The 57,671-nt window shown below is 71.6% G+C and carries 45 protein-coding genes, 2 tRNA genes and 1 riboswitch (1 of these 48 running past the window's edge); of the genes, 29 read left to right on the top strand and 18 right to left on the bottom strand.

Going from position 1 to position 57,671, the window contains the following annotated elements; genetic code table 11:
• Positions 1-605: 605 nt before the first annotated feature.
• On the bottom strand, positions 606-3,077 hold the full coding sequence (otsB, locus tag EWV39_RS09840; protein WP_129659321.1) for a trehalose-phosphatase: 2,472 nt from the start codon (positions 3,075-3,077) through the stop codon (positions 606-608).
• A 175-nt stretch (positions 3,078-3,252) separates the two neighbouring features.
• On the opposite strand from otsB, the gene EWV39_RS09845 reads away from it, so the two are divergent.
• The 10 genes from EWV39_RS09845 (at position 3,253) to EWV39_RS09890 (ending at position 14,838) form a co-directional block, all read left to right on the top strand.
• The gene (locus tag EWV39_RS09845) at positions 3,253-4,146 is read left to right on the top strand and encodes a DsbA family protein (protein ID WP_238148279.1); all 894 of its coding nucleotides are present in this window, start codon (positions 3,253-3,255) and stop codon (positions 4,144-4,146) included.
• Between the two features lie 132 nt (positions 4,147-4,278).
• Positions 4,279-4,355: transfer RNA gene (locus tag EWV39_RS09850), tRNA-Thr, on the top strand.
• A 238-nt stretch (positions 4,356-4,593) separates the two neighbouring features.
• Positions 4,594-5,199: a histidine phosphatase family protein gene (locus EWV39_RS09855; RefSeq protein WP_165313271.1), complete on the top strand. Its 606-nt coding sequence runs from the start codon at positions 4,594-4,596 to the stop codon at positions 5,197-5,199.
• 150 nt (positions 5,200-5,349) lie between these two features.
• Complete coding sequence (locus EWV39_RS09860; protein ID WP_129659327.1) at positions 5,350-6,141, top strand: DeoR/GlpR family DNA-binding transcription regulator; 792 nt, start codon at positions 5,350-5,352, stop codon at positions 6,139-6,141.
• Complete coding sequence (locus EWV39_RS09865; RefSeq protein WP_129659329.1) at positions 6,138-7,097, top strand: 1-phosphofructokinase family hexose kinase; 960 nt, start codon at positions 6,138-6,140, stop codon at positions 7,095-7,097. Before EWV39_RS09860 ends, EWV39_RS09865 begins: the two co-directional genes overlap by 4 nt.
• A 99-nt stretch (positions 7,098-7,196) precedes the next feature.
• Positions 7,197-9,272 (top strand): PTS fructose transporter subunit IIABC, encoded by a 2,076-nt coding sequence (locus EWV39_RS09870; protein WP_129659332.1) that lies wholly within the window; start codon positions 7,197-7,199, stop codon positions 9,270-9,272.
• 37 nt (positions 9,273-9,309) lie between these two features.
• The gene (gene ptsP / locus EWV39_RS09875) at positions 9,310-11,007 is read left to right on the top strand and encodes a phosphoenolpyruvate--protein phosphotransferase (RefSeq protein ID WP_129659335.1); all 1,698 of its coding nucleotides are present in this window, start codon (positions 9,310-9,312) and stop codon (positions 11,005-11,007) included.
• A 66-nt stretch (positions 11,008-11,073) separates the two neighbouring features.
• Entirely contained in the window at positions 11,074-11,352 is a 279-nt protein-coding gene (locus tag EWV39_RS09880) for an HPr family phosphocarrier protein (RefSeq protein ID WP_129659338.1), read from the top strand.
• 230 nt (positions 11,353-11,582) lie between these two features.
• Complete coding sequence (locus EWV39_RS09885) at positions 11,583-12,698, top strand: lipid II:glycine glycyltransferase FemX (RefSeq protein WP_129659341.1); 1,116 nt, start codon at positions 11,583-11,585, stop codon at positions 12,696-12,698.
• A 109-nt stretch (positions 12,699-12,807) separates the two neighbouring features.
• Complete coding sequence (locus EWV39_RS09890) at positions 12,808-14,838, top strand: threonine/serine exporter family protein (protein WP_129659344.1); 2,031 nt, start codon at positions 12,808-12,810, stop codon at positions 14,836-14,838.
• A gap of 66 nt (positions 14,839-14,904) precedes the next feature.
• Here EWV39_RS09890 and EWV39_RS09895 read toward each other — a convergent pair whose 3' ends face one another.
• Entirely contained in the window at positions 14,905-15,582 is a 678-nt protein-coding gene (locus EWV39_RS09895; RefSeq protein WP_129659347.1) for a uracil-DNA glycosylase, read from the bottom strand.
• Between the two features lie 63 nt (positions 15,583-15,645).
• Here EWV39_RS09895 and EWV39_RS09900 point away from each other — a divergent pair, with 63 nt between their 5' ends.
• From EWV39_RS09900 to EWV39_RS09930, 7 genes are all read left to right on the top strand, one after another.
• Positions 15,646-15,864 (top strand): DUF3263 domain-containing protein, encoded by a 219-nt coding sequence (locus tag EWV39_RS09900; protein ID WP_420329960.1) that lies wholly within the window; start codon positions 15,646-15,648, stop codon positions 15,862-15,864.
• 89 nt (positions 15,865-15,953) lie between these two features.
• A complete protein-coding gene (locus EWV39_RS09905; RefSeq protein ID WP_129659353.1) occupies positions 15,954-16,526 on the top strand; it encodes a LytR C-terminal domain-containing protein in 573 nt (190 codons plus the stop codon).
• A gap of 311 nt (positions 16,527-16,837) precedes the next feature.
• Complete coding sequence (gene groL, locus EWV39_RS09910) at positions 16,838-18,472, top strand: chaperonin GroEL (protein ID WP_129659356.1); 1,635 nt, start codon at positions 16,838-16,840, stop codon at positions 18,470-18,472.
• A 175-nt stretch (positions 18,473-18,647) separates the two neighbouring features.
• Positions 18,648-19,892, top strand: coding sequence for an MFS transporter (locus tag EWV39_RS09915; protein ID WP_129659359.1), 1,245 nt, complete (start codon positions 18,648-18,650; stop codon positions 19,890-19,892).
• A 55-nt stretch (positions 19,893-19,947) separates the two neighbouring features.
• On the top strand, positions 19,948-21,246 hold the full coding sequence (locus EWV39_RS14140) for a methyltransferase domain-containing protein (protein ID WP_238148280.1): 1,299 nt from the start codon (positions 19,948-19,950) through the stop codon (positions 21,244-21,246).
• On the top strand, positions 21,243-22,352 hold the full coding sequence (locus tag EWV39_RS09925; protein WP_129659362.1) for an isochorismate synthase: 1,110 nt from the start codon (positions 21,243-21,245) through the stop codon (positions 22,350-22,352). The genes EWV39_RS14140 and EWV39_RS09925 overlap by 4 nt, the downstream gene beginning before the upstream one ends.
• A 35-nt stretch (positions 22,353-22,387) precedes the next feature.
• Positions 22,388-23,485 carry a ribonuclease HI family protein gene (locus EWV39_RS09930; protein ID WP_129659363.1) on the top strand — a complete coding sequence of 366 codons (1,098 nt, stop codon included), beginning with the start codon at positions 22,388-22,390 and terminating at the stop codon, positions 23,483-23,485.
• 89 nt (positions 23,486-23,574) lie between these two features.
• On the opposite strand, the gene EWV39_RS09935 is transcribed toward EWV39_RS09930, so the two are convergent.
• From EWV39_RS09935 to EWV39_RS09945, 3 genes are all read right to left on the bottom strand, one after another.
• Complete coding sequence (locus EWV39_RS09935) at positions 23,575-25,071, bottom strand: sensor histidine kinase (protein WP_238148281.1); 1,497 nt, start codon at positions 25,069-25,071, stop codon at positions 23,575-23,577.
• A 7-nt stretch (positions 25,072-25,078) separates the two neighbouring features.
• On the bottom strand, positions 25,079-25,786 hold the full coding sequence (locus tag EWV39_RS09940; protein WP_129659366.1) for a response regulator transcription factor: 708 nt from the start codon (positions 25,784-25,786) through the stop codon (positions 25,079-25,081).
• A gap of 82 nt (positions 25,787-25,868) precedes the next feature.
• The gene (locus EWV39_RS09945; protein ID WP_129659368.1) at positions 25,869-26,126 is read right to left on the bottom strand and encodes a hypothetical protein; all 258 of its coding nucleotides are present in this window, start codon (positions 26,124-26,126) and stop codon (positions 25,869-25,871) included.
• Positions 26,127-26,364: 238 nt separating this feature from the next.
• Between EWV39_RS09945 and EWV39_RS09950 the strand changes: the two genes are divergently transcribed.
• The 3 genes from EWV39_RS09950 (at position 26,365) to EWV39_RS09960 (ending at position 28,866) form a co-directional block, all read left to right on the top strand.
• A complete protein-coding gene (locus EWV39_RS09950) occupies positions 26,365-26,748 on the top strand; it encodes a cold-shock protein (protein ID WP_129659370.1) in 384 nt (127 codons plus the stop codon).
• Between the two features lie 29 nt (positions 26,749-26,777).
• Positions 26,778-27,371 (top strand): DUF3027 domain-containing protein, encoded by a 594-nt coding sequence (locus EWV39_RS09955; protein WP_129659373.1) that lies wholly within the window; start codon positions 26,778-26,780, stop codon positions 27,369-27,371.
• 211 nt (positions 27,372-27,582) lie between these two features.
• Positions 27,583-28,866 carry an MFS transporter gene (locus tag EWV39_RS09960; RefSeq protein WP_129659377.1) on the top strand — a complete coding sequence of 428 codons (1,284 nt, stop codon included), beginning with the start codon at positions 27,583-27,585 and terminating at the stop codon, positions 28,864-28,866.
• 201 nt (positions 28,867-29,067) lie between these two features.
• Here EWV39_RS09960 and serC read toward each other — a convergent pair whose 3' ends face one another.
• Positions 29,068-30,189, bottom strand: a complete 1,122-nt coding sequence (serC, locus tag EWV39_RS09965; RefSeq protein ID WP_129659380.1) for a phosphoserine transaminase — start codon at positions 30,187-30,189, stop codon at positions 29,068-29,070.
• Between the two features lie 217 nt (positions 30,190-30,406).
• Here serC and EWV39_RS09970 point away from each other — a divergent pair, with 217 nt between their 5' ends.
• The 5 genes from EWV39_RS09970 (at position 30,407) to EWV39_RS09990 (ending at position 34,746) form a co-directional block, all read left to right on the top strand.
• Entirely contained in the window at positions 30,407-31,099 is a 693-nt protein-coding gene (locus EWV39_RS09970; RefSeq protein WP_129659382.1) for a metal-dependent transcriptional regulator, read from the top strand.
• Positions 31,100-31,108: 9 nt separating this feature from the next.
• Complete coding sequence (locus tag EWV39_RS09975; protein WP_129659385.1) at positions 31,109-31,762, top strand: thymidine kinase; 654 nt, start codon at positions 31,109-31,111, stop codon at positions 31,760-31,762.
• 405 nt (positions 31,763-32,167) lie between these two features.
• Positions 32,168-32,315, top strand: a riboswitch (cyclic di-AMP (ydaO/yuaA leader).
• A 4-nt stretch (positions 32,316-32,319) separates the two neighbouring features.
• Positions 32,320-33,015 (top strand): C40 family peptidase, encoded by a 696-nt coding sequence (locus EWV39_RS09980; RefSeq protein ID WP_129659388.1) that lies wholly within the window; start codon positions 32,320-32,322, stop codon positions 33,013-33,015.
• A 209-nt stretch (positions 33,016-33,224) separates the two neighbouring features.
• Entirely contained in the window at positions 33,225-34,289 is a 1,065-nt protein-coding gene (locus EWV39_RS09985; RefSeq protein WP_238148282.1) for an NlpC/P60 family protein, read from the top strand.
• 214 nt (positions 34,290-34,503) lie between these two features.
• Positions 34,504-34,746, top strand: a complete 243-nt coding sequence (locus EWV39_RS09990; RefSeq protein WP_129659391.1) for a hypothetical protein — start codon at positions 34,504-34,506, stop codon at positions 34,744-34,746.
• A gap of 39 nt (positions 34,747-34,785) precedes the next feature.
• Here the strand turns inward: EWV39_RS09990 and EWV39_RS09995 are convergent, their stop codons facing one another.
• Complete coding sequence (locus EWV39_RS09995; protein ID WP_129659394.1) at positions 34,786-35,679, bottom strand: DUF4031 domain-containing protein; 894 nt, start codon at positions 35,677-35,679, stop codon at positions 34,786-34,788.
• Positions 35,680-35,757: 78 nt separating this feature from the next.
• Between EWV39_RS09995 and EWV39_RS10000 the strand changes: the two genes are divergently transcribed.
• Positions 35,758-35,830 (top strand) — tRNA-Arg (locus EWV39_RS10000).
• 65 nt (positions 35,831-35,895) lie between these two features.
• On the opposite strand, the gene EWV39_RS10005 is transcribed toward EWV39_RS10000, so the two are convergent.
• From EWV39_RS10005 to EWV39_RS10020, 4 genes are all read right to left on the bottom strand, one after another.
• A complete protein-coding gene (locus tag EWV39_RS10005) occupies positions 35,896-37,395 on the bottom strand; it encodes a heparan-alpha-glucosaminide N-acetyltransferase domain-containing protein (RefSeq protein WP_129659397.1) in 1,500 nt (499 codons plus the stop codon).
• Positions 37,392-41,459: a Pls/PosA family non-ribosomal peptide synthetase gene (locus tag EWV39_RS10010; protein WP_129659400.1), complete on the bottom strand. Its 4,068-nt coding sequence runs from the start codon at positions 41,457-41,459 to the stop codon at positions 37,392-37,394. The genes EWV39_RS10005 and EWV39_RS10010 overlap by 4 nt, the downstream gene beginning before the upstream one ends.
• A 202-nt stretch (positions 41,460-41,661) precedes the next feature.
• Positions 41,662-42,657, bottom strand: a complete 996-nt coding sequence (locus tag EWV39_RS10015; RefSeq protein WP_129659403.1) for a hypothetical protein — start codon at positions 42,655-42,657, stop codon at positions 41,662-41,664.
• 100 nt (positions 42,658-42,757) lie between these two features.
• Positions 42,758-43,513: a hypothetical protein gene (locus tag EWV39_RS10020; protein ID WP_129659406.1), complete on the bottom strand. Its 756-nt coding sequence runs from the start codon at positions 43,511-43,513 to the stop codon at positions 42,758-42,760.
• 101 nt (positions 43,514-43,614) lie between these two features.
• Here EWV39_RS10020 and EWV39_RS10025 point away from each other — a divergent pair, with 101 nt between their 5' ends.
• The 3 genes from EWV39_RS10025 to sucD all read left to right on the top strand — a co-directional run bounded on the left by EWV39_RS10025 (position 43,615) and on the right by sucD (position 48,527).
• Positions 43,615-46,173 (top strand): UvrD-helicase domain-containing protein, encoded by a 2,559-nt coding sequence (locus EWV39_RS10025; RefSeq protein ID WP_129659409.1) that lies wholly within the window; start codon positions 43,615-43,617, stop codon positions 46,171-46,173.
• Positions 46,174-46,402: 229 nt separating this feature from the next.
• Positions 46,403-47,572 carry an ADP-forming succinate--CoA ligase subunit beta gene (sucC, locus tag EWV39_RS10030; RefSeq protein ID WP_129659412.1) on the top strand — a complete coding sequence of 390 codons (1,170 nt, stop codon included), beginning with the start codon at positions 46,403-46,405 and terminating at the stop codon, positions 47,570-47,572.
• Positions 47,573-47,609: 37 nt separating this feature from the next.
• A complete protein-coding gene (gene sucD / locus EWV39_RS10035; RefSeq protein ID WP_129659415.1) occupies positions 47,610-48,527 on the top strand; it encodes a succinate--CoA ligase subunit alpha in 918 nt (305 codons plus the stop codon).
• 161 nt (positions 48,528-48,688) lie between these two features.
• On the opposite strand, the gene EWV39_RS10040 is transcribed toward sucD, so the two are convergent.
• From EWV39_RS10040 to betT, 7 genes are all read right to left on the bottom strand, one after another.
• The gene (locus EWV39_RS10040; protein ID WP_129659418.1) at positions 48,689-49,843 is read right to left on the bottom strand and encodes a VIT1/CCC1 transporter family protein; all 1,155 of its coding nucleotides are present in this window, start codon (positions 49,841-49,843) and stop codon (positions 48,689-48,691) included.
• A 276-nt stretch (positions 49,844-50,119) separates the two neighbouring features.
• Complete coding sequence (locus tag EWV39_RS10045) at positions 50,120-51,367, bottom strand: MFS transporter (protein WP_238148283.1); 1,248 nt, start codon at positions 51,365-51,367, stop codon at positions 50,120-50,122.
• 60 nt (positions 51,368-51,427) lie between these two features.
• On the bottom strand, positions 51,428-52,861 hold the full coding sequence (locus EWV39_RS10050; protein WP_129659421.1) for a TY-Chap domain-containing protein: 1,434 nt from the start codon (positions 52,859-52,861) through the stop codon (positions 51,428-51,430).
• Between the two features lie 302 nt (positions 52,862-53,163).
• Positions 53,164-53,997 carry an aldo/keto reductase gene (locus EWV39_RS10055; protein WP_129659424.1) on the bottom strand — a complete coding sequence of 278 codons (834 nt, stop codon included), beginning with the start codon at positions 53,995-53,997 and terminating at the stop codon, positions 53,164-53,166.
• A 206-nt stretch (positions 53,998-54,203) separates the two neighbouring features.
• Complete coding sequence (locus EWV39_RS10060) at positions 54,204-55,796, bottom strand: GMC family oxidoreductase (protein WP_129659427.1); 1,593 nt, start codon at positions 55,794-55,796, stop codon at positions 54,204-54,206.
• A gap of 24 nt (positions 55,797-55,820) precedes the next feature.
• Entirely contained in the window at positions 55,821-57,293 is a 1,473-nt protein-coding gene (locus tag EWV39_RS10065; protein WP_129659430.1) for an aldehyde dehydrogenase family protein, read from the bottom strand.
• A gap of 35 nt (positions 57,294-57,328) precedes the next feature.
• A protein-coding gene (betT, locus tag EWV39_RS10070) for a choline BCCT transporter BetT (RefSeq protein ID WP_129659433.1) crosses the window boundary here: on the bottom strand, positions 57,329-57,671 show its 3' end. Its footprint extends 1,925 nt past the window's final position; 343 of the gene's 2,268 nt are visible here — the last part of the coding sequence; the start codon falls outside the window, past its right edge; the stop codon is at positions 57,329-57,331.

A 57,671-nucleotide genomic window follows, 5' to 3' on the forward strand; every position in this document is an offset into this window, starting at 1 on the left:
CCCGGTCGTTAAGGCTCTGTGCGCCGATGGTACTGCACCCGTGAGGTGTGTGGGAGAGTAGGACACCGCCGAAAATATTATTATGTAGTGAGGGGGCCTTGGAGCGCCGCATTCAGCGATGAGTGCGTTGCTCCGAGCCCCCTCACTTTTTGCATTTAAAGGCTTTGAGGTCGGGAATGAAGGAGTGACGTTCGCTTCTCCGCAGTCCTCCTCCTGGGCGTGGGGTGCGCTGCCTGCCTTCTGCAGGACCTCGAATCGTCTGTTGTGCCCGGCACACCGCCGCTCTCATCGCTTCGCCGACACGGAAGGCCATCCGGCAGCGCCGGTCTGTCGCGGGTCTCTCGCCCGCCGCAGAGCAGCTAGCTTTCTTCCTTCGGCCGTAGGCCTCTCCTCAAGAGCGGCGACAGAGCGCCCAGAAGCGGTAGGGGAGTGGAGCACTCTGACGGGATGGCCCTTGGCGTGGAGCCTGGGACTGGGTTGAGAGGGGCCCGCCGGTTTCGCAGAGGGAGACTCCGACACAGGAGGTACGACGATGCCCCCGTGGCTCGGTCCACGATCAGTGAACCGAGCCCCGGGGGCATCGTGCGTTCCGGGCCTTCTGCGGATCAGCTCGTCTCGTCGGTCTCGATCCGCTCGAGCTGCCGGGTGTGCTTGCGCCGGAGATGGGCCAGCCGCGCCAGGGCGTGGGACATCGCCTCGGGACCCGTCAGCCGGGTCCTGGCGATGGTTTCGGCGCGCCCCACCTTGATGCCCAGATCCTCGGAGCCGAGGACGCCGAGGGCGTGCTCGTCGGTGAGGTCGTCACCCGCGAAGAGCGTGGAATCGGCATCGGTGAAGTCCATGAACATCTTCATGGCGTCGCCCTTGTCGACCGAGAGCACCGCGCACTCCACCACATTCTCCCCCGGGGTGAGGTGTACGCCGGGGATCTCCTTCAGCACCCGCACGGCCTCCGCCTCGGCGGTCTCGGCGTAGACCTGGTCCTCCATGGGCCGGGTGTGGAAGGCGACGCCGGCCGGCTTGTACTCGATCTCCGAGCCCGGATACCGGCTGACGAGGGCCTCCACAGCGGTGCAGGCCTGCTGGAGCGCCTCCCGCTCCTCCTCGGAGAGCTTCAGGTCCGGGGAGTCCTTCCCAGCCGCCGAGAAGTCGAACTCCCCGCCATGGGAGCCCGAGAGGAGCATGAGCCCGTTGGGGTCCGCCACCTTGCGCAGGAACTCCATGGGACGCCCGGAGATGAGCGCCACGTGGGTCCCCGGCTGCCGTGCGATGTCCTCGAGCGAGCTCTGGGACAGGGGGAGGGCCTTGGACTCCCCGGGGTTCACGGTGAACGGCGCGAGGGTCCCGTCGAAGTCCATCGCCACCAGGAGGTGGTCCGCCGCCGCGATGCGCTGCAGCTCCTCCTCGATGGCCCGGTTGGGGAAGGGGCCGTGCCCCAGGTCCTGCACCGGGGCGGTCACGGGGACCGCCGGCATCTCGCCGGTGGTGGGCTCCGGGCCGAGCTTGTCCTCCCGGGTGCGCCCCAGGTCGTCGAGGAAACGAGTCGACCAGTCCTCGACGTCGTGCGAGAAGATCTGCTCCCGCATGCGGTGCATCCTCTGCCGCATCTCCAGCTCGGGCATCTCCTTCGCGTAGAGGAGGGCCTCCTTGAAGCCGTCGATGTCGTGCGGGTTGATGAGGATGGCGTCGGGGAGCTGCTCCGCCGCGCCGGTGAACTCCGAGAGCACCAGCACCCCGGAGTTGTCCAGGTGGCTGACGACGAACTCCTTGGCGACGAGGTTCATCCCGTCCCGCAGGGAGGAGACCACCATGACGTCGGTGGCCAGGTACAGCGCGACCATCTCCTCGAAGGGGTACCCGTGGTGCAGGTAGCGGATCGCGGTGTGGGAGATGGTGTCGAACTGGCCGTTGAGGCGTCCCACCATCCCCTCGATCTGCTCCCGCAGCTGGATGTAGGAGTCCACCCGCTCCCGCGAGGGGCTCGCGACCTGGATCATCGCGGAGTTCTCCACCGTGATGTCGCCGTCGTTGAGCAGCTCGCCGTAGGCCTTGAGGCGGTGGCGGATGCCCTTCGTGTAGTCCAGGCGGTCCACGCCCAGGTAGACGGTGTCCGGGTTGCCCAGCTCCTCACGGATCTGCTGGGCGCGCCGCTTGGTCTCCGGGCGGGAGGCCATCTCCGCGACGGCCTCGAAGTCGATGGAGATCGGGTACGCCGAGGCCCGCGCGATCCAGGTGGGCAGCTCCTTGTCCAGGCGCTTCTGCCGGGCCGAGCGGCGCGAGGTCACGTTGGGCATCGAGCGGGTGTAGGCGCGGCGGAGGCGCTCGTTGCGCGTCTCCTCGTCGAAGTTGTCATCCGGGGTCTGCGTGATCTCGGCGCGTTCGCCGTCGAACTGGATGCCGAGCATCCGGTCGCAGCAGCGTCGGAAGTTCGCGGCGTCGCCGGGGCGCTGGAAGCCCAGCAGGTCCGCTCCGAGCAGGCCGGTCAGGATCTGCCGGCGCCACGGCAGCTGGGCGAAGATCTCCACGGGAGGGAAGGGGATGTGGTCGAAGAACCCGATGGTCAGGTCCGGCCGGAGGTGCCTCAGCATCGCCGGCACCAGCTGCAGCTGGTAGTCCTGCACCCAGACCGTGGCGCCCTGGGCCGCGTTGCCCGCAGCCGCCTCGGCGAACCGCCGATTGACCTCCCGGTAGGTGTCCCACCAGGTGCGGTGGAACTCGGGAGGGGCGATGACGTCGTGGTAGAGCGGCCAGATCGTGGCGTTGGAGAAGCCCTCGTAGTACCTTTCCACCTCCTCCCCGGAGAGGGGCACCGGCACCAGGTGGAAGACGTCGTGGTCGAAGGGCTCGAGCTCCTCGCCGGCCGCGCCGTGCCAGCCCACCCACGCGCCGTCGTGATGGGACATCACCGGGGCGAGCGCGCTGACGAGCCCGCCGGGGGAGCGGCGCCAACAGGCGTTGCCCTCCTCGTCGGTGCTCCGGTCGACCGGCAGTCGGTTCGCGACCACCACGAAGTCGTAGGATCCCTGATCTTCCCGGGTCTCGGGGGCGGATGGTTCGTTCTCATGAGTAGGACACATGCTGGCTCCTCGTAGTCCGTGTCACCTCATCCTATCCGCGTGACCCATCCTGCAGGGGAGATCGAGCAGGATGTGGACGAGTGAGACGGATGAGACGCATGATGAGGCTCTTCCCAGGGACGATCGCTATGGTAGGGATGATCGACAGTCGTCCGACCCACAAGGGAGCACCGCCGTGTCCAACTCGTCCTCACCGCGCTCCAGCGACGCGCGGGAACGAGCTCGCCAGATCGCCGCCAAGCAGAGCAAGCGGTCCTCCACCTCGTCGCGGCGCTGGCTGCAGGTCTCGGTGGTCGCCGTCCTGGTAGTCATCATCGCCGTCGTCGCGATCGTCTACACGCAGACCCGGGAGGAGGAGATCCCCGAGTCCGGCCCGGTGCCCGCCAGCTCCAACCAGTACGGGGGCATCGTCCTGACCCAGGACGGGATCGAGCAGGACGCCTCCCCGGAGGAGGAGCGGGACGTCAACGACCTCACCACCTCGACGAACTCCGCCGCCCCCTCGGATGAGGCCTCGGGCTCCGACGTCACGATCCCGCCGGGACTGCCGAGCGAGGAGGACGCGGCGAACAACGGCGAGCCGGTCCACGTGACCATGTACCAGGACTACAACTGCGTGCACTGCGCCCAGTTCGAGGAGCAGTACGGCGAGCAGCTGGAGCAGCAGGTCCTCGACGGCGACATCGTCCTGGAGATCCGGAACCTGAACTTCCTGGACGGGCACACCACCACGGAGTACTCTTCGCGCGCTGCGGCCGCCGCCTACTCCGTCGCGGAGCAGGTCGACCCCGCCGCCTTCCTGGACTGGCAGATGGAGATGTACTCCCACGAGGGCGAGGGCGGCCTGAGCGACGACGAGATCGCCGACATCGCCTCGAAGCACGGGGCCGACATCAGCGAGGACCTCGACTCCAACAAGTACCGGCCGATGGTCGACGTGACCGTCGCGGAGGCGCAGGAGAACGACGTCACCGGGACCCCCACGGTCTTCGTGGACAGCAAGCCGCTGCAGCAGGAGGACTTCATGGGCTTCCTGGACGAGGCCAAGGAGGCCAAGGCCGGGAAGTAGAAGCCCGTGCCGGGGCCGCAGCCCCTGCGCGTCCGGTCCTAGGGGCGCGGGAGCAGCCACGTCGGTGGCCGCTCCCGCGCCCTCGCGCGTTTTGGGGATCCCCCGCGGACGCGGGTAACCTGAGGGGCGCGCGCCTCCTTAGCTCAGCTGGCCAGAGCATCTGTCTTGTAAACAGAGGGTCGCCGGTTCGAATCCGGCAGGGGGCTCCAGAAACTAGGCCGTGACCTGCGGAAATGCGGGTCACGGCCTTCGTCGTCTCAGATGAGGAGCCTACGATGCGCCGGTTTGGTGCCGGATTCGCCGTGTCCAACCGGCTGGGACGGAGGTCTCTGGCAGCACCGGGCCTCGCGCACCCCTGGCCGCGGCCCCGACCCGCACCGGAATCCACGCGAACCCACAGAGCCGGGTAACATCGACGCGGTGGAACCGAGCTTCGAGGAGGACCCGATGGGTGAGCAGAGCACCGAGCCGTCGATCATGAGCGGACGGCTTGTGGTGGTGAGGCACGGCCAGACCGACTGGAACAGGGCGGGGAAGATGCAGGGGTCCACGGACATCCCGCTCAACGACACCGGCCGCGAGCAGGCGCGGGTGGCCGGACGCCGGTTGCGCGAGCTCACCGCCCCGGGGGAGTCCTGGGACGCGCTGGTGGCCTCACCCCTCTCCCGGGCGCAGGAGACCGCGCGGATCATCGGGGAGTACATCGGGATCTCCGAGGTGGAGACGGTGCCCGGCATCATCGAGCGCGGCTACGGGGACGCCGAGGGCGAGGTCCTGAGCTACGAGGACACCCGGCACCCGCAGGACCTCTACGCCGGCGTCGAGCCCGAGGCGGAGGTCTACCGGCGCGGCGTCGAGGCGCTGCGGGAGGTGGTCCGGAGCCACCCGGGCCAGGAGGTCGTGGCGGTCAGCCACGGGACGCTCATCCGCCGCGCCCTGATCGCGACGACGCCGGGCGACTGGAGCGCGCGGATCCCCAACGCCGAGGCCATCGAGGTGGACCTGGAGGGGCTCTTCTCCTGGGATCCCGCCAGCTTGGAGCTCACGGACTGACTGGGCCGGCGGGAAAGCCCCGCCTGATGTGCGCTTATCTGCGTTTGGTCGTGAATATGGCCGGACGCGTTGACCTCACCACTTAAAGCCACATAAAATCAAAGGTGCACAGACGAGGGTCGCTTCGTCGTCGCGGAGGAGAGTTTCACCATGTTCGCTGAGGAACGTCGGGCGGAGATCGCCAAGCTGGTGTCCAGCGCGCGGCGCGTCAACGGCGCCGACCTGGCCCGGCGGTACGAGGTGACCATGGAGACGGTCCGGCGGGACCTCGCGGCCCTCGAGGTGGACGGCAAGCTCCGCCGGGTCCACGGCGGAGCGGTGACGGTCGAGCAGTCCACGGCGACCGAGTCCAGCATCGAGCTGCGCCAGGGCGTCAACACCCCGGAGAAGCAGCGGATCGCGGCCCGCGCCTACCGGCTCCTGAAGGAGTCCGACGTCAGCGCCGTCATCCTCGACGCCGGCTCCACCACCGAGATCCTCGCCGACCTCATCGCCTCCTCCGACTTCTCCCTCAAGAGCGGGGCGGACCGGCTCATCATCACCCACGCGCTGCACATCGCGGTGAAGCTCGCCGAGGCGAACGGGATCGTCCTGGACCTGGTGGGCGGCCAGCTGCGCAAGATGACCTGGGCTGCGGTGGGCACCCGGGCGGCGGAGCACTTCTCCAGCATCCGCCCGGACATCGCCCTGATCGGGGTCAACGGGCTCGACGAAGAGTTCGGGCTCTCCACGCCGGGCCTCAACGAGGCCATCGTCAAGACGGCCATCGTCCGCTCCGCGCGGCGGGTGGTGCTGCTCTGCGACTCCGCCAAGTTCGGCCGCGAGTCGCTCGTCCGGTTCGCCGGGCTGCAGGACCTGGATGCCATCATCACCGACAAGGCCCCGGAGGGATCCCTCGCGGAGGCACTCGAAGAAGCGAACGTAGAGGTTCTCATCGCATGATCGTCACACTGACCGCCAATCCCAGCCTCGACCGCACGGTGGAGATCCCCGGCGAGCTCTCCCGCGGGACGGTGATCCGTGCGTCGCGCTCGGTCGCCGATCCGGGCGGCAAGGGCGTCAACATCGCGCGCGCACTGAGCGTGAGCGGCGTCGAGGCCGTCGCGGTGCTCCCCGGGGACGATGGCGACCCCGTCCTCGGCGGCCTCGCCGAGGCCGACGTCCGCTACGCCAACCTCGCCACCGGCTACCCCATCCGGACCAACGTGACGATCGCCGAGCCGGACGGGACCACCACCAAGATCAACGCCCCCGGCGAGCCCTTCGACGCCGTCGCCCAGCAGGAGCTCACGCGGCTGCTCATCAAGGAGGCCAAGGGCTGCTCCTGGCTGGTGCTCGCCGGCTCCCTCCCGCCGGGCGTCCCGAGCGACTACTACGCGGTGGTCTCCCGGGCCGTGCGCGAGGGGCTGGGCGATGAGGCGCCGCGGATGGCCGTGGACACCTCGGGGGCGGCCCTGCGGGACACGCTCAACGGCCAGGACGGCCTGCCCAACCTGATCAAGCCCAACTCCGAGGAGCTGGCGGAGCTCGTGGGCCGCCCCGGCGACTGGGAGGTCATGGAGAACGACGCCGAGCTGACCGCCCGCACGGCCCGCGAGCTGGTGGATCGCGGGGTCGAGTCGGTGCTGGCCACCCTCGGCGCGAAGGGCGCGGTGCTGGTCACCGCCGCAGGCGCCTGGTACGCCCGGCACGCCCCGATCCGGGCCCGCAGCACGGTGGGCGCGGGGGACTGCTCCCTGGCGGGCTTCCTCCTCGCCCACGAGGCGGGCAAGACGCCCCGGGAGTGCCTGGCCCAGGCCGTGGCCCACGGCTCGGCCGCGGCCTCGCTGCCGGGCACCCAGGTCCCGACGCTGGAGCAGACGACGCCGGAGGCGGTCACCGTTGAAGAACTCGCCTGAAGCACAGAAGATTTTAATCACGCCGGTAACGAGCGGAGCGGCCAGCGCCCAGCGGTCGAGCCAGTCGGCGCCGGGAAACACGCCCGCTAGGAGGGACTCATGTCTGCGCTAATCACTGCGGACTTGGTGACGTTGGACGAGAGCATCGGCGATGACCGGTTCGACGTCATCAAGCACCTGGCCGGTCGCATCGTCGACGCGGGCCGGGCCGATTCGCTCGAAGGACTCTACTCGGACGCCAAGGCCCGGGAATCCAAGACCGACACCGGCATCCCCGGAGGCATCGCCATCCCGCACTGCCGCTCGGCCTCGGTGCAGATCCCCTCGCTGGGGATGGCGCGGCTGAGCCCCGGCGTCGACTTCGGCGCCAAGGACGGCCCCGCGGACCTCGTCTTCTTCATCGCGGCCCCGGACGGCGCGGACCAGGAGCACCTGCAGCTGCTGTCCAAGCTGGCGCGCTCGCTGATGAAGAAGGACTTCAAGGAGTCGCTGCGCCAGGCGCAGTCGCCCCAGGACGTCGTGGACCTGGTCAACGCGGCCCTGGGGCTCAACGCCGAGGGCGAGCAGGCCCCCGCCGCGCAGGCCGCCCCGGCGGGCGCCGCGGGCGCATCCGCCCCGGCCGAGGGGTCCTCCGCGGAGGGTGGGGACGCCGCCCCGCGCAAGCGGCTCCTGGCCGTGACCGCGTGCCCCACCGGCATCGCCCACACCTACATGGCCGCCGACGCGCTGAAGATGGCCGCGGAGGAGAAGGGCGTCCAGCTGGACGTCGAGACCCAGGGCTCCTCCGGCAACGAGGTGCTCTCCCCGGCGACCATCGAGGCCGCCGACGCCGTGATCTTCGCCGTCTCGGTGGACGTGCGGGACCGCGAGCGGTTCGCGGGCCTGCCCGTGGTCGAGTCCCCGGTCAAGCGCGGCATCGACGAGCCCGGCGTCATGATCGACGAGGCGCTGGCCGCCGCGGAGGACCCGAACGCGCGGAAGGTCTCGGGAGACCGCTCGGAGGCCTCGTCCTCCTCCAGCTCCGAGGGGGGCTGGGGCTCGCGGCTCTACAAGTCACTGATGACCGGCGTGTCCTACATGATCCCCTTCGTGGCAGCCGGCGGCCTGCTGGTCGCCATCTCCTTCCTGATTTCCTCCATCGCGGGGACCGGTTCGGAGATCGCCAACACCTCCGCCTCGATCCTCGGCATCGAGGACGGCGCGGTCACCGGTGACGGCGCCTCGCTGTTCAACCCCGGCGACGCCGGGTTCTGGATGTACATCGCGGCGGTGCTGAACCAGATCGGCAACCTCGCGCTGGGCCTGCTGGTCCCGGCGCTCGCCGGCTTCATCGCCTTCGGCATGGCCGGGCGGCCGGGCATCGCGCCGGGTTTCGCCGCCGGCCTGACCGCCAACATGGTGGGCGCCGGCTTCCTCGGCGGCATCGTCGGCGGCCTGCTGGCCGGCCTGTTCGCCTACTGGCTGGCCAAGCCCAAGCTGCCCCGCTGGCTCGCGGGCATGATGCCGGTGGTGATCATCCCGCTGCTCGCCACGGCCCTGTCCAGCGGCCTGCTCTTCCTCGTGCTGGGCCAGCCCATCGCGTGGGTCCTCACCGCCCTCAACGACTTCCTGCTCTCCATGTCCGGCGCCTCGGCGCTGCTCCTCGGGCTGGTCCTGGGCGGGATGATGGGCGCCGACCTCGGCGGCCCGATCAACAAGGCCGCGTACCTGTTCGCGACCGCGGGCCTGGCCGAGGGGACCGAGGTCTCCAAGGAGATCATGGCCGCCGTGATCGCCGGCGGCATGGTGGCGCCGCTGGCGATGGCCCTGGCTACGACCATCGGCAAGCGCTACTTCACCCCCGCGGAGGTCAGCAACGGCCGGGCCGCCTGGCTGCTGGGCGCCTCCTTCATCTCCGAGGGGGCCATCCCCTTCGCCGCGGCAGACCCGCTGCGCGTGATCCCCTCCTCGATCGTGGGCAGCGCCGTGACCGGCGCGATCTGCATGAGCGCGGGCGTGGCCTCCCCGGCCCCGCACGGCGGCATCTGGATCTCCGCGCTGGTGACCAACTGGCCGATGTACCTGCTGGCGGTCGTCGTCGGCATGGTCATCACCGCCCTGCTGTACCTGCTGCTCAAGCGCATCAGCGGCGCCAAGACGGGTGCCGAGAAAGTCAAGGCCGCGGGCGTCGCCTGAGGCATCGCCGGACCGAGAGAGTAAGGACTGATTGTTGATGAAGAATCTCACCGGAGTGGGCGTCTCCGCCGGCCGGGTCATCGGACCCGTGCTGCAGATGCCCGAACCCATCCAGGAACCGGAGCAGGGCGCCGCCCTGGCCGAGGGGGAGACCGCCGAGGCCGCCGTCGAGCGCCTCAAGACCGCCTCCGCCAGCGTCAAGGAGAACCTGCAGGAGCGGGCGGGACGGACCTCGGGCAACGCCGCCTCGGTGCTGAAGTCCACCGCTCTGATGGCGGGCGACAAGGCGCTGCTGAAGAACGCCGGCAAGCTGATCACCTCCCGCCAGCTCGCGCCCGAGCGCGCCATCTGGGAGGCCGCCGGCGAGTACGCCGTGCAGATGAAGGCCCTCGGCGGCTACATGGCCCAGCGGGTCACCGACATCCTCGACGTGCGCTCCCGCATCGTCGCGGAGCTGACCGGTCAGCCCGCGCCGGGCATCCCCGAGTCCGTGGACCCGTTCATCCTCGTGGCCGAGGACCTGGCGCCGGCTGACACGGCGACGCTCGACGTCGAGAAGGTCATCGCCCTGGTGACCTCCGAGGGCGGCCCGCAGGCGCACACCGCCATCCTGGCGCGCGACCTCGGCCTGCCCGCCATCGTCGCGGCCAACGGCGCCACCGAGATCCCCGACGGGACCCTGGTGTACGTCGACGCGACCGACGGCACCGTCGTGATGCCCCCCGGCGAGAAGGAGAAGGACCTCGCCGAGAAGTACGCGCACCGCAAGCCGCTGCCCGAGTTCGACGGCCACGGCGTCCTGGCCGACGGCCACGAGGTGCCCCTGTACTCCAACGTGGGCAACGGCAAGGCCGCCCAGACCGCGGCCTCGGGCAAGGCGGAGGGAGTGGGCCTGTTCCGCACCGAGTTCGCCTTCCTGAACCGGGAGGAGGAGCCCGGCGTCGAGGAGCAGACCGTGGAGTACAAGGCGGTCTTCGACGCCTTCCCCGGCCAGCACGTCGTCGTGCGGACCCTCGACGCCGGCGCGGACAAGCCCCTGCCCTTCCTGACGGACTCCTCCGAGCCGAACCCCGCGCTCGGCGTCCGCGGGTACCGGACCGACTGGACCTCGCCGGGCGTGCTCGGCCGCCAGCTCGAGGCGATCTCCGCCGCTGCGTCGGAGTCCACCGCGGAGGTGTGGGTGATGGCTCCGATGATCTCCACCGCCCCCGAGGCGCGGGACTTCGCGAGGATGCTCGACGAGGCCGGCCTGAAGACGCGCGGCGTCATGATCGAGACCCCGTCCGCGGCGGTGACCGCCCGGCCGATCCTCGAGGAGGTCGACTTCGTCTCCCTGGGCACCAACGACCTGACGCAGTACACGATGGCGGCCGACCGGCTGCTGGGCCCCCTCGCCGAGCTCAACAATCCGTGGCAGCCCGCCGTGCTGAGGATGATTCAGCTCACGGTCCAGGGTGCTCGGGAGGCCGAGGAGGCCACCGGCAAGGCCAAGTCCGTCTCCGTGTGCGGCGAGGCGGCGGCCGATCCGGCGCTCGCCGTGGTCCTGGTGGGGCTGGGCGTCAACGCCCTGTCCATGAACACCCGCTCCCTGCCCGCCGTGGCAGCGGTGCTCAAATCCGTTACCCTGGAAGAAGCTCAGCGGGTGGCGGCCGAGGTCATGGCCGCTCGTTCCGCTGAAAAGGCAAAGGATGCGGCTCGCGCGGAGCTGCCCATCCTTGATGAGCTCGGCCTCTAGGGGCCGTTGAACCACCAGGGCGGCCTCCCGGCCGTCCCGCATGTCCCTGAATCAAGGAGAATGATCATGGCAGAACGTACCGCCACCATCGCAAGCCGCGTCGGCCTGCACGCTCGTCCCGCGGCGATCTTCGCCGAGGCCGCCGGCGACCTGCCGGTCGAGGTCACCATCGCGGCCGAGGGCGAGCCGGCCGACGAGGCCATGGACGCCTCGTCGATCCTGTCCCTCATGTCCCTCGGCGCCAAGCACGGTGACAAGGTCGTCCTGCGCGCCGAGGGTGACGGTGCCGACGAGGCTCTGGACAGCCTGGTCAAGATCCTCGAGACGGACCACGACGCCGAGTAGCCCGTGAGCGGGGTCCCCGTCCGGTGCGCCGGGCCGGGACCCCGCGGGCCCGCGCCGCGGGCCGTCCGCGTGTGCCCGAGCCGCCGCCCCGCGTGGGGCGGAGGGGCTCGGGCCTTTGCACGTTCCGCCCGGTCCGCGTCGTAGACTGAGCAGCAAGAACGGCCCGCCCCGCGGGCCCCACCCGACGTCGGCGCCTTCAGCGCCCGGCGTCCCCTGCAGATGAGGATCCTTTGCGCCACGCCACCGCACGATTCGCCACCGCCCAGGAGATCGAGCACTGGGACGACCACGTCACCGCCAACCCCAACGGGGGCAACCTGCTGCAGTCGGCGTCGTTCGCCGCGGTGAAGTCCCAGCACGGCTGGAAGCCGCTGCACCTCGTCTACGAGGGGGTCACCGAGGCGGAGGGCGAGGACGGCGTCGTCGGGGAGCGTCCCTACATCAGCTACAACCTGGTGCTGGAGAAGAGGGTCCCCGTGCTGGGCTCCCTCTGGTACATGATCAAGGGCCCCGACGTTCCCGAGGCCCGGGACCTCCCCGCCGTGCTGGAGGCCAACCGCGACCTGGTCCGCCGGGAGAGGCTGAAGGTCTTCGCGGTCAAGATCGAGCCGGACATCCTCGACAGCGAGGAGAACGCCGCGCTGCTGCACCGGACGGGCCTGGTCAAGCAGTTCAACATCCAGCCCAACGACTCCACGGCCATCCTCGACACCGACAAGGACGAGGAGGCGGTGCTGAAGTCCCTGCACTCGCGGGGGCGCAACGCCGTCCGCCGGGCCACGCGCGAGGGCTGCGAGGTCAGCCGGGTCGAGCTGAGCGAGGAGAACATGAGGGCGATGTACGCCCTGATGGACACCGTGGGGCAGGGCAAGGCGAACGTGAACCTGCGCTCCTACGAGTACTACCGCCAGTTCTGGACCACCTTCGCCCAGGCCGGGCAAGGGCGGCTGTACTTCACCTACGAGGACGGGGAGCCCTCGGTCGGCGCCTACGTCATCGCCTACGGCCGCAAGGGCACCTACAAGGACGGCGGCTCGAAGCCCCGGCGCAGGCAGTACGGCGACTCCCACCTCGTGCAGTGGACGGCCCTGACCGACCTCATGGCCGACCACGGGATCGAGGAGTACGACTTCTGCGGCACGCCGCCCGCGGCGCAGCTGAAGGACAAGGAGCATCCCTATCACGGCATGGGGATGTTCAAGACGAGCTTCACCAAGACGGTGGTGGACTTCGTCGGCGTCTACGACCAGGTGATCGAACCGAGGGCGTACCGCCTCTGGTCCACCATCGCCGAGCGCGTGATGCGCCAGGTGTGGTGGCGCCGAACGCGCCAGCCGTTCTACTGAGCCTACGTCGAGACCGCTGACAGCCGGTCCCTGGGCGGGGCGCATACTATCGATGTGTGACGAGGCAGCCGCGGGGAGGACCGCGGGATGCGCGGTGTGAGGAGGGCAGATGAGCGAGGCCAGGGACGGGCAGCACCCCGGTGGGGGCTACCCCTCGGCGGGGTTCTCCGAGGCGCCCGCCGCGCCTGCGGACCCCTTCGGACCGCAGTCCGTCCCGGACGCCGAGTTCGACCCGTTCTCGGCCTCGCCCCCCACCACCGCCTCGAGCGCGGTCCCCTCGGAAGCCGCCCGGGAGGACGCCGCGGCGGAGGCGCGGAGATCGGACGACGCCGGCCTCGACCCGTCCGGCCCGGTGACCTTCTTCGACATGCACGGCATCCCGGTGATCGACCGGTCCCAGATCGCCGACCGGCACCTGGCCGAGGCACTCGGGCTGGAGGACGGGACGGCGTCGTCGCCCGGGGGAGGGGCCGCCGAGCGCGGCGAGGACGAGGTCTCCGCGACCCGCATCCCCCCGACCGGGGTGCTCAGCCCCACGCAGGACCTCTCCGGTCCGGAGCAGCGAGCCCCCCGGAGTCTCGACGGCGTGGAGCCCGGCCCCGCGACCTCCGCACCCTCGACCTCCCTTCCCGCCGCCTCCGCCTCGCCTGTCGCCCCCTCCAGCTATCCCTCCGCCGAGGCGCTGCCGCTGCGCAAGGGCGAGCAGGGCAGGTCCTTCGCCCACGGGCTGCGCCGCATGATCCGCTCCGAGAGCCTGCCCACCGCGCCGATGCGGGTGGTGGACCGGCTGGTCGACTCCCCGTTCGCCAATCCGCGGCGCAACAAGGAGACCTCCGAGGCGCGCCGGACGCTGAACTTCGCGGCGCGCCTGGCCGAGACGATGTTCCACTACGGCGCGGACGCGATGGACGTGGAGTCAGCGATCGTGGCGATCTGCGCGACCTACGGCGTCGAGGACGTCGACGTGGACATCACCAACCAGTCGATCACCATCAACTACGTCTCCAACTCGGGCATCTACGTCGACGCCGAGCAGTCCGGGTCCGACGCGGAGATCTTCAGCCACACCGTGGTGCGCGTGGTGCGCTCCTGGTCGGACAACTACTCGGGGCTCACCGCCACCCACCGCCTGGTCAAGACCATCATCGACGGCGACCTCCCGCGCGCCGAGGCCGAGCGGCGGCTCACCCGCATCACCTCCGAGCCCAAGCCGTTCCCCCGCTGGATGACCGTCTGGGCCAACATCCTGGCCGCGGGCGCGTTCACCATCGGCATCGGCGGCGAGTGGTTCGGGGCGCTGCTGGCCTGCCTCACCTTCGCCGTGGTGACCCCGGTCTCCGCGAAGTTCGCGAAGTGGCGGGTCCCCAGCTTCTTCATCATGGCCGCCGGCTCGGCGACCGTCACCGCCGTCGCGATGACCGCCTACATCCTGGGACTGCCGATCTCCCCGGCGCACATCATCGGCTCGGGGCTGATCATGCTGCTGCCCACCTTCCGGCTGGTCTCGACCATCCAGGACGCGATCAACGGCTTCCCCGTCACCGCGGCGGGGCGCATGGTCTCCACGGCGCTGTCCTTCGTGGGGCTGATCGCCGGGCTGGCGATCGCGATCTCGCTGACCACCACCTTCTTCGCCTTCCCCGACGTCAACATGCTGGAGGTGGTCTTCGCCTCGGCCGAGTGGTACCTGCACGTGGTCTTCATGCTGCTGGCCACCGCGCTCGTCGCGGTCTCCGTCCAGGTGGACCCCCGGCACATCCTGCCCGGCGTGCTCAGCGCGGCGGTGGGGCTGGTGTTCTACTACGCAGCGACGGCGCTCGGCGTCGGGCCCCGGATGGTCTCCCTGACCGCCGCGGTCTCCGTGGGCTGCGCTTCGGCCTGGCTCGCGCAGCGGTATAGCATCCCGCAGGTCGTGCTCGCCGTCCCCGGGCTGATGTTCCTCCTGCCGGGCCTGTCCATCTTCCGCGGCATGTACATGTTCACGGTGGACAGCAACCCGGTGGAGGGCCTGGTCCCGCTGATCAACGCGAGTGCCGTGATCCTCTCCATGGCCGCGGCCGTGGTGCTGGGCAACTACCTGATGCGGCCGTTCATGAAGCAGCGGCAGCCGCGTCGGCTCAAGGCCCCGCGGCGCCGCTGAGGGCGGGGCGGCCGACCGGGGCGAGGGCGGCGGCCCCTCGCCGCGGGAGGATGGGGCTCTTCCCGATCAGGTCAGGCGCCAGTCCACCGGGTCGATGCCGAGGGACTCGAGCGCCTCGTTCGCCCGGCTGAAGGGTCGCGATCCGAAGAAGCCGCGGTGCGCCGAGAGCGGGGAGGGGTGCACCGACTCCAGCTTCGGCACGTCCGGGCCCAGCAGCTGCCCCGCGGTGCGCGCGTCGCGTCCCCAGAGGATCGCCACGAGGGGCTTGCTGCGCTCGCCGAGCGCCCGGATGGCGGCGTCGGTGACCTCTTCCCATCCCTTGCCGCGGTGCGAGGCCGAGTCCCCGGCCCGCACGGTGAGGCACCGGTTCATCAGCATCACGCCCTGCCGCGACCAGGCGGAGAGGTCGCCGTGCTCGGCCGGCTCGATGCCCAGGTCGGAGGAGAGCTCCTGGTAGATGTTGACCAGGGACTTGGGCAGCGGCCGCACGTCGGGGCGGACGGAGAACGACAGGCCCATCGCGTGACCCGGGGTGGGGTAGGGATCCTGGCCGATGATGAGGACCTTCACCTCCTGGAACGGCTCCTTGAAGGCCCGGAAGATGTCCTCGGAGCGGGGGAGCGTGCGCTGCCCCTCCGCGTGCTCCCGGCGGAGGAAGTCGCCCATCTCCCGGATCTTCGGCTCCACGGGAGCGAGGGCCTCGGCCCAGTCGGCGGACATGATCGTGTCGAGCGGTGCTGTCATGGTTCTCCTCGCGGCTGGATCGTCCTGCGTCACCTCAAGAGTACCGGCCTTAGAATGGGACGGGTGAACCCATTGACCCCGGAGGAGCGCGCCATCCTCGACCTGGAGAAGAGGACCTGGAAGTACCCGGGCAGCAAAGAGCGCGCCGTGCGCCGCGAGCTGGGCATCCCCGCGACCCAGTACTACATGCGCGTGAACGCGCTGATCGACGACCCGCGCGCGGTGAGCGAGGAGCCGGAGCTGATCCGGCGGCTCAGGGCGCAGCGGGACCGCGGGGAGTGACGCCGGGCCGGACCCGCCCTCCCGGCCCGCCCCACGGTGCGCCCACGATAGACTGACACGGTCTCAGCCCCGACCCCACGAGGTGGAACATGCCCCAGTACGAGCCCGACGAGTTCGACGACGTCCCCGCAGACTCCCCGCACCGGGGCGCCTACCGGGCGGATCCGGCGGACAAGGCGGGCGGCTACCGGGGCACCTTCGTGATGATCGCGGTCGGCATCTGCGCCCTCGTGCTGGGCGGCGTCATGTTCCTGCTGGCCCCGCGGACCTCCGCGCCGGGAGCCTCGATCACGGAGGAGACCGCCTCCCCGACGCAGTCCTCCTCGCCGGCGCAGAACTCCTCCGGCGCGTCGGGGAGCGCCTCCGGAGAGGCGGAGACCCCGGCCGACCCGAGCACCACCATCGGCGTGTACAACAACGGCCTGCCCGAGGGGACCGCGACCGACGCCGCCGCGACCCTCCAGGAGGAGGGCTGGAGCATCTCGGACCTCAGCGCGTGGGACGGCAGCAGCGAGGGCGAGTCGGTGGTCTACTACGCCCCGGGCGCCCGCGAGCAGGCCGAGGCCGTGGCCGAGGAGCTGGGCATCTCCCGGACCGAGGAGACCTCGGGGTACTACTACCAGCTCGTGGTCGTCCTCGCCGGGGCGGCTCCCTCGCCGTAGGCCCGTCCTCCGGGCGGCCCGCCGCGGGCCTGCGGCCCGCGCGGAAGGCGCGGGAGGCCGGCGTCGGGATGTTTGCACTCTCCTGCCGTGAGTGCCAAGATTGGCATTAGCACTCATCCATCCCGACTGCTAAAGGCGGACGGCTCCCGCGGGGGCCGCGCCGCTCCACGCGGCCGGGGCGGGTGGGCACCTGAGTCGACCACGGTGAGGTCGCTGGGGCGTCCGGCAAGGAGACCGGGCTCCCGCGGCCGTCCGTCGCGGGCACCGTGGGGGACCGATCCGCCTACCGTCCAGGAGGGACGTCAGCCACCATGGCAAAACTGATTGCTTTTGACGAAGAAGCTCGCCGGGGCCTTGAGAAGGGCCTCAACACCCTCGCCGACGCCGTGAAGGTCACCCTCGGCCCGCGCGGTCGCAACGTCGTGCTCGAGAAGAAGTGGGGCGCCCCCACGATCACCAACGACGGCGTCTCCATCGCCCGTGAGATCGAGCTCGAGGACGCCTACGAGAAGATCGGCGCCGAGCTGGTCAAGGAGGTCGCCAAGAAGACCGACGACATCGCCGGCGACGGCACCACCACCGCCACCGTGCTGGCCCAGGCGCTCGTCCGCGAGGGCCTGCGCAACGTGGCCGCCGGTGCGGACCCGCTCTCGCTCAAGCGCGGCATCGAGAAGGCCGTCGCGGCCGTGACCGAGGAGCTGCTCTCCTCCGCCAAGGAGATCGAGACCGAGGAGGAGATCGCCGCGACCGCGTCCATCTCCGCCGGCGACGCCGAGATCGGCCGCCTCATCGCCCAGGCGATGGAGAAGGTCGGCAAGGAGGGCGTCATCACGGTCGAGGAGTCCAACACCTTCGGCCTGGACCTCGAGCTGACCGAGGGCATGCGCTTCGACAAGGGCTTCCTCTCCGGCTACTTCGTCACCGACGCGGACCGCCAGGAGGCCGTCCTCGAGGATCCCTACATCCTCATCGTCAACTCCAAGATCTCCAACGTGAAGGACTTCGTCCCCGTCCTGGAGAAGGTCATGCAGTCCGGCAAGCCGCTGCTGATCGTCGCCGAGGACGTCGAGGGCGAGGCCCTGGCCCTGCTGGTGCTGAACAAGATGCGCGGCTCCATCAAGTCCGTGGCCGTCAAGGCCCCCGGCTTCGGTGACCGCCGCAAGGCGCAGCTGGCTGACCTCGCGGTCCTCACCGGCGGCCAGGTCATCACCGAGGAGGTCGGGCTCTCCCTGGAGAACGCGACCCTGGACCTGCTGGGCCAGGCCCGCAAGGTCGTGGTGACCAAGGACGAGACCACCATCGTCGAGGGCGCCGGCTCTGCCGAGGAGATCGACGGCCGCGTGGCCCAGATCCGCGCCGAGATCGCCAACACCGACTCCGACTACGACCGCGAGAAGCTCCAGGAGCGCCTGGCGAAGCTCGCCGGCGGCGTCGCCGTGCTCAAGGCGGGTGCCGCGACCGAGGTCGAGCTCAAGGAGCGCAAGCACCGCATCGAGGACGCCGTGCGCAACGCCAAGGCGGCCGTCGAGGAGGGCATCGTGCCCGGCGGCGGCGTGGCCCTCATCCAGGCCGGCGTCAAGGCCTTCGAGAAGCTGCAGCTGACCGGCGACGAGTCGACCGGGGCGAACATCGTCAAGGTCGCCGTGGACGCTCCGCTGAAGCAGATCGCCGCGAACTCCGGCCTGGAGCCGGGCGTCGTCGCCGCCAAGGTCCGCGAGCTCGAGGTCGGCTACGGCCTCAACGCCGCGACCGGCGAGTACGAGGACCTGCTGGCCGCCGGGATCAACGACCCGGTCAAGGTGACCCGTTCCGCGCTGCAGAACGCAGCCTCGATCGCCGGGCTGTTCCTGACCACCGAGGCCGTCGTCGCCGATAAGCCGGAGAAGAACGCCGGCGCCGGTGCCGAGGGCATGGACGGCATGGGCGGCATGGGCGGCATGATGTAGTTCCAGCTCGCCCGAGCGCCCGGAGCCGGCGGCACCCATAGGGGACGCCGCCGGCGCCGCGAGGGCCCCGGCCGACCCGCAAGGGCCGGCCGGGGCCCTCGCGTTCTCATGTCCGGGGAGGGGAGCGGAGGGGCGTACAGTGGGAGAGCCGTTCAGCTCGTCGGAAGGACAACGCATGGGAGCTCGGGAGAGCCGGACCTGGCTGTGGATGCTGGTGGCGTTCATGTTCCTCTCCCAGACGGGCCTCAACCTCGCCCGTCCCCAGATGAGCTACAAGCTCATCGCGCTGGACGCCTCGCCCTTCGTGATCGGCCTGGTCACCTCCGCCTACGCGATCGTCCCGGTCTTCGCGGCGATCTCGCTGGGCCGGCTGGCCGAGCGGATGGAGCGGCTCAAGCTCATGGTGGTCGCCGGAGGCGCGCTGATCGCGCTGGGGACGGTGCTGCTCGCGCTCGCCGGGGACATCGTGACGGTGGCCGTGGCGGGGATGGTCTTCGGCCTCGGGCACCTGGTGTCCCAGATCGGCATCCAGTCCGCGGTCTCCCGCTACTCCACCGATTCGATGCTCGACGCCGGCTTCGGCTGGACCACCGCGGGCCTCTCCGCCGGGCAGCTGCTCGGCCCCCTCCTGGGCGGCTGGGTCCTGGGCCTGCACGCAGACCCCTCCGTGGGCGAGCGCCTCTCCGACATCGCGCTGACCTCCTGGATCGGCGCCGGCTTCGCCCTGATCTCCCTGCCGCTGATGCTGGTGCCCTTCGCCGTGCGCAGGATGCCCGCGGACACCTCCCAGAGCGACGCGCCGCGGACAGCGTCGCCGGACGAGGGCAAGCCCACCACCTTCAAGATCCTCCGCAAGCCCGGGGTCCCCTCGCACATGCTCGCCTCGCTGGCGATGCTCTCGATCACCGACATCCTCACCTCCTTCCTGCCGCTGGTGGGGGAGGAGGCCGGCGTCGGGCCCCTGTGGATCGGCATCCTGCTGGCGATCCGCAGCCTCTCCTCGATCGTCTCCCGCATGCTGATCCGCCGCCTCTCCGCGCGCTGGTACCGCACCCAGCTGGTCATCGCCTCCCTGGTCCTCGGGGCGGTGACCGTGGCCGCGGTGCCGCTGCTGATCACCCACCTCCCCGTGGCCGCGGTCCTGATGCTGATCGGCGGCTTCTTTTTGGGGCTCTCCCAGCCGCTGACGATGACGATGACGATCAAGACCGTCCCCACCCAGTGGCGCTCCTCCGCCCTGGCGGTGCGGCTGACCGGAAACCGGGTGGGGCAGGTGGTGATCCCGCTGGCCGCGGGCGCCGTGGCGGCTCCGCTGGGGCCGGCGGGCGCGATCTGGTTCACCTGCGTGCTGCTGGCCGGATCGGCCGCCGAGAAGATCGTTCGCTACTCCCGCACGGGTCCCACCGCGGCCGACTCGTGATCCGCGTCGCCCGGCGCATCGGCCCCGCTCGGGGCGGGGATACGATGGGAGCGAGATGCGATGCGATGATTACGACGCCGGCCTCTGCCGGTCCTGCACCCGGATGGGCGTCCCCTATGGGCGCCAGCTGCTCGAGAAGGACGCACGGGCCCGCGAACTGCTGAGCGAACATCCCGGGATCGAGTGGCTGCCTCCGGCGGCGAGCCCCGAGTCGGGCTTCCGGAACAAGGCCAAGATGGTGGTCTCCGGGACGGCTGAGGCTCCCGCGCTCGGGATCCTGGACCGGAGCGGCCGCGGCGTCGACCTCAGCACCTGCGGGCTGTACCCCGAGCCCATCCTGGAGGCGCTGCCGGTGCTCAAGGCGTTCATCGCCGCGCGCCGGCTGACGCCCTACGATGTCCCCGCCCGCCGCGGGGAGCTCAAGCACCTGCTCATCACGGTCTCGCCCGATGGCGAGCTCATGATCCGCTTCGTGCTCCGCTCGAAGAAGCTGCTGGTCGCGATCCGCGACGGTCTCGCCGATCTGGTGCGCGAGCTGCCGTCGGCGCGGGTCGTCAGCGTCAACATCCTGCGCGAGCACGCGGCGCTGCTGGAGGGCGAGGAGGAGATCGTGCTGACCGAGGCCCGGACCCTCCCCATGCGGGTCGACGGCCTGGAGCTGAACCTGCGGCCCAAGGGCTTCTTCCAGACCAACACCGGGATCGCCGCCCGGATGTACCGGCAGGGCGCCGAGTGGGCGCGGGCCGCGGCCCCCGCCGAGCTCTGGGACCTGTACTGCGGCGTGGGCGGCTTCGCCCTGCACGCGGCGCGGTCACTGGCCGGGGACGCTGGCCAGGCCCTCGCCGAAGATGCCCCCGCTCAGGCCCTTCCCGCGGACGCGGGCCGCCCGGTCCCTGACCCGTCCGCTCACCGTCCGGCCGCGGACCTGGCCGTTGCTGGCCACCCGACCCTGCCCGCCCGGCCCCGGGTCATGGGCGTGGAGGTCAGCGCGGAGGCCGTGGCCGCCGCCGAGCTGAGCGCCGCCCGGGCGGGACTGGACGACGTCGTCTTCCGGGCCGGCGACGCCGCGCAGCTGGCCGCGGAGGCCGGGACCCGGGGGCCCGACGCCGTGGTGGTTAACCCGCCCCGGCGGGGCATCGGGCCCGAGCTGGCGCGCTGGCTCGAGGGATCCGAGGTGCGGACCCTCATCTACTCCAGCTGCAACGCCCGCTCCCTCGTGCAGGACCTGCGGGCCATGCCCTCCTTCGAGGCGCGGCAGGGTCTGGTGCTGGACATGTTCCCCCAGACCGACCACTTCGAGACGATGCTGCTCCTGCGGCGCCGCGACCGGGGCCCGGCGGAGGCCGCGGCGTGAGCGGCGAGTCCCTCCCCGACTTCGTCCTCAGCACGCCGCGCGGGTCCGTCACGGCCCGCGGCTCCTCCGTGCCGGTGGGGGAGAGGGAGTGCCTCGAGATCGCCCGTCAGCGGGGGACCGGCGTCGTGGGGACGATCCCCTTCGACCCGATGGAGCCCGCTCGGCTCTCAGTGCCCGAGTCGTGGGAGCGCGCCGAGGGCCCCGCGGCGCCGCCGGAGTCCGCGCCCCGGAGCATCCCCCGGCCGCGTTCGGTGCGCGGCGCCGACAGCCCCCGGTACCGCGAGGCGGTCAGCCGGGCGCTGGCCGCGATCCACGAGGGGAGGCTGGAGAAGATCGTCCTCTCCCGGCTGCTCGAACTCGAGTACGACGCCGAGTCGCCGCTGCCCGTGGAGGACGTCTACCGCAACCTGCTCTCACAGCACCCCGGCGCGCACGTGTTCAGCGTGCGCGGCGAGGACGGCTCCTACTGCATGGGCGCCAGCCCGGAGCTGGTGATCGGGGTGCGGGACGGCGTCGTCAGGACCCATCCGCTGGCCGGCTCCGCGCCCCGGCCGGCCGGCGCGGACGCCACCGAGGACACCCAGGCCGGCGAGCGGCTGATGCGCTCGGCGAAGGACCGGGCCGAGCACGCCGCGGTGGTCACCGACATCGCGGCGCGCCTCGAGCCGCTCTGCGAGGAGCTGAGCGTCCCCGCCGCCCCCTCGCTGCTCGCCACGCCCCAGCTGTGGCACCTGGGCACCCCCGTGACGGGCCGGCTGCGCCCCGGGATCACGGCGCTCGACGCCGCCCGGGCCATCCACCCGACCCCGGCCATCTGCGGGGTGCCCCGGGCCGAGGCGCTCCGCTCGATCGCCGAGCTGGAGCCGCACCGGCGCGGCGCCTTCGGCGGGCTGGTCGGCTGGACCGATCCGCGGGGCGACGGCGAGTGGGTGCTCAACCTGCGCAGCGCGCGGGTGAGCGCACGCGCCGCCACGCTCTTCGCCGGGGCGGGCGTCGTCGCCGGCTCGACGGCGCGCGGTGAGCACGCGGAGACGGGGGTCAAGCTCTCGACCTTCCTCGCCGTCCTGGGCCTCGCGCCCGACGACCTGCCGGGACTGACCGGATGAGAGCGGACCCGAAGGAACGAACGAGAGAGAAGGACATGGCAGCGAAGCAGCGGAGCACCGAGCCGATCACCGCCGCGGCGGACGGCTCGGCGCTGGGCAACCCCGGCCCGGCGGGCTGGGCCTGGTACGTCGACGAGCGGACCTGGCGCGCCGGCGGCTGGCCCCACGGGACCAACAACATGGGGGAGCTCCAGGCGGTGCTGGACCTGCTCCGCGCCACGGCCGACGAGCCGGAGCGCGAGCTGCACATCCTGTGCGACAGCCAGTACGTCATCAACTGCATCACCCGGTGGATGCAGGGGTGGAAGAGGAAGGGCTGGAAGAAGAAGGACGGGAAGCCGGTGCTGAACCGGGACATCCTCGAGGCCCTCGACGCCGCGCTCGCCGGCCGCCGGTACACCTTCGAGTGGGTCAAGGGCCACGCCGGGCACCCGCTCAACGAGGCTGCGGACGAGCGCGCCCGCGCCGCCGCGACCGCCTTCCGCGACGGCCGGGAGCCGGACCAGGGTCCTGGGTTCGGCGCCGGCCCCGCGGGCCCCGCGGATTCCGCCGGTCCCGCTCGCTCCTCCGGCGCCGGGAACGCTGTGGCCGGGACGGAGGGACGCGGCGCCGGCGCCCCGGAGGTCGAGGCCCCGCTCGCCCTCTTCGAGGAGCCGTCCGGAGCGACGACGTCGTCGGCCGCCGGCGATCGCACGCCCGCCCCGGCCTCAGCCGGGGAAGGGGAGGGACGCCCCGCCGCCGCGCCGGGGCCCGCCGGGGCCCCGGAGCGCGCCGAGCGCAGCCCAGCAGGGGAGCCGGGCCTGGAGGAGCTGCGGGCCCTCGAGGCGGAGCTGGCGGGTGCCGCCGTCTACGCCGACCCCGCCCGGCTCGAGAGCCTCGTGGCCCCCGAGCTCACCTGGATCACCTGGCGGGGGAAGCTGACGGACCGGGCGACCGCCCTGCGCTACCCCGAGAAGGCCTTCGGCTTGGAGGGGGAGCCCGAGGTGGTGCGCGTGGAGCGCGCGGGCGAGCGGGCCGGCCTGGTGATCAGCAGGATCCCGGCCCGGGGCGGCCGCGTCCTGCGCTCGAGCCTGTGGCGGGCGGAGGCCGGCGGCTGGGTGCTGGCGCACCGGCAGGACACGCCCGCCCTCTGATCCCGCTGGACGGGGCTCACCTGCGGCCTGACCCCGCCGGTGGGCCTACCCGCGAGAGCGCCGGCAGGGTCTCTGCCGGGACCCCGGCCTCACTCCCGGATCTCACCCGTGTGCGGATTGTGCTTCGCGCCGTCGCCGTCGATGGTCTGCGGCAGCCGGACCACCATGGTCGCCCCGCCGCCGCGGGTCTGCTCGACGCGGACCGTGCCGTTGTGCTGCTCCACGATCGCGGCCACGATGGCCAGTCCCAGGCCGGTGCCGCCGGTCTCGCGGGTGCGCGAGGTGTCCGCCCGGTAGAACCGCTGGAAGACCCGCTCGGCGTCCTCGCCCTGGATCCCGGGCCCGTGGTCGACGACCTTCAGCACCGAGACGAAGGACCCGTCGATCCCGGGCTCGACGCCGACGGCGAGCTCGATCGGGGTGCCCTCGGGCGTGTAGCGCAGGGCGTTGGTGACGAGGTTCGCCAGCACCTGCCGCAGGCGCGACTCGTCCCCGGTCACGGCGGCGGGCAGGGCCGGCCCGCTCTCCAGGCCCACGACCGCGAAGTCGCGCTCGGGGGCGGTGGCCTCGGCGTCGTCGGCGGCGTCGTTGGCCAGCTCGAGCAGGTCCACGGTGGTGGTCTCGCCGGGGCGCCGCTCGTCCAGGCGGGCCAGCATCAGCAGGTCCTCCACCAGCTGGCCCATCCGCTTGGCCTCCGACTCGATCCGGTGCATGGCCTTCGCGACGTCCTCGTCCGTCTGGAGGGCGCCGTGCCGGTACAGCTCCGAGTAGCCGCGGATCGAGGCCAGGGGGGTGCGCAGCTCGTGCGAGGCGTCCCCGACGAAGCGGCGCATCTTCACCTCGGAGCGCTTCTGGGCGTCGAAGGCCTCCTCGATCCGCGTTAGCATCACGTTCAGGGACATGGACAGCTGCCCGATCTCGGTCCGGGGGTTGTAGCGCTCGATGCGCTGGGAGAGGTCGCCGGCGGCGATCCGGGCCGCGGTGCGCTCCACCCGGGCCAGGGGCTCGAAGGCGCGGGTCACCAGGACCCAGCCGACCGCCAGCGCAGCGGCCAGCGTCGCCATCCCGAACGTCACCGTCAGCACCCTCACCAGGGTCACGACGCCGTCCGTCTGGCTCAGCGGCGTCGCCACGATCACCGTGTACTGGCTCCCCGCGGGGGCGTAGGGCATGATCCGCCACTGCGGGCCGGACTCTACGCTGGGCACGGAGAGCCCCTGCTCCGAGTACTTCTGGCTGGTGGAGAGGCTCCACCCGGAGAGCACCGGCGTGGAGGGCGTGTTCTCGGGGACGGAGGAGCCGACGACGTTGCCGTCGGCGTCCAGGAGGAAGACCGAGTAGGAGTGCCCCGACTGGCTCTCGGCCGCAGGGTCGTCGTGGACCAGGCGGGAGGCCTGCGCGCTGATGCTCGACTTCATCTCGGAGTCGAGCTGTTGCACGAGCTGGCTGCGCAGGGCGGTGATCGCCACGAGGCTGGTGACGGCGATGGCCAGCGTCAGGAGGAATCCGGTCAGCATGACCAGCTGGGTGCGCAGCGAGAGCGCTCCCAGCTTGGAGTTGCGGACCCGGTCGGTGACGACTGACACCGAGTGATCAGTGCTTCGCGGTGCGCAGCAGGTACCCGACGCCGCGCTTGGTGTGGATCAGCGGCGGGAGGGACTTGTCGTTGTCGATCTTGCGGCGCAGGTAGGAGATGTAGGACTCGACGATCGAGGCGTCGCCGTTGAAGTCGTACTCCCAGACGTGGTCCAGGATCTGGGCCTTGGAGAGCACGCGGTTGGGGTTCAGCATGAGGTAGCGCAGCAGCTTGAACTCGGTGGGGGAGAGGTCGATCTCGCGGTCGCCGCGGTAGACCTCGTGGGCGTCGTCGTCGAGCACGAGGTCCTCGACGCGCAGGCGCGAGTCCTCCTCCTCGAGCGCCTGGGTGCGGCGCAGGACGGCGCGGATGCGGGCCACCACCTCGTCGAGGCTGAAGGGCTTGGTCACGTAGTCGTCCCCGCCCACGGTCAGGCCGGTGACCTTGTCCTCGGTGTCGTCCTTCGCGGTGAGGAACAGGATGGGGAACAGCAGGCCCGTGGCGCGGATCCGGCGGGTGACCGTGAAGCCGTCCATGTCCGGGAGCATGACGTCCAGGACCGCGAGATCCGGGGACTCGGCGGTGGCCTTGTCCAGGGCCTCGCGGCCGTTGGTAGCGGTGACCACCTCGAAACCGGCGAAGCGGAGCGAGGTCGCGAGGAGCTCCAGGATGTTGGGCTCGTCGTCGACCACCAGGAGTTTGGCTTCAGTATGATGCGTCTTCACGCGATAATCCTCACGTAGTTACCTGTGCACGTGCTGGACGTTGGGATAAGACTTACTGAGGCACCTCCGGACGGGAGTCGGGTCAGCCGAGGCGGCGGCGTCGCACCGCCACGAGGAGCGCGACGATCAGCAGGATGAAGGCAACGGGGAGCAGCAGCAGCGGGATCTGGCTCAGCAGCGGGATCACGTGCTGCCCGGCCGCCTTGAGCAGGAGCATGGCCACGCCCGAGACCACGCAGATCGCGGCCAGCACGCCGCCCGCCACCGAGAGGACGGTGAAGGCCGTGGATTCCTTGGAGCGCCCCGCCTCGGGGCGACGCTCGACGTTCTGGGTCATCATGCCTCCCACGGTACCCCTCCCCGGCTCCCCGCGGGACATCTCCGCCGCCCCTGACCCCGGGACCCGGCAGAATGTAAGATCGAGGGACAAGACTTGCCCGCGAGAGGGCTCATCCCTGCCGTCGGCGCGGGTCGAGGAGCGCTGCGGGTCCACCAGGTGCGCGGGACGATCCGCTCACCGCGCGCTACAGCGCATCCGGGGCCGCGCCCCGGGACGAGATGCAAAGGAACGATCAGCAATGCCCACTGGAAAAGTCAAGTGGTACGACGCCGCCAAGGGTTTCGGCTTCGTGGCGGCAGAGGACGGCCAGGAGGTCTTCCTCCCCTCCTCGGCCCTGCCCGAGGGGACCAGGAGCGTCAAGCCGGGGACCCGGCTCGAGTTCGGCATCGCCAACGGCCGCCGCGGCGCCCAGGCGCTGTCGGTGCGGATCCTCGACCGCATGCCCTCCTCCGTCAAGAACCACCGCAAGCCGGCGGACGAGATGGCGGCGATCACGGAGGACCTGATCAAGCTGCTCGACGGCGTCTCCAACACCCTGCGCAAGGGCCGGTACCCGGATCGCGCGGTCGGCCACAAGGTGGCCTCGATCCTGCGCAACGTCGCCGATAACCTGGACGCCTGATCGGCGCCGAAGAGAAGCGAGGAGAGAACATGACCGCCACAGAACAGGACGGCGCGCAGGCGGAGGCCGAGCGTCCGCTGCTCGGACCCGTCGTCAAGCGGCGCCGCCGCTCGTCGGTCCCCGACCCCGTGCTGGCCGAGGCCGTGGAGACCGCCCGCGGGGGCGTCCTGGAGATCACCGACGCCGCCACGATCGGCACCGCGCACCAGCTGCGCGTGGAGGAGGACCGTCTCCTCACGCACCTCTTCGAGTGCCTCCTGCCGGGCTACCGGGGTTGGTTCTGGTACTCCACCGTGGCGCGGGCGCCCCGCTCCAAGACGGTGACGGTGTGCGAGGTGGGCCTGCTGCCCGGCGACGACGCCCTGCTGGCCCCCGCCTGGGTCCCGTGGGCCGACCGCGTGCGCCCGGAGGAGCTCGACCGGGAGAAGGAGGAGTCCGGGGAGGGCTCCGCCGGGGAGGACACCTCGAACGACGGGGAGGCGTCCCAGTCCGGCACCGAGGAGGGCGGAGCCGACGGAGCGGCCGACGCCGTCGCGTCCTCCCCCGACGCCGCCTCCACCGCAGAGACCCCGAAGGCGGAGGCCGCCGACGACCCGGCCCCCGAGGAGACCAGCGCAGAGTAAGGGCCCGAGAGTCCCGCATCCACCACCCGGACCGGGGATGGCGCCCCGTGCGAGCAGGGTGTAGAACGAGGTGTGAGAGGCCTGAGCCCCGGTACGCCGCGCGCTCCGGGGCACCAAGACGACATGAGGAGATGCAGCAGCCACGGGCGAGCGCCGAGACCGCACAGGATCCGCTGACCCCCCGGCCCGGGGGACCTTCAGGTCCCTCCGCGTGCCCAATTACCGGATCTGGTTCGCCGGGGCCCTGATCTCCAACGTCGGGACCTGGATGCAGCGCATCGCCCAGGACTGGCTGGTCTTCGACGACCTCTCCAGCAACGACTCCACCGCCATGGGCATCGTCATGGCGCTGCAGTTCGTCCCGCAGATCGTGCTGGCCCCCTACGTCGGGCTGCTCGCCGACCGGCTCGACCGGCGTCGCCTGCTCTACTTCACCCAGAGCGCGATGGCCGTGCTCGCCGCGGGGCTGGGGGCGCTGGTGCTCTCCGGCGCGGCGCAGCTGTGGCACGTGTACCTGTTCGCGCTCGCGCTGGGCGTGGTCACGGCGCTCGACGGGCCGGTGCGGCAGACCTTCGTCTCCAACCTGGTCAGCGACCGGGACCTGCCCAACGCCGTCGCCCTGAACTCGATGTCCTTCAACTCGGCCCGCCTGATCGGGCCGGCGATCGCCGGCGTGCTCGTCGCCGCGGTCGGCTCGGGGCCGGTCTTCCTCATCAACACCGCGACCTTCGCCGCCATGCTGCTGGCCATCGCCCTGATCCGGGTCGAGGACCTGCGGGTCATCCCGCGCGCGGCCCGCGGGGAGTCGAGGATGCGCGACGGCGTGTCCTACATCCTGAGGAGGCCGGACCTCGTGGTCACCATGGTCGGGGTGTTCCTGGTCGGCACCTTCGGGCTGAACTCGGCGATCAACATCGCGGCGATGGCGACCACCGAGTTCGGCTACGGCGCGGACCAGTTCGGCTTCCTGAGCTCGGTCATGGCGGTCGGCTCGGTCGCGGGGACGCTGCTGGCGGCGCAGCGCGAGCGGCCGCGGCTCCGACTGATCTTCGGGGCCGCCGGCACCTTCGGGCTGGCCAGCCTGCTCGCCGCGCTCGCGCCGAACGTGGCGGTCTTCGCCGTCGGGCTGGTGCCGATGGGCCTCAGCGCGCTCACCATCATGACCTCCGCCAACGCCTACATCCAGATCACGACGGCGCCCATCATGCGCGGCCGGGTCATGAGCATCTATATGGCGGTGCTGATGGGCGGGACGCCGATCGGCGCGCCGCTGGTGGGCCTGGTCAACGACGCGTGGGGCGCCCGGTGGGGTCTCGGCGTCGCGGTCGCGGCGGGGGTCGCGGCCGCGTTGATCGGCATCGTCTGGTACTGGCGCCACGAGCACCTGCGGGTGCGCTTCGACCGGTCCCGGCGCGGCTTCTGGCGGCTGGAGAGCGAGTCCTCGGACGGCCCCCGCCCGGTGACGGCGGCCCTGGAGGCGCAGGAACCGCGGTAGCGTCCTCGCCGCGGCAAGCGCCCCCACCGGGGAGCGCCCCCACAGGGGAAGCGTCCCCGCCGGGCGGCGCCCCGGCCCGGACCCCCGGGAGGCGGACACATCCCCGGCCCAGATGCCCCCCTCGAGGCGGCCCCGGCCGGGCAATGAGGCCGGCCGGGACCGCCGGCGGGACCGCGAGGGCCGCCGCGCCGGCCCTCGCGGCTAGAGCTCGCCCACCACGTGGTCGATGCAGCGCAGCAGCGCCCGGACGTCCTCGGGCTCGATCGCCACGAAGGTCGCGATCCGCAGCTGATTCCGCCCGAGCTTGCGGTAGGGCTCGACGTCGACGACGCCGTGGGCCCGCAGGACCTTCGCGATGCGGGAGGCGTCCACGGCGTCGTCGAAGTCCACCGTGGTGATCACGGTCGAGCGGTCCCGCGGGGAGGCGACGAAGGGGGAGGCGAAGTCCCGCTCCTCGGCCCAGGCGTACACCGCGTCCGAGGACTCCCGGGTGCGCGCCGCCGCCCACTCCAGCCCGCCGCGGGCGTTGAGCCAGGAGATCTGCTCGTCCAGCATCAGCAGGTTGGCCAGCGAGGGGGTGTTGTAGGTCTGGTTCTTGCGGGAGTTGTCCACGGCGGTCGCGAGGTTCAGCGAGTCCGGGATCCAGCGGCCCGAGCCCGCGATCTCCTGGACGCGCTCCAGGGCCCGGGGGGAGAAGAAGGCGAGCCACAGGCCGCCGTCGGAGGCGAAGTTCTTCTGGGGGGAGAAGTAGTAGACGTCGGCCTCGGCCGGGTCCACCGGCATGCCGCCGGCGGCGCTCGTGGCGTCCACGACCACCAGCGCGTCCTCGGCGATCCCCTCGGGCCGGGTCACCGGCACGGCGACGCCGGTGGAGGTCTCGTTCTGCGGCCAAGCGTAGACGTCGGCCCCCTCGACGGCGCGGATCTCCGGGCGGGTGCCCGGCTCGGAGCGGATGATCTCCGAGGGCTCGAGGAACGGCGCGGCGTCGGTGGCCTTGGCGAACTTGGAGCCGAACTCGCCGAAGCTCAGGTGGACCGCCTTGCTGCGGACCAGGCCGAAGGCGGCGGAGTCCCAGAATGACGTCGCCCCGCCGGTGCCCAGCACCACCTCGTAGCCGGTGGGCAGGCGGAAGAGCTCGGCGAGCCCCTCGCGCACCCTGCCGACCAGGTCCTTCACGGGCGCCTGGCGGTGGGAGGTGCCCATCAGGGTGGAGGCGGCCCGGGAGACCGCCTCGGTCTGCTCGGGACGGACCTTGGACGGGCCGGCGCCGAAGCGCCCGTCGGCGGGGAGGAGATCGGAGGGGATGGTCACGGTATCGGTCACGATGCTGTTCTTCCTCGGGTCTTTCGCGATGGGACCCGGGCCGCTCGCCCGGGAGTGCTTGCCCTACCCATTGTGCGCCCGCCGGGCGCGGGAGGGGGACATCACGCGCGCGGCGGACGCCAGCCCGTGGCGGCGCGCCAGAAGCAGGGCGGCCTTATAGGATGGTCAGGGCACCCACACTGGCAGAAGAGTCCGACGGAAAGGCGGGGGTCGGCACATGACGGACCTCATCGATACCACTGAGATGTACCTGCGTACCATCCTCGAGCTCGAGGAGGAGGGCATCACCCCGATGCGGGCCCGCATCGCGGAGCGGCTGGACCACTCGGGCCCGACCGTCTCGCAGACGGTGGGCCGCATGGAGAGGCACGGGCTCGTGCACCTGCAGGACGACCGCTCGCTGGCCCTCACCGAAGAGGGCCGGGAGAAGGCGATCTCGGTGATGCGCAAGCACCGGCTGGCGGAGCGGCTGCTCGCCGACGTCGTCGGGCTCGACATCGCCCACGTCCACGAGGAGGCCTGCCGCTGGGAGCACGTGATGAGCGAGCGCGTGGAGCGCCGGCTCGTCGAGCTGCTCAACTCGCCCAAGTTCTCCCCCTACGGCAACGCCATCCCCGGGCTGGAGACCCTGGGGATCAGCAGCGAGCGGGACGACCCGAAGACGGTCACCCTCTTCATCGCCTCGGAGGACGCCGGCCCGGAGGACCCCTTCACCCTGGCGCGCTTCCCCGAGGTGGTCCAGAAGGACGTCGAGTTCATGTACGAGCTCACCCAGGCGGGCATCGCGCCCGGGGCGGCGATCAGGATCGAGCGCGGGACCGACGCCGTCGTGCTGCGCGCAGCGGACCGGGAGCAGGGGGTCAGCATCGACCTCGACACCGCCTGGCACATCGTGGTCAAGCGCGGCTAGAGGGCACGGTTGGCCAAGCTCTACTTCCGCTACGGGGCGATGAACTCCGGCAAGTCGACGGCGCTGCTGCAGGCCGCCTACAACTACGAGGAGCGCGGGCAGCGCGTGCTGCTGGCCAAGCCCCGGGTGGACACCAAGGGCGAGTCGCAGGTCGTCTCCCGGCTCGGCGTCGCGCGCGAGGTCAGCTTCCTGCTGGACCCGCACGACGACGCCCGCGCAGTCTTCGCCCGCCACGCGCGCGGCGAGGAGGGCGGCCTGGGCCTGGAGATGTCCCTGCCCCCGGTCGCCTGCCTGCTGGTCGACGAGGCGCAGTTCCTCCCGCCGGAGCAGGTGGACGCGCTGATGAGGATCGCGGTGCTGGACCGGGTCCCGGTGCTGGCCTACGGGATCCGCACGGACTTCCGGACGCGTGCCTTCCCAGGCTCAGCCCGGCTGCTGGAGATCGCGCACTCCCTCGAGGAGCTCAAGACCATCTGCCGCTGCGGGAGCAAGGCCCTGTTCAATGGGCGCCGGGTGGGGGAGGAGTTCGTGTTCGACGGCGAGCAGGTCGCCATCGACGGGGAGGCCGTGACCTACGAGTCGCTCTGCGCGGCCTGCTACCTGGCGGAGACCGGCGGGGCGCTCGGCCCCGCTCCGGCGCCCGCCCGCGTCACGGTCCGGTGATGCGCCTCCGCCCGGGAGCGGGCGACGTCGTGATCATTTCGTGATCTTAAGTGCCGGAATCGGCGTCCCCAACCCCTGTGAAAACGGGTGAGCGACCGAGTTATCCCCCGCGAGACCCCCTGTGAGGTATTCCACAGGGAAAGATCTGTTGTCTCGGGCGGTCGCCCCAGAAAGTTTTGACGGCTCTCATCCTTCCTAGTCATAAGGGGGTTTTTGACCCTCGCAGGGGGAGCGGCGCGAGGGGGCCGGGGGCTGCGGGCGGATGCGAGGTCAAGCAGATCAGATCTCTCCGTGACCAAAACGTGACAATCCGGCGTGGGTGTGTGTACGCTCGTGGTCGTGCCGATGATCTGGTCGAACGGCACACTCGGACGGAGCGCCTAGCTCTGCCGCCGCCCGGGTACTACACGAAACATGTCTTTGGCAGAGACGGGGGAACCACATGCGGGTTCCTGCACGACAGGGCCCTTGGGGTTAAGTCGCCCACCACGGCGACCGGGTGTCTCCCATCCGAACCCGACAGCTCACCTCGTAGGCAAAAGGGAGGAAATACTTTTATGGCTAAGAGCACCGCTCGTCACCGCGCAGCTACCAAGTCCCACGCGCTGCGCAACACCGGAATCGCCGCTGGCGCGGCCGCCGTCCTCGTCGGCTCCGTCGCCCCGGCCAACGCCTTCGCAGGCTCCTCGGTCCCCACGACCTCGGAGAACACGGCCTCCTACGGCTACGACTCGACCGCTTCCTACGGTTACGACTCGACTGCTGCCTACCAGGCCGAGAACACCGGCAACGGCTTCCAGCAGGCCTTCGACAACGCCGGCTACGTCGAGCAGGCCCCCGTCCAGGGGACCGCCTCCACCGGCAGCACCGAGGACATCGACACCCAGTCCTCCACCCCCGCCTCCGGTGACCGCGCCGCGGTCGTCGCCGCGGCCGAGGCCGGCATCGGCGGCTCCTACGTCTGGGGCGGCAGCGCCGACGGCGCCTGGGACTGCTCCGGCTTCGTCTCCAACGTCTACGCCAAGGCCGGGGTCAACCTGACCGCCTACACCCACGCCATGAAGAGCGAGGTCAAGCCGACCTCCTCGCCGCAGCCCGGCGACATCGTCTTCACCAACGGCTACTCGCACGTGGGCATCTACGTCGGCAACGGCGAGATGATCTCCGCGCTGAACCCCTCGCAGGGCACGCAGAAGACCGCCGTCGACGGCGGCGGCGCGATGCCCGTGGACGGTTACTACACCGCCTTCTAAGGGGTCGGCAGTCCTCGACTGCTGACGCTGTAAGAGGGGGTGCCCGGGAGGGGAAGCCCGGGCACCCCCTCTTTGCATGTCCACCGTGCTGCGCGCCGGCCGACGCCGCCGCCCCGCGGTTCTCTCTCACGTCTTGACTTCCCAGCACTGATGCCGCGCGCCCCCGGAACAGCGGGAGGCGCCCCCCCGCGACACCCCGAGGAATTCCGATGGCTTCGTCCACCACCCTGTCCAAGAACTCCGCGCGCGCCGCCGGCGTGCTGACCATCTCCGGCCTGATGATCGGCGGGATCGCCCTCGCCCAGGGCGCCAACGCCGCCCCCGAGGTAGAGCCGGTCTCGCAGGTCACCGCCGATCCGGTCCTCTCCGGCTACAACCAGGAGGTCGGCGAGGCCCCGGCCCTGCTGGCCCGGCCCGACGTCGCCCCCAAGACCCATGACCAGATCATGGCCGAGCGCGCCGCCGAGGATCAGGCTGCCGCCGACCAGGCCGCCGCTGATCGGGTGGCCGCCGAGCTGGTCGCCGCGGATCAGGCCGCGGCCGACCAGGCTCCCGCCGACGAGGCCGCCGCCGAGCAGACCCACGCGCCGGTCATCGACGAGGTCGCCGCCTCCGACGAGCTGGCACCCCAGAGCGACGCCGAGCCCGTTCCCTTCGAGGCGCCCGCCCCGGCCGAGGAGGCCGCCCCCGCTCCGGCTGCGGAGCCCGAGAGCGCCCCGGCCGAGGAGGCCGCCGCTCCGGCTCCCGCCGAGGAGCCCGCTCCCGCGCAGCCCGCTGCGGAGGTCGAGACGGCCTCCACCGAGGCCGCGGAGCCCGCTCCGGCCGCGCAGCCGGCCCAGGTCGAGGTCGAGACGGCCGCGGACACCACGCCCGCCCCGGCCGCCGAGCCCGCCCAGGCCGAGCCCGCCGCGGAACCCGCCGCCCAGTCCTCCGGGTCCTACAACGGCGCCGCCGTGGTCTCTGCGGCGAAGTCCCAGATCGGCGTGCAGCAGGACTGCACCGCCCTGGTCAGCAACGCGCTGCGCTCGGCCGGCATCAACTTCCACGGCTGGCCCGCCGACTACCAGCAGCTGGGCCACACCGTCTCCGCCGGCGAGGCGAAGCCCGGCGACCTCATCTACTACGCCTCCAACGGCATGGGCCAGTCCCACATCGCCGTGTACATCGGCAACGGCCAGGCCATCCACGGCGGCTGGGAGGGCGGCACCACCGCTCAGTTCAGCGCCGACCTGCCCGCCGCGTCCTCCCCGGTCTACATCAGCGTGGACCGCTGATCCCGGTGAGCATCAGCGGGGCCCGCTGATCGAGGCCAGGTCCCGGCCCCGCCCTCCGGCCGGCGTCATGATCCGTCATGCCGCCGGCCGGAGGCGCAGGGAGAGGTACCATGAAGGAAACGACCCCCGACGGCCAGCGGGGGTCGTTTTCGCATATCCGGCCGCTCCTGCCGGGGTGTCCGACCCGCTTCCGCGGCGTCGATATCATGGGAGCATGTCTATTCAGTTCGAGCCCCCGGAGTCCCGCAGCGATCAGGAGTTCAAGGCCATGGCCATCGGGATGGTGGCCGGCGCCGTCCCGGGCATCATCATCGGCCTGCTGCTCTCCATCCCGTGGGGGAATCCGGCGATGTGGGTGTCCATCGCGGGCGCCGTGGGCATCATCCTGGGACTCGTCATCTCCACCCTCGTCCAGCGGGCGCGCCGGAAGCGGGGCCGGGACCGGGAGGACGCCTGACGGCGCGAGGGGTCGCCGCGCGTCGGACGGGGCGGGGGATCACCGCGCGTCTTCGAGCGCCGCGATCTCGGCCCCCAGGTTGCGCCGCGCGGCGGGCTCCCAGTCCCGCCGGGCGGTCCCGGTGAGGTAGAGGCCGTCCTCCAGGAGGCCCCTCAGGATCCTCGCCCGCCCGGAGCGGAACGCCTCCTCGGGGACGTGGGCATACTCGCGGCGCACCGCTTGGGAGTACCGGCGGTAGCGGTCCGGGGGAGCGGCCAGGATGCCGAGGTCGGCGTCGTGGAAGACCGGCCAGAGCCGCTCGCCGGAGGCCGCGGTGTGGTCCGCGGTCGCCAGGATCAGACGGCGGACGCGATCCAGCTCCTCCGCCGGGAGGAGTCCCGCGAGGTCCGCGGCGCTGCGCTCGGCGCTGAGGCGCTCGTCCCGGCCGGGGACCCCCTCGTACACGACGTCGTGGTACCAGGCGGCGAGCCGCAGCGCCCGCGTCTCCCCCTCGGGGCGGGTGGCCCCGGCGTCGAGCTCCTCGAGGCGATCGAGGACCTCCGCCAGATGCACGCTGGTGTGGTAGTGGCGGCCCGCGCCGTCCCAGTCCGCCAGGACGGCCTCCCCGATCCCGGGGTGGCCGGGCAGCGTCCGCTCCCACGCGCTCAGCAGCCGGCGCCGGATCCGGCGGGGCCGCTCCCGGGCCGGGACGCGGAGCCCGCTGGCCCGCAGGCGCCGGGTCAGCTCGCCGGCGGAGACCGCGAGGGCGCCCGCATCCAGTGCCGCGCGGTGGAGGTGCTCGGGGACGTCGTAGTGGTCCCGGTCGAAGGCGCGGGGGCTCAGGCCGATCCGCTCCGCGGCGCCGTGCAGCTCGTCGAGGCTGGTCTCGGAGACCAGGTGGGAGAAGCGGGTGCCGTGGGCCGGCCACAGCGGCGGATCGATCAGGAGCGTCATGGGACCAGTCTGGCACGCCGGAGTCGGCGGCCCGCGATGGGACAGAGCCGGCGCGAACCCGGTACACTGGACCGGTGCGCCCTCGTAGCTCAGGGGATAGAGCACGGCTCTCCTAAAGCCGGTGTCGGTGGTTCGAATCCACTCGGGGGCACGCATGAAGCCGGCCGGAGGCGATCTCGCCTCCGGCCGGCTCTCTCCTTTAACGCCCGCGGAGTCTCACTCCCGCCGCGGGACGGCCTCCTCGGTTCGCGTCCCGGCCTCCTCGGATTGCGGGACGGTCTCCACCGGGGCGGTCGCGGGGGCGGCGTCGGGCTCCGGGCCCGGCGGGACGACCACGCGACCCGCCCAGCGGCAGGCGGCTCGCATGAGGGCCTCCAGGGGACCTCGGCCGAGCGCCTTCAGCCACGCCGTCGCGATGAGGGCCGCGACCGCGATCTGGATGAAGAACCAGAAGCCGGGATGCTGCGAGATGTCGATGGCCGCGAGGAACAGCATGTGCAGCGTGTACAGGGTCAGGGTCATCGTGCCGATCGAGGCGATCGGGCTCAGCCAGCGGCCCGCGGTCCGGCTCAGCAGCAGGAACCCGCCGAGTGCGACCATGGCCAGCCCGGCGCTGTAGGCCAGCGCGAACGGGGTGTTGGTGTGGGGGCCGTCGATCACCAGCCACCAGTTGGTGGTGGTCGGCAGGACGGGGTCCGGGCCGAGCTTGACGACCCACCGCACGTCGGTCGCCGACATCTCCGGGTTGGCCTCGAGGATCGACCGCATGCCGCCGGCCCGGTACAGCAGGAAGTTGGACAGCCCGACGGCGGCTGCTGCGAGCACCGCCCCGACGATCACCAGGCCCACCTGCACGCGCTCACGGTTCAGCGGCATCCGGCCCAGCGCGATCCCCAGGCAGATGAACGTCATCCAGGTGATGGCGGGGTAGTGGCCGGTCAGCAGCAGGTCGATGAGCACGTTCCCCGGGTCCACCGCCAGGTCGGCGATGTCGGCGTTGTAGTACGGGGTGTAGTCGATGCCCGCGAGCGAGAGCTGCATCACGAACGGCGCGACCACCGCGAAGGCCCCCGCAGCGACGAGGTTGGCGCGGTTGCTCAGGAGCGTGAACGGGATCGCCAGCAGGAAGAGCAGGCCGTAGTAGGGGAGGATGTCGAAGACTGGGATCGGCAGCAGGTTCAGCGTGAGGCCGAAGAGCAGCAGGATCAGGGCGCGGACCGTCAGCGAGACCCGCGACCTCAGGCGGTCCCGGCCGACGTCGCGCTTCCTGCTGCCGGTCAGGAACGCCAGGCTCACGCCCGCCAGCAGGGCGAACAGCGCGGAGGCGTGGCCGGCGGCCAGCCGCCAGACCCAGGTCGGCTCGCCGGTCTCGGGGTTGAGCGCCGGCAGGGTGTGCACCGCGATCATGCCGATCATGGCCAGCCCGCGGGCGGCGTCGATGCCGACCGTGCGCCGGGCGGTCTTGCGGCCGTCCCGGCTCTGGACGCGGTACACGCCGGTGCTGTGCGAGATCTTGTGCTTGCCACGGCGGGGGACGGGCGGGGACTGCTGGTCGGGCTCCCAGGGGCTGCTGGGGTCCGAGCCGCTCTCCGAGCGCGAGAGCTGCGGGTCGGCCGTCCACACGGCCCGTGGCGGGCGGGGGCCCGGCAGCGGGCGCTCGCCGGGGGCCAGATTCCCCTCCGGGACCTCGCGGGACTGGTTCTGGGGAGCGTTCATCGTACTGATTCCTCACTGCGGGTGACGGATGCGGAGGTGCCCGGGCGCGCGCGGCCGGCGGAGCCGCCCCCGTCCGTCCAGGGGAGGGCCGCGGAGCGGTCGTCGACGACGACCCGCTCGTCGACCTCGTCGGGATCCAGGTGCTGCACCGGGTTGCCGCCCCACACGCCGTCGGAGGGGACCTCCTCCTGGCGGAGCACCATCGAGCCGGGACGCACCGTGGTGCGCTCGCCGACGGCCGAGCCCGGCAGCATGAAGCTGTTGGGCGCGAGGGTGGCCCCGACGCCGAGGCGGACCGTCTCCATGCCCATCACCCGGTCGTGGAAGAGGTGGGTCTGGAGCACGGTGCCCCGGTTGACCGTGGCGCGGTCCTCGACCGTGATGAGGTCGAACTCCGGCAGCCACCAGGTCTCGCACCACACGTCGCGGCCGATCTTCGACCCCATCAGGCGGGCCCACACGTTGTAGAGCGGGGACCCGAGGCCGAGGCGGACGAGGCTCGGCACGGCCAGCGACTCGGCGAAGGAGTCGGCGAGCTCGCTGCGCCACACGAAGGTGCTGAACAGCGGCCGGTCCCCGCGCCGGAAGACGCCGATCAGCGCCCACTTGGCGGCCACCGGGATGAGCGAGGCCAGGATGCCCGCCGCGAGCACCACCGGGCCCGACCACAGGGCTGCCCGGGCGATGCCGAGCATGGGCTCCCCGGCGTCCATGTAGATGCTGGTCAGCGCGTAGACGATCATCAGGTCGAGCCAGGCCGCGATGATCGCGGGCAGGATGCGGCACGACTCGACCATCGCCCGGGCCACCTTCAGCCGCACGGCGGGGCGGAAGGTCTTGGCGGCGTCGGCCTCGACCTTGATCCGCGGGATCGACTTCGCCTTCCGGCCCAGCCACGAGGAGCCGAGGGCCGGCTGGTAGGGGGTCGAGGAGAGGACGGCGATCAGCGATCCGGCCGGCAGGTCGCGGTCGGGCCCGACGATCGCGGAGTTGCCCACGAAGGCGCCCTCGCCGATCACCGTGGTCCCGATGTGGACCCAGCCGCCGCGGGTGCGGACGCTGTTGACCAGGGCGTGGTCGGCCACGAAGGTCCTGTCGTTGAGGTAGGTCAGGTGCGGGATCGTCTCCAGGGTGGAGATCTCGGTGTCCCGCCCGACCCGGGCCCCCAGCAGGCGCATGAAGACCGGCGTGATGCACGAGGCGTAGATCGGGTAGGTCGAGACCAGCGTGCGCTGCATCAGCGTGTGGGTGAACCAGGCGCCCCAGCCCGCCGCGCTGGTCTGCGGGAAGTAGCCCGGGACGATCAGGCTCGAGGTGACCCGCACGCAGCCGATCACCAGGAAGAGCCAGGTGATGACCGTCAGGATCGTGAACACGGGCGTCCACATCGCGAGGTCGGGGAAGACCTCCTCGTAGGTCTGGATGTCCCCCACGAAGTGCAGGATCAGCAGCGCGCCCGGCAGGATCGCCAGCAGGGGCAGCAGGCCGATGAGCACGACGCCGGCCGAGTGGGCGGCCCAGCTGCGCACCGGCCCCCACGCCCAGCCGCGCCCGGCCTCCGCGGGGCTCCCGTCGGGCCAGGTCTCGCCCGCGACGCCGCGGGGCCCGGCCGGGGAGCCGCCCCACAGCTCGCCCGCCGGGACCGTGCCCTCGACGTAGGAGCCCGGCACGATCTCGGCGCCGGCGCCGACGTGGGCGCCGGGGGCCAGCAGGGTGCGGGTCCCCACCCGGGCGCCGTCGTCCACCACGATCTCGCCGAGGATGAAGACGTCCCCGTCGATCCAGTGGCCGTTCAGGTCCGCCTCGGGCTCGATCGAGACGCCGTCGCCCAGGGTCACCAGGCCGGTCACGGAGGGCTGGTGGTGCAGGTGGGCGTCCCTGCCCACGGAGGTGCCCAGGAGCCGGTGGAAGGCCGGGGCCATCGGGGTGCCCCAGAGCAGGTCCAGCCGCTGGAGGATGATCAGCCGGTCGGCCGCCCATACCCTGAGGTGGGTCCAGCCGCCGCGCAGGTATCTGCCGGGTCTCAGGCGCGCGGTCAGCAGCCTGACCCCCAGCGCCGTCAGCAGCAGGCGGCCCGGCAGCGAGAACAGGATGACCCAGCCGATGGCCAGCGGGACCCACGGGGGAGCGATCACCCAGCCGGCGTCGAAGACGACGGCGAGGAACCAGACCACGATGATCGACCCGAGGACGTAGCGCAGGCCGTTGTAGACGTAGAGCAGGCTCACGAAGGCGGCCTGGAACACCCCGCCGAGCCGGGGGATGGGCTCCGGGAGCGGGCGCTCGTCGTGCACCTCGGCCAGTCCCTCGAGGTAGTCGGACATCCCCCGCAGCGTCGGGTGCTCGTAGATCTCGGCGATCGCGGTGGAGGGGTGGGTGCGCCGCAGGGCGGCGACCAGGCGGGCGACCTGGACCGATCCGCCGCCGAGGTCGAAGAAGTTGCTCTCCGCACCCAGCGGGATGGGGCCCAGCTCGTGCGCCCAGAGCTCCGCGAGCCAGATCAGGTCCGGGTCCAGGTCCCCGCCGGCCTCCGCGTCGCCGCTGGTCAGCGGCCAGGGCAGCGCGCCGCGGTCCACCTTGCCGGAGGTCTTCATGGGCATCTGCTCGAGGATGGTCAGGCTGGGGACGATGCCGCCGGGGAGGTGCTTCGCCATGAGCTTGCGGACGACGTCGAGGTCGATCGAGCCCTCGGACTCGGCGACCAGGTAGCCGACCAGGACGTCGGAGCCGCCGGCGGTGCGGTGCAGCGCCGCGGCGCCCAGGTGGACCCCCGGCATGCGGCTCAGGTGCTCGTCGATCTCGCCGAGCTCCAGCCGGCGCCCGCCCAGCTTGATCTGGTCGTCCGCGCGGCCGCCGAAGACCAGGCCCTCCCGCTCGGCCCGGACGACGTCGCCGGTCCGGTAGGCGCGCTCCCAGCCCAGCGAGGGCAGCGGGGCGTACTTCTCGGCGTCCTTGGCGGGATCGAGGTACCGGCCGAGGCCGACGCCGGAGATGATCAGCTCCCCGGTCTCGCCCCACTCGACGGGCTCGCCCTCCGGGTCCACCACGGCCAGGGCCCAGCCCGGCACCGGGCGCCCGATGCGCACGGGCGGGTCGGCGGTCATCTTCTGGCCGGTGGCGATCACCGTGGCCTCGGTGGGGCCGTAGGTGTTCCACACCTCGCGGCCGGGGTGGGCCAGGCGGCCCACCAGCTCCAGGGGGCAGGCCTCGCCGCCGAAGATCAGCAGCCGCACGGCCTCCATGGCCTCGGCGGGCCAGAGGGAGGCGAGGGTCGGCACGGTGGAGACGGCGGTGATGTCCCGCTCCATGATCCAGTCGCCCAGGTCGGGGCCGGAGCGGACGATCGAGCGCGGGGCGGCGACCAGGGCGGCGCCGTAGCGCCAGGCCAGCCACATCTCCTCGCAGGAGGCGTCGAAGGCCACGGAGAGGCCGGCCATCACGCGGTCGCCGGGTCCCAGGGGGCGGTCCACCAGGTACATCCGCGCCTCGGCGTCGACCAGGGCCGCGGCCGAGCGGTGGGAGACCGCCACGCCCTTGGGAGTGCCGGTGGAGCCGGAGGTGAAGATGATCCAGGCGTCGTCGCCCAGCTCCGGCTCCGAGAGGTCGTCGCTGTTCTGGCCGAGGCGCTGGACGAGCTCCAGCCCGGCGCCGAAGACGGCGGCGACGTTCGCCTCGCGCCACACGGTGTCCGCGCGGGAGTCCGGGTCGTCGAAGTCCACCGGCACGTAGGCGGCGCCGGCGAACAGGGTCGCGAGGATCGCGACGTAGAGGTCGGTGGTCCCGGAGGGGACGCGGATGCCCACGCCGTCCCCGCGCCCGATGCCGAGGTCCCACAGGCGCTGGCGCTGCGACTCGACGAGCTCGCTCAGCTCCGCGTAGGTGATCTCGTCGGCGTCGTCCTCCAGGGCCACGGCGTCGGGGTGGGAGTCGATGGTGGATTCGACGATGTCGATCAGGGTGCGCGGGGCCGGTGGGGTCTCGACGCCGTAGACGGCGAGCTTCGGGTCGTCCTCCTCGCGAGGGGAGGACTGCTCGTCTGCCGAGGGGTGGGGATGCGGGTTCATGGGACTCTCCGAAGACGGGTGAGCGATGCGGTTCGGCCGGTGACATCGGTCACCCGGCCGGGGGCTACTACCCATCTTGAAGAGGCTCGCACGTACTACGAAGTTGACCCTCTGGTATTTTTTCAAACTTCCCGGAGGCCCGGGATTCCGGGGTTTTCGGCGCCCCTCGCGGCTTTTTGGACCGGTGCAGGGCGGTGTTGAATCAGCTGGCCCGGGCGTCCAGGACCGCGTCGAGGAGGCCGACCTGAGGGACGGAGTAGTGGTCGTGCCCGTTCATGACGCTCAGGCTCACCCCGGCGAATCCGTGCCGCTCGTACCAGGCACTGCCCTCGACCGCCGCGCTCCGGGCGTCGAAGGGCTCGCGCGGGTCCGTGCCGTCGTCGCGCGCGCCGACCGTCCAGTAGAGGGGGGTGTGCTGCGCCTGCTCGGCCGTGGGCCGCAGCGTCGCGTACCGGGGGGCTCCGCCGCCGCCGACCATGATCGCCCCGCCCGTCACCGCCTCGAGGTTCTCCGGCACGACGCCGTAGCTGAGCATCTCGGCGCCGCCCGAGTACCCCATCCACCACACCCGGTCCCGGTCGATCGGGAAGGACTCGGGCAGGCGCTGCTGCACCAGGTCCATCAGCCACGGCCGGTTGGAGTCCATCTCCTTCCACCAGGTGAGGTCCTCGGCCGGGTCCGGGGTCAGCGGCACCAGGAGGATCGCGTTGTGGGAGGCGGCGACCTGGGCCATGCAGTTCAGCATGCCCCAGGGCTTGGCGTACTCCTCGGCGCCGTCGCCGTGCAGTCGGACCACCAGGCCCACGGGCTTGCTGTAGTCGATGCCGCGGGCGAAGACGTGGTAGCGCCCGCTCACCCCACCGGAGGAGAAGTGCTGGTCCAGGCTGACCCCCTTCACCGTGGGGGAGTGCGGCGAGCCCGAGGGGGCGCTGGTGTAGAGGGGCTCCGGCTCGGCGCGGGGGTCGTCCGAGGCCATCCCGTACTCCGAGCAGCTGGGGTAGTCGTCCCCGGCCGGCATTCCCTGCAGCATCTGGTCCTCCTGGTGGGCCGCGTCCTCGTCCCCGAAGCGGGCGTCGCTGATGAGCGATGGCACGAGCGCCAGCGCGATGAGCAGGATGAAGGCGACGATCGCCCAGACGAGGCTGGAGCGGCCGGTCCGGGATCGGGGCGGGGTATGACGGTCCCGGTGGGATGACATGCCCCTCAGATTACTGCACGAGCCTGTGGCCGACCTGTGATGTGCACACCATGGCTCCGCGCTGCGGGTACCGTCAAGTCCGCCCCGACCCGGAGGGGCCTCAGACCAGCTCGCCGCGGGAGAAGGCGTCGACCTTGCTCCGGACCAGGCGCACGAACAGCCAGGCGCCCTGCGCGAGCAGGGCGAGCATCAGCACCCAGCGGGCGACGACGAGCGCCGAGGCCAGCGCGACCGGGCCGGCCCCGGGATCGGCCAGGGCGGCGTCGACCGCGTGGCCGCCGGCCAGGTACACCGCCGCGAAGAGCACCGGAACCAGCCACATGAGCCAGCGGAGCGCGCCCTTCGGCAGGGAGAGCGCGATCATCCCCAGCCAGCCCAGGGCCAGCAGCACCGGGGCGAAGAGCCCCGAGGTCCGGTGCACGTAGCGGTACTGCTCGAGGCCGCCGTCCCCGAGGGCCGAGGCGGAGGAGGCGATCTCCTGCCGGCCGAAGCCCGTGGGGCGCAGCTCGGGCAGGAGCGTGCCCGCCGCGGCCCCGAGCTGGGGGAGGGTCCAGGCCAGCACGTAGAGGAGGAAGAGGACGCCGATGGCCACCACGACGCCGGTGAGCAGGCCCGCCGAGGAGCCCTTGGCCGGCCGGGCGGCGGCGTCGGCCCCCTCCGCCCCGGGTCGGCCGGCCGCGGGGGAGGCTCCCGGCCGGGAGGACGCGGCTCGGGAGGGCCCGGGGCGGGAAGAAGCCGCCCGGGAGGAGGCCGGCCGGGCGGCGCCCGGGGACCGACCCGCCGTGGCGGTCCGGGAGGGGGGCCCGCCGCCGTCCGCCCGCTCGGCGTGCTTGCGTCTGATCTGGCCCTTGGACATACCCATGCCTCCCATTATGGCCGCCGGGCCTCCCCGCGGCCCATCGGCAGGACGACGCCGGGGGTGCATCGAAGGTGTGTTCGCCTAGACTGGTGCATGGTATGGATTTTCTGCGTGACTCTTCGTTCTTGTCCCCCGACGGCCCCCGTGAGCCCGGAGCCGCCGAGCAGCGGCGCGACCCGGCGAGCCTCGTCGAGGGGCTCAACGAGCATCAGGCGGAGGCGGTCACCCACCAGGGCTCGCCGCTGCTGATCGTGGCCGGGGCGGGCTCCGGCAAGACGCGGGTGCTGACCCACCGTATCGCCTACCTGCTCGCGACCGGCCGCGCCCACCAGGGCGAGATCCTCGCGATCACCTTCACCAACAAGGCCGCCGCCGAGATGCGCGAGCGCGTGGCCGATCTGGTGGGCCCCCGGGCCGAGCGCATGTCCATCTCCACCTTCCACAGCTTCTGCGTCCGGGTGCTGCGGCGGGAGGCCACCACGATCGGCCTGAAGTCCACCTTCTCGATCTACGACTCCGCCGACTCGCTGCGCCTGATCACGCTCATCGCCAAGGAGCAGGAGCTGGATCCCAAGCGCTTCGCCCCCAAGGCGCTGCAGAACCGCATCTCCACGCTGAAGAACGAGCTGATCGACGCGGAGCAGAACGCCGCCTCCGCCTCCTCGACCGATCCGTGGGAGGCGAACGTCGCCCGGGTCTACAGCGAGTACGCCCGCCGCCTGCGCGCCGCCAACGCCCTGGACTTCGACGACCTGATCTCCCAGACCGTCTTCATGCTGCGGGCCTTCCCCCAGGTCGCCGAGTACTACCGCCGCCGGTACCGCCACATCCTGGTGGACGAGTACCAGGACACCAACCACGCCCAGTACGCGCTGGTCAGGGAGCTGACCGGGCACGACGCCGCGCGCCCGGCGGACGCCTCCAGCCCCTACCCGGGCGGCGTCGAGCCCGCGGAGCTCACCGTGGTGGGCGACTCGGACCAGTCGATCTACGCCTTCCGCGGGGCCGACATCCGCAACATCACCGACTTCGAGCGGGACTACCCGAGCGCGCGGACGATCCTGCTGGAGCAGAACTACCGCTCGACCCAGAACATCCTCACCGCCGCCAACGCCGTGATCGAGCGGAACCCGCAGCGGCGCGAGAAGAAGCTCTGGACGGCCTCGGGCGACGGCCCGCTGATCACCGGCTACGTGGCGGAGAACGAGCACGCCGAGGCCCGCTACATCGCCGAGGAGATCGACCGCCTGCGGGACGAGGAGGGGATCGCGCCGGGCGACGTCGCCGTCTTCTACCGGACCAACGCCCAGTCCCGCTCGGTGGAGGAGATCCTCATGCGCGTGGGCCTGCCCTACCGTGTGGTCGGCGGCACGCGCTTCTACGAGCGCAAGGAGATCAAGGACGCGCTCTCCTACCTCCGCGCGCTGCTCAACCCGGACGACGACATCAACGTCCGCCGCATCCTCAACGAGCCCAAGCGCGGCATCGGCGCGCGCTCCGAGGGGGCCGTCGCCAACCTCGCCCAGCGGGACCGGACCTCCTTCATGGCGGCCGCCCGCCGCGCCGAGGAGGCTCCGGGGCTCGCCAACGCCGGGGCCAAGAAGATCGCCGGGTTCGTGACCCTGATGGACGACCTCGCCCAGCTCGCCGCGACCGAGAGCGCGGCCACCAGCCTCGAGGCCGTGCTGGAGCAGACCGGCTACCTCGAGGCGCTGCGCACCTCGGAGGACCCGCAGGACGAGTCCCGCGTGGAGAACCTCAACGAGCTCGTCGCGGTGGTCCGCGAGTTCGAGCGGGACCACCCCGAGGCCGGCCTCGGCGAGTTCCTGGAGCACGTGGCCCTGGTGGCCGACGCCGATCAGATCCCCAACCGCCCCAAGGCCGGCGAGGAGGGCGGCCCGTCCGCCGAGCAGGTCGCCCGCGAGGTCGCGGAGGCCCGCGAGCAGGGCGTGGTGACGCTGATGACCCTCCACACGGCCAAGGGGCTCGAGTTCCCGGTGGTCTTCCTCACCGGCATGGAGCACGGCCTCTTCCCGCACCAGCGGGCGCTCGCGGACGAGACGGAGATGAGCGAGGAGCGGCGCCTGGCCTACGTGGGCCTGACCCGCGCCATGCAGCGGCTCTACCTGACCCGCGCCGAGTCGCGCTCCATGTGGGGCCAGGGGCAGTTCAACCCGCCCTCGCCCTTCCTCGAGGAGATCCCGGAGCAGCTCATCGACTGGAAGCGGCTCGGCTCGGCCGGGCGGGGCGGCTTCGGCTCGGCGGTCTACGGATCGGGAGGGTTCGGCTCCGGCGGGTTCGGGACGGGGCGGCGGGGCGGCTCGGCCTCATGGGGCGAGTCCTCCTCGTGGGGCGGGCACGGCGCCGGCCCCTCCGGCGGCAGCCGCCCGGCCGCGGCGAGCCACGACGCCGGCTACGGGGGCGACGTCCCCGCCTCCTCCGGGCTGAGGGGCCGCTCCTCCGCCTCGCGGGTCCAGCAGAACAAGGAGATCCCCGCCCTGGCGGTGGGGGACTCGGTCCAGCACAAGACCTTCGGCCGGGGCCGGGTCATCGGCCTCGAGGGAGCCGGGGACAAGACGGTCGCGAAGGTCCGCTTCGGCCAGGACGAGAAGCGGCTGCTTCTGCGCTACGCCCCGGTCACCAAGGTCGAGGAGTAGCCGCGGGGCCCGCCGGGAAGACGGCCGGTGACGCCCTCACGTGTCGCGAATCCCACAAACCGTCGCGAGGTTAGGGACCGAATGACCTTTTGGGATATGGTCGGGGCGGGGAGAGCGCGGCACGAGCGTTCCGCCGTGGGCCCTCGGGGCTCCGCGCCTCCACACTCATCAGGCCGGGCGGACTGGCAGGTTCACCCGGCACGACTTCGACGAAGAAGGACACCCACACGTGGACCTGTTTGAATACCAGGCACGCGATCTCTTCGAGAAGCACGGGGTTCCCGTACTTCAGGGGATCGTCGCCGAAACTCCCGAAGAAGCCAAGGCCGCCGCTGAGAAGATCGGCGGGGTCACCGTCGTCAAGGCTCAGGTCAAGGTGGGCGGTCGCGGCAAGGCCGGCGGCGTCAAGGTCGCGAAGAACGCCGACGAAGCCTACGAGTACGCCTCCCAGATCCTCGGGATGGACATCAAGGGCCACACCGTCCACCGCGTGATGATCGCCCAGGGCGCGGACATCGCCGAGGAGTACTACTTCTCGATCCTGCTGGACCGCGGAAACCGCTCCTACCTGGCCATGTGCTCCGTCGAGGGCGGCATGGAGATCGAGCAGCTGGCCGAGGAGCGCCCCGAGGCGCTGGCCCGCGTCGAGGTCGACCCCGCCGCCGGCCTGACCGCCGAGAAGGCCACCGAGATTGTCGAGACCGCCGGGTTCCCGGAGGAGCTGCGCCAGGCCGTGGCCGGCGTCATCGTCAAGCTCGGCGAGGTCTACAAGAACGAGGACGCCACCCTGGTGGAGGTCAACCCGCTGGTCAAGACCGGCGACGGCCAGATCCTCGCCCTGGACGGCAAGGTCTCCCTCGACGAGAACGCCGAGTTCCGCCACGAGGACCACGCGGCCCTCGAGGACAAGGCCGCGACCGACCCGCTGGAGGCCAAGGCCAAGGAGAACGACCTCAACTACGTCAAGCTGGACGGCGAGGTCGGGATCATCGGCAACGGCGCCGGGCTGGTCATGTCGACCCTCGACGTCGTCGCCTACGCCGGCGAGAAGCACGGGAACGTGAAGCCCGCCAACTTCCTCGACATCGGGGGTGGCGCCTCCGCCGAGGTCATGGCCAACGGCCTCGACGTCATCCTGGGCGACGACCAGGTCAAGTCGGTGTTCGTCAACGTCTTCGGCGGCATCACCGCGTGCGACGCCGTCGCCAACGGCATCGTCAAGGCCCTGGAGATCCTCGGCGACTCCGCCACCAAGCCGCTGGTCGTCCGCCTCGACGGGAACAACGTGGAGGAGGGCCGCCGCATCCTGCAGGAGGCCAACCACCCGCTGGTCACCCAGGCCGAGACCATGGACTCCGGCGCCGACAAGGCCGCCGAGCTGGCCCACCAGGCCGCCTGAGCGCCGCCCTAGCAGAAGCAGAGATTCAGAGGAAAACATGTCTATCTTTTTGAACAAGGACTCCAAGGTCATCGTTCAGGGCATCACCGGCGGCGAGGGAACCAAGCACACCGCGCGCATGCTGGCGGCGGGCACCCAGGTCCTGGGCGGCGTGAACGCCCGCAAGGCCGGCACCACCGTGTCCCACAAGCGCCAGGACGGCTCCGACGTCGACCTGCCGGTCTTCGGCACCGTCGAGGAGGCCGTCCGCGAGACCGGCGCCGACGTCTCGATCGTCTTCGTCCCGCCGGCCTTCACCAAGGCCGCCGTGATCGAGGCCATCGACGCTGAGGTCCCGCTCGTCGTCGTCATCACCGAGGGCATCCCGGTCCAGGACTCCGCCGAGTTCTGGGCGCACGCGAAGTCCAAGGTGGGCAGCGACGGCAAGCCGACCACCCGCATCATCGGGCCCAACTGCCCCGGCATCATCACCCCCGGCGAGTCGCTGGTGGGCATCACGCCCGCCAACATCACCGGCACGGGCAAGATCGGGCTGGTCTCCAAGTCCGGCACCCTGACCTACCAGATGATGTTCGAGCTGCGGGACATCGGGTTCTCCACCGCCATCGGCATCGGCGGCGACCCGGTCATCGGGACCACCCACATCGACGCCCTCGAGGCGTTCGAGGCGGACCCGGAGACCGAGGCCATCGTGATGATCGGCGAGATCGGCGGCGACGCCGAGGAGCGCGCCGCGGAGTTCATCAAGGCCAACGTGACCAAGCCCGTCGTGGGCTACGTCGCCGGCTTCACCGCTCCCGAGGGCAAGACCATGGGCCACGCCGGTGCCATCGTCTCCGGCTCCTCCGGGACGGCCGAGGCCAAGAAGGAGGCCCTCGAGGCCGCCGGGGTCAAGGTCGGCAAGACCCCGTCGGAGTCGGCTCAGCTGATGCGCGAGATCTTCGCCGCCAAGTAGCCCGCCGGATCCTTCGGCAGCCGCCAAGGGGCCCGCCGCTCCCACCCACGGGTGGGGATGGCGGGCCCCTTCGCGTGCGCGGCGCGGCTCCGCCGGAAGCCGCGCTTCCATCGGCCCTCGCGGCTCCGCCGGTCCCGAGGGCCCCGGCGGAGGCGGGCGGATCAGGCCGTGGCGACCCCGAACAGCAGCCCCAGCAGGTACGTGGCCGCGGCCGCCCCGTACCCGATGAGGAGCTGGCGCAGCCCGCGCTTCAGCGGCGAGGCCCCCGAGAGCAGTCCCACCACGGCGCCGGTGCCCAGCAGCGCGACGCCCACCAGGACCAGCGAGATCGTCATGGCCACCCACGAGGAGAGGCCGAAGAGGTAGGGGAGGATCGGGATGATCGCGCCCGAGGCGAAGAAGCAGAAGCTCGACGCCGCCGCCCCCAGGTCGGTGCCCAGGGCCACGTTCCCGGCACCCTCCTCCGCGGCGTCGTCCCCCACCGGGTCGCGATGTGACAGGGACGGGTCGCAGTCGCAGTCGAAGTAGCCGAACCGCTCCTGGGTGCGGTGCCTGGCCGACTCCGGGTCCATGCCGCGGGCGCGGTAGAGCAGCTCGAGCTCGTTGGCGTCGATGTCCAGGTCCGGCGCCACCGAGAGGGTCACCTGCGTGGGCCGCGAGGCGTCCAGCAGCTCGCGCTGGGAGCGCACCGAGACGAACTCGCCGGCTCCCATGCTCAGCGCACCGGCCAGCAGACCCGCGATGCCGCTCAGCAGGACCATCTGCGGGGAGGCCCCCGAGGCGCCGATGCCCATGATCAGGGCGACGTTGGAGACCAGGCCGTCGTTGGCGCCGAAGACGGCGGCGCGGAAGTTGCCGGAGAGCTTCTCCCGGCCGTTGGTGGCCAGGGCCCGCACGATCTCCTCGTGCACGGCCTCGTCCGCGGCCATCGCGTCGGTGGCGTCGGGGTCCTCGGCGTAGGGGGAGCGACCCTCGGCCCGCTGGGCCAGGGCCAGGACGAACACGGTGCCGAAGTGCCGGGCCATGAAGCGCAGGAGGAACGAGGCGGGGGAGGGGCGCGGGCTCGGGGAGGCGTGCTCGCCGAGCATCTTCTCCCAGTGGGCGCGGTGCCGGCCCTCGGCCTCCGACATCTCGCGGAGGATCTCGGCCTCCCTGCCGGAGGAGCGCTCGGAGAGCTCGCGGTAGAGCTGCGCCTCGGCGATCTCCTCGGCCAGATAGCCGCGCCAGCGGCGGATCTGCGAGCGGGAGGGGTCCAGGGCGCGGATCTCGGAGGTGGTGGGGGCCGTACGGGGTGTGCGCTCGGGGGTTCGGTCCATGGCGGTCTCGCTTCCGGGCCGGGCCGCGCCGCGCCGCCCGGGGCGCTCACGAGACCTCGGCCCTCTCGGCGGGTGCTGACGCACCCGTGATCTGTCATCGGGCCGAAGGTCTCGCTCGCCCGGCCGCGGTCTGCGAGGCCGCGGGACCGGGTGGTGCGCCGGGACGGAGTCCAGCATGTCGACGCACCGCCTGGGAGGGCCCTGAGGCCCTCGCGTGGGAGCTACTCCCCTTCGTCGCGGTCGATTCTACCCGGGCGAGCGAGCCCCCGGCCAGCCTCAGGAGTGGCGTTCGCCACTTCCACGCCGCAGGACGGGGAGGGCCACGGCGCTGCCCGCGACCACGAGCACGGCGCAGAAGGCCCCGGTCAGCGGCCAGCCTCCGGCCTCGTAGAAGAAGCCGCCCAGCCACCCGACCAGGGCCGAGCCGAGGTAGTAGAAGACGTTGTACAGCGCGGTCCCCTGGGCGCGCGCTGCACCGGCGAGCTGGCCGGTCCATCCCGAGGCGACCGAGTGCGCCGCGAAGAATCCCATGGTGAGCAGCACGATCCCGGTCAGCACCCAGCCGAAGGGCTGCAGCACGGTCAGCCCCAGGCCGAGCAGCATCACCGCGATCCCCAGCGTCGTGACCCGCATGGCTCCCCAGCGGGCGACGAGCCGTCCCGCCGCGGTCGAGGTGAACGTCCCCGAGAGGTAGGCCAGGAAGATGAGGGCGATCGCGGTCTGGGACAGCAGGTAGGGCGGGGCCTCCAGCTTGTAGGAGACGTAGTTGTAGACGGTGACGAAGGCGCCCATCAGGATGAAGGCCAGCAGGAAGAGGCTGAGCATCGCGGGGTTCCTCAGATGCCCGGCGATGCGGTCCACCGTCTGCCGCAGGGCGCCCTGCGCCGGCGCGGGGGAGAACCTCCTCGCCCGGGGCACCAGGACGACGAAGGCCACGGCCGCCCCCGCGCCGACGACCGAGACCCCGGTCAGCGCCATCCGCCAGTCCCCGGTGAGCTGCGTGAGGGGACCCGCGATCAGCCGGCCCGAGAGCCCGCCGATGGTGGTGCCCGAGACGTACAGGCCCGTGGCCAGCCCCGCGTGCAGGGCATGGGTCTCCTCGGTGATGTAGGCGACCGCGACGCCGGCCATCCCGGCCAGGGCGGCGCCCTGCAGGAAGCGCAGCCCCAGCAGCAGTCCGTACTGGGGGATCCACGGGATGATCAGGCCGAGCAGGGTCGCGGCGCACACCGCGGTGATCATGGCCGGGACCTTGCCCCACCGGTCGGCGACGTAGGTCCACGGGAGGGCGAAGAGGGCGAGGCCGAGCGTGCCGGCCGAGACCATCAGGGCTCCGGAGGCGGCGTCGACCCCGAGGTCGGCGGAGATGGAGGGAAGGACGGGCTGGGGCGAGTAGAGCTGCGCGAAGGTCGCGACGCCGGCGCAGAACATCGCGATGAGCATCCGGGTGAATCCGGCGGTCCCCCGGCGGTGCCCCCGCCAGACCTCGTCGTCGGACGAACCGTCGCTGAGAGCCCCGCTCACCTGATCGATACCCCGTTCCTGTGACGTCCGCGCGGGCCCGGCTGCGGCCCGCCCACCACCCTACGCCTTCGTGGAGCGGTCGGCGCCGGCGCCGCGTGCGGGCGGCTCCGGGGCCGAGGGGGCGGCGTCGCGGGCGTCCGACACGGCGCCGGAGCCCCACCGGAAGCGGTACGGGTCGGGGCACCCGCGGCCGTAGCGCAGCCCCTCGACGACGGCGCCCGCGGCCTCCTCCACGGCCAGGCGCGTCCGGGCCCAGTTGGGCTGCTCCTCGCCGGGGGCCCCCCAGCCGGTCTCCACGAGGTAGTCCTCGTCGATCGGCCAGGCGATGGCGGGCAGATAGTCCTCGGAGACCAGCAGCACGGCGACGCCGCCCGGCCCGGTGAAGGCCTGGGCATAGGGGAAGTCCCCGCCGGTGTTGCCCGTCTCGTACTCGACCGTGAGGAAGTGGTTCCACGGCAGTCCCGCCAGCGCGGAGCGCAGCTCCTCCTCGAGGTCCTGCCAGGCGGACTCGTCGCCGATGGCCTCCTCCTGGACGTGCTCCACCACGCCGATGCCGCGGTCGGTCCAGCGCTGCGGCGACCATGTGCCGGAGGCATCGGCGGGGGTGCGCTCCTCCGTGGTCCGCCAGGGCCCGGTCCAGCCGCGGCGCCGGGGGTCCTCGGAGATCGCCTCGCCCGCGCCGATGAGCTCCCGGCCCCGGGAGAGAGCGCGCAGCCAGGAGCCGTAGCGGTGCCGGACGGAGGCCAGGGTGGGGCGCTGGACGCCCTCGGCCATGGTCGACCAGCGGCCGTAGAAGATGGCCTGCGGCTGCCGGCCGTTGCGGACGCAGTAGGCGAGGAAGTCGGCGATGATGGACCGGAAGCGGGCCTCGGAGAACTCGGGGTCGTGCTCGATCTCCCGGCTGAGCGGGCGCAGGCCCACGGCCAGCAGGGCCCGGTCCCAGGAGCCCTCGCCGAGCCGCTCGGCGACCTCCTGCGCGGTGGGCGGCCAGGCGCCCGCGCCGCCGTCGTCCAGCCGCCGGAGGCTCTCGGGCGGGTCGAGGCGGAAGTCGCTGTACTCGGCCCGGGTCACGCTCGTGTGCGGGTACTGCGTCAGGAAGCGCAGAGTGGCGCCGATCCTGCCGTAGATCTCCGCGGCGTCCCCCGGGGCGACGTCGTTCAGCGCGAAGAAGTCGCTGATCGTCTGCAGGGTGATCGGGTCCACGTGCGCGACGGCGTGCGCCCGGTCGGTGCCGAGGTCGAAGAGGTCGTTGACGGCGAGCCAGAGGGCCACGGCCGTCATGGTGGAGCCGGAGGACTCCTCGGAGTGGTTCACGAAGGCCCAGCGGTCGTCGGACAGCGCCCGCTCGATCATCTTCCGCGGCAGCTCGGGATAGAGGGTGCGGAGGCGGAAGCGCGCCTGGCGGCGTGTCCAGTCGCCCTGGACGAGCGCGTCGAAGAGGTGCCCGTGGGCGTCCACGAATTCGCGGTACTCCTCGATGGATGACTCGTCCATGCACCCTTCAATTCCAAGGTCGTTCGGCGGACTCTTCCTGCCCGGCGGCTGATGATGCGCGGCGTGTCACCGGGACGTGATGCGGCGGATCGGGGCGGTACGTCCGAGACTAGGTCGGTTCCCTCGCGCTGCCAAGAGACTCGCTCGATGTTACTCGATGCAACGCGGGCCCGCACCCGGCCCCGGAGGGTGCGATCCGGGGGCCGGCAGACCTCCCCGGCACGGGCGGAGGTGGGCGGAGAGGGGGACGGCGACGGCCCCGGGCGGCCTCGGAGCCGCCCGGGGCCGTCGCCGGGAGGGCGCTAGACGCCCTTCTCGGGGTTGGCGCCGATGCGCCCGTTCCGCCGGGTGAGGGTGCTGATGGAGCGCACCTCGTCGGACGAGAGCTCGATCTCCAGGGCGCCGTAGTTCTCGGTGATGCGGTCCGGGGTCACCGACTTGGGGATGACGATGTTCCCCAGTGCCAGGTGCCACGCGATGACGACCTGCCCCGGCGTCGCGCCGTGCCGCTCCGCGATGTCGGTGACGACCTGCTCCTGCAGGACCTTCCCGCCCTGGCCGAGCGGGGACCAGGCCTCGGTCCTGATCCCGAGCTCCTCGTTGACCGCGCGCATGTGCTCCTGGTTGAAGTGGGGGTGGAGCTCGATCTGGTGCACGGCCGGGGTCACGCCGGTCGCCTCGACGATCTCGCGCAGCTCCTTCTCGGCGAAGTTCGAGACACCGATGGAGACGACCTTGCCCTGCCGCTGCAGCTCGATGAGGGCCTTCCAGGAGTCCAGGTAGGTGCCCTGGGAGGGCTGGGCCCAGTGGATGAGGTACAGGTCCACCGGCTTCCTCAGCCGCAGCCGCTCGGCCGAGGCGTCGAAGGCCTCCAGGGCGGACTCGTAGCCCTGGTCCTCGTTCCACAGCTTGGTGGTCACGTAGACCTCTGCCACGTCCACCGGCGAGTTCTTGATGGCGCGGCCCACGCCGTCCTCGTTCCCGTAGGCCTGGGCGGTGTCGACGTGGCGGAATCCGGCGTCGAGGGCCAGGCCCACGACCTCCTCCGCGGTGTCGTCATCGACCTGCCAGACGCCGTAGCCGAGCTGGGGGATGGCGCTGCCGTCGTTGAGAATGGTCATCGGTGAATCGGTCATCGTGATCCTTCCTGATGGGATGGGACCCCCGGGCCCCGCCGGCGCGCCGGGCGCGTCGGCGGGGTTCCAGAGATACTCACGAGTCTGCCGCCATGCGCCGCGTGAGTCGAGGGGGCGCGCCTCTCGGGTGTTCCGCGCTCGGCGGATTCCGCCTGCAGCGCGGGACAGCGTCGCGGGCGGGCCCCGACGCCGGCGGAGGTCCGCCCCTACGCGTCCTCGGTGATCAGCTCCGCGGCGCGCTCGCCGATCATGAAGCAGGTGATGTTCGGGTTCACCGTGGTGATCTCCGGCATGACCGAGGCGTCCGCGACCCGCAGGCCGGTGACGCCCTTGACCCGCAGGCGGGAGTCGAGCGGGGAGAGCTCGTCGTTGTCCGCTCCCATGCGGACCGTCCCCACGGGGTGGTAGACGGTGTTGTGGGTGTCCCGGACGTAGCCGGCGAGCTCCTCGTCGCTCTGCAGGTCCTCGCCGGGGAACTGCTCGGCGCCCCTCCACTCGGCCAGGGCCGGCTGGGAGGCGATCCGGCGGGCGGTGCGCAGGCCCTCGATCATGACCTTCATGTCGTAGCCCTCGTCGTCGGTGAAGTACCGGGGGTCCACCTTCGGCTTGTCCCGGAAGTCCAGCGAGCGCAGGCGCACGGTCCCGCGGGAGCGTGCGTGCGGCACGTTGGGGGTCAGGCAGAAGACGTTCTCCGAGCTGGGGAAGCCCCGGCGCAGGGTGTGCATGTCGAAGTTGACCGAGCCGTAGTGCATCATGAAGTTCGGCCGGCCGGCCAGCTCGTCGTCGAAGCCGGAGTCGACGCTGGTGAAGATGCCGATCTCCCACCACTGCGTCGAGTCCTGCACCATGGGCTTCTTGGCCTCCCACTGGATGACGGCCTCGGGGTGGTCCTGCAGGTGCGAGCCCACCCCGGGGGAGTCCACCACGGGCTCGACGCCGACCTCCCGCAGGTGCTCCGCGGGGCCGATGCCCGAGAGCATCAGCAGCTTGGGCGTGTCGATCGCCCCGGCCGAGAGGAGGACCTCGCGGCGGGCGGCGATGGTCCGCGGCGAGCCGAAGGCGTTGTCCACGACCTCGACGCCGGTCGCCCGCCGATCCCCGTCCAGCAGCACCCGCTTGACCTGCGTCCCGGTGATCAGGTGGAAGTTCCCCCGGTCCCGGATCGGGTGGATGTAGGAGACCGACGACGACGCCCGCGTCCCATCCGCCTGCCGGTTGATCTGGAAGAAGCTCGCGCCGTTGGCCACGGTCTCCCCGGAGTTGAACCGCGCCCGCGGGATGCCGGCCTGCTCGCACGCGTCGAGCACCGCGACGCCGCAGGGGTCCTCGGGCGGGACGTTCATCAGGTGCACCGGACCGGAGTCGCCGTGGTGCTCCCCGCCCGGGGTGCCGGCGTCCTCGTTGGTCTCCAGCTGCCGGTACAGGCGGAAGGCGTTCTCGGCGTCCCAGCCCTGCGCGCCGTGCACCGACTCCCACTCGTCCATGTCCTCCCGCGGCGCCCAGAAGGCGATGCAGGAGTTGTGCGAGGAGCAGCCGCCCATCACCTTGGCGCGGGCCATGCGCATGAAGGAGTTGCCGTTCTCCTGGGGCTCGATCTGGTAGTCCCAGTCGTATCCGGACTCCAGCAGCTCCATCCAGCGGTTGAGCCGCAGGACCTCGTCGACGTCGGCGTCGTCGGGCCCCGCCTCGATCAGCGCGACCTGGGCCCCCGGGTTCTTCTCCGAGAGCCGTGCAGCCGCGGCCGCCCCGGAGGAGCCGCCGCCGACCACGACGTAGTCGAATTCCTGGTTCTCTGCCATTGCTGCGATCCCTCTCCTCGGTCCCTACTTCTCGTCGCTGAACCAGCCGGTCACGGCCGGGGCGGTGTTGTGGTAGATGTGCTTGGTCTCGGTGTACTCGGCCATCCCGTGCAGGCCCAGCTCCCGGCCGGTGCCGGACTGCTTCATGCCGCCCCACTCCGCCTGGGGCAGGTAGGGGTGGAAGTCGTTGATCCAGATGGTCCCGTGGCGCAAGCGGGAGGCCACGCGTTCGGCCCGGCCCGCGTCACCGGTCCAGACCGCTCCGGCCAGCCCGTAGAACGTGTCGTTGGCGGTGGCCACGGCCTCGTCCTCGGTGCCGAAGGTCTCGATGGTGACGACGGGGCCGAAGGCCTCGTCGACGACCAGGCTCATGCCGCGCTCGACCCGGTCGATGACGGTCGGGAGGTAGTAGTAGCCCTGCTCGAGCTCCCCGGTGCCCCACTCGCCGCCGCAGCGCACGCGGGCGCCCTCCTCGACGCCGGCCTTCACGTAGTCGGTGACCTTCTGCCGGTGCTCGGCGGAGATCAGCGGGCCGGACTCGGCGCTCTCGTCGAAGGGCCCGCCCAGCCGGATGTTCCGCGCCCGGCGGACCAGCTCGTCGGTGAAGCGCTCGGCGATCGACTCCTCGACGACGATCCTGGCGCCCGCCGAGCACACCTGGCCCGAGTGGACGAAGGCGCCGTTGAGGGCGTTGTCCACGGCGGCGTCGAAGTCGGCGTCGGCGAAGATCACGTTGGGGTTCTTGCCGCCCAGCTCCAGGGCGACCTTCTTGACCGTCTCGGCGGCCGAGGCGGCGATCTTCCGGCCGGTGACCAGCCCGCCGGTGAAGGAGACCAGGTCGACGTCCGGGTGGGAGGACAGCGGCGCGCCGGCCTCGGCGCCCGCGCCCAGCACGAGGTTGGCGACGCCGGCCGGCAGCCCCAGCTCGTCCAGCACGTCCATCAGCAGGATCGCGGTGTGCGGGGTCAGCTCGGCGGGCTTGAGGACGAAGGCGTTGCCGGCGGCCAGGGCGGGGGCGACCTTCCAGGCCACCTGCAGCAGCGGGTAGTTCCAGGGGGTGATCATGCCGCACACGCCCACCGGCTCGCTCACGACCTTGGAGACCACCGCGGGGTCCCCGGCGTCGACGACGCGGCCCGCCTCCTGGCCCGCGACCTTCCCGTAGTACTGGAAGCAGCTGGCGATGTCGTCCATGTCGATCTGCGACTCGACGAAGCGCTTGCCGGTGTCCAGCGACTCGGCGCGGGCGAACTCGTCCTTGCGCTCGCGCAGGCGGGCGGCGACGCGGAGCAGGAAGTCGCCGCGCTCGGGGGCGGTGACGTCCCAGGCCCCGGCGTCGAAGGCCCGGCGGGCGGCCGCGATGGCAGCCTCGGTGTCGGCGGAGGTGGCCTCGGCGACCACGCCCACCTCGCTGCCGTCGGCCGGGCAGTGGATGGTGCGGGTGCCGCCCTGGCGGGCGGACACCCAGCGGCCGTCGATGAACAGGGTCTCGCTCATGGTGTTCCTTTCGTCGGTTCTCAACGTCTGAAGATCTATCGGCTCTCTGACTCGGTCTCGGGCGTGACACTCGTTTCGCTCCGAAGGCCGGCGTCGTTCCCGGAGGGCGCTGAGGCCTCCGAGAGCTCCTCCTCGGGCGTCTCGGAGAAGTCCGCCGACCAGTCGGTCACGGCCGGGGCGCTGCCGATCACGGCCGTGGCCCCGGTCTCGGGCGGGCCGCCGCTGAGCCGGATGAACTCGAGGTGGCGCTCGTGGTTGTCGAGCACGTCGTGGATCAGCTGCTCCTTGGTGTAACCGTAGACGTCGTACCCGCGGGATCCGGTCAGGGCGAAGGGCTCGAGCCGGAAGTAGCGCTCATGGTCCTTCTGGGGCGCGAGC

The sequence above is a fragment of the Rothia halotolerans genome (assembly GCF_004136635.1).
Classification (GTDB): Bacteria; Actinomycetota; Actinomycetes; order Actinomycetales; family Micrococcaceae; genus Rothia; species Rothia halotolerans.

What these genes read in the sequence shown, in the direction of transcription:
- EWV39_RS09865 (WP_129659329.1), top strand. Translation starts at nt 6,138, where the DNA reads ATGATCGTCACACTGACCGCCAATCCCAGCCTCGACCGCACGGTGGAG.
- EWV39_RS09950 (WP_129659370.1), top strand. Translation starts at nt 26,365, where the DNA reads ATGCCCACTGGAAAAGTCAAGTGGTACGACGCCGCCAAGGGTTTCGGC.
- EWV39_RS09895 (WP_129659347.1), bottom strand. Translation starts at nt 15,582, where the DNA reads ATGACAGCACCGCTCGACACGATCATGTCCGCCGACTGGGCCGAGGCC.
- EWV39_RS09980 (WP_129659388.1), top strand. Translation starts at nt 32,320, where the DNA reads ATGGCTAAGAGCACCGCTCGTCACCGCGCAGCTACCAAGTCCCACGCG.
- EWV39_RS09905 (WP_129659353.1), top strand. Translation starts at nt 15,954, where the DNA reads ATGCCCCAGTACGAGCCCGACGAGTTCGACGACGTCCCCGCAGACTCC.
- groL (WP_129659356.1), top strand. Translation starts at nt 16,838, where the DNA reads ATGGCAAAACTGATTGCTTTTGACGAAGAAGCTCGCCGGGGCCTTGAG.
- EWV39_RS09890 (WP_129659344.1), top strand. Translation starts at nt 12,808, where the DNA reads ATGAGCGAGGCCAGGGACGGGCAGCACCCCGGTGGGGGCTACCCCTCG.
- EWV39_RS10060 (WP_129659427.1), bottom strand. Translation starts at nt 55,796, where the DNA reads ATGGCAGAGAACCAGGAATTCGACTACGTCGTGGTCGGCGGCGGCTCC.
- EWV39_RS09970 (WP_129659382.1), top strand. Translation starts at nt 30,407, where the DNA reads ATGACGGACCTCATCGATACCACTGAGATGTACCTGCGTACCATCCTC.
- EWV39_RS09880 (WP_129659338.1), top strand. Translation starts at nt 11,074, where the DNA reads ATGGCAGAACGTACCGCCACCATCGCAAGCCGCGTCGGCCTGCACGCT.
- EWV39_RS09915 (WP_129659359.1), top strand. Translation starts at nt 18,648, where the DNA reads ATGGGAGCTCGGGAGAGCCGGACCTGGCTGTGGATGCTGGTGGCGTTC.
- EWV39_RS09945 (WP_129659368.1), bottom strand. Translation starts at nt 26,126, where the DNA reads ATGATGACCCAGAACGTCGAGCGTCGCCCCGAGGCGGGGCGCTCCAAG.
- ptsP (WP_129659335.1), top strand. Translation starts at nt 9,310, where the DNA reads ATGAAGAATCTCACCGGAGTGGGCGTCTCCGCCGGCCGGGTCATCGGA.
- EWV39_RS09985 (WP_238148282.1), top strand. Translation starts at nt 33,225, where the DNA reads ATGGCTTCGTCCACCACCCTGTCCAAGAACTCCGCGCGCGCCGCCGGC.
- EWV39_RS09870 (WP_129659332.1), top strand. Translation starts at nt 7,197, where the DNA reads ATGTCTGCGCTAATCACTGCGGACTTGGTGACGTTGGACGAGAGCATC.
- EWV39_RS14140 (WP_238148280.1), top strand. Translation starts at nt 19,948, where the DNA reads ATGCGATGCGATGATTACGACGCCGGCCTCTGCCGGTCCTGCACCCGG.
- EWV39_RS09990 (WP_129659391.1), top strand. Translation starts at nt 34,504, where the DNA reads ATGTCTATTCAGTTCGAGCCCCCGGAGTCCCGCAGCGATCAGGAGTTC.
- EWV39_RS10005 (WP_129659397.1), bottom strand. Translation starts at nt 37,395, where the DNA reads ATGAACGCTCCCCAGAACCAGTCCCGCGAGGTCCCGGAGGGGAATCTG.
- EWV39_RS09995 (WP_129659394.1), bottom strand. Translation starts at nt 35,679, where the DNA reads ATGACGCTCCTGATCGATCCGCCGCTGTGGCCGGCCCACGGCACCCGC.
- EWV39_RS10065 (WP_129659430.1), bottom strand. Translation starts at nt 57,293, where the DNA reads ATGAGCGAGACCCTGTTCATCGACGGCCGCTGGGTGTCCGCCCGCCAG.
- otsB (WP_129659321.1), bottom strand. Translation starts at nt 3,077, where the DNA reads ATGTGTCCTACTCATGAGAACGAACCATCCGCCCCCGAGACCCGGGAA.
- EWV39_RS10010 (WP_129659400.1), bottom strand. Translation starts at nt 41,459, where the DNA reads ATGAACCCGCATCCCCACCCCTCGGCAGACGAGCAGTCCTCCCCTCGC.
- EWV39_RS09855 (WP_165313271.1), top strand. Translation starts at nt 4,594, where the DNA reads ATGGGTGAGCAGAGCACCGAGCCGTCGATCATGAGCGGACGGCTTGTG.
- sucD (WP_129659415.1), top strand. Translation starts at nt 47,610, where the DNA reads ATGTCTATCTTTTTGAACAAGGACTCCAAGGTCATCGTTCAGGGCATC.
- EWV39_RS10040 (WP_129659418.1), bottom strand. Translation starts at nt 49,843, where the DNA reads ATGGACCGAACCCCCGAGCGCACACCCCGTACGGCCCCCACCACCTCC.
- EWV39_RS09930 (WP_129659363.1), top strand. Translation starts at nt 22,388, where the DNA reads ATGGCAGCGAAGCAGCGGAGCACCGAGCCGATCACCGCCGCGGCGGAC.
- EWV39_RS10015 (WP_129659403.1), bottom strand. Translation starts at nt 42,657, where the DNA reads ATGTCATCCCACCGGGACCGTCATACCCCGCCCCGATCCCGGACCGGC.
- EWV39_RS09955 (WP_129659373.1), top strand. Translation starts at nt 26,778, where the DNA reads ATGACCGCCACAGAACAGGACGGCGCGCAGGCGGAGGCCGAGCGTCCG.
- EWV39_RS10025 (WP_129659409.1), top strand. Translation starts at nt 43,615, where the DNA reads ATGGATTTTCTGCGTGACTCTTCGTTCTTGTCCCCCGACGGCCCCCGT.
- EWV39_RS10050 (WP_129659421.1), bottom strand. Translation starts at nt 52,861, where the DNA reads ATGGACGAGTCATCCATCGAGGAGTACCGCGAATTCGTGGACGCCCAC.
- EWV39_RS10020 (WP_129659406.1), bottom strand. Translation starts at nt 43,513, where the DNA reads ATGTCCAAGGGCCAGATCAGACGCAAGCACGCCGAGCGGGCGGACGGC.
- EWV39_RS10055 (WP_129659424.1), bottom strand. Translation starts at nt 53,997, where the DNA reads ATGACCGATTCACCGATGACCATTCTCAACGACGGCAGCGCCATCCCC.
- EWV39_RS09860 (WP_129659327.1), top strand. Translation starts at nt 5,350, where the DNA reads ATGTTCGCTGAGGAACGTCGGGCGGAGATCGCCAAGCTGGTGTCCAGC.